Source organism: Salinispora vitiensis (genome assembly GCF_000378825.1).
GTDB lineage: Bacteria > Actinomycetota > Actinomycetes > Mycobacteriales > Micromonosporaceae > Micromonospora > Micromonospora vitiensis.
Genome location: NZ_KB900388.1, coordinates 3,344,175 through 3,399,072, shown reverse-complemented (window position 1 = coordinate 3,399,072; position 54,898 = coordinate 3,344,175). Strand labels below are relative to the sequence as shown.

At 70.8% G+C, this 54,898-nt stretch carries 53 protein-coding genes and 3 tRNA genes (2 of these 56 only partly in view); 40 read left to right on the top strand and 16 right to left on the bottom strand.

The features are described from left to right. Positions 1–259, bottom strand: the 5' portion of a protein-coding gene (locus tag SALPAC2_RS27990) for a hypothetical protein (RefSeq protein ID WP_080636936.1). 80 nt of this gene lie to the left of the window's left edge; only the first 259 of its 339 coding nucleotides appear in the window; it begins with the start codon at positions 257–259; its stop codon lies beyond the left edge, outside the window. A gap of 553 nt (positions 260–812) precedes the next feature. On the opposite strand from SALPAC2_RS27990, the gene SALPAC2_RS0115990 reads away from it, so the two are divergent. Beyond that, complete coding sequence (locus SALPAC2_RS0115990; protein WP_018217646.1) at positions 813–1,610, top strand: helix-turn-helix domain-containing protein; 798 nt, start codon at positions 813–815, stop codon at positions 1,608–1,610. Continuing rightward, positions 1,597–1,788: a DUF397 domain-containing protein gene (locus tag SALPAC2_RS0115985; RefSeq protein ID WP_018217645.1), complete on the top strand. Its 192-nt coding sequence runs from the start codon at positions 1,597–1,599 to the stop codon at positions 1,786–1,788. Before SALPAC2_RS0115990 ends, SALPAC2_RS0115985 begins: the two co-directional genes overlap by 14 nt. A gap of 172 nt (positions 1,789–1,960) precedes the next feature. Here SALPAC2_RS0115985 and SALPAC2_RS0115980 read toward each other — a convergent pair whose 3' ends face one another. After that, positions 1,961–2,722, bottom strand: coding sequence for a prepilin peptidase (locus tag SALPAC2_RS0115980; RefSeq protein ID WP_018217644.1), 762 nt, complete (start codon positions 2,720–2,722; stop codon positions 1,961–1,963). A 368-nt stretch (positions 2,723–3,090) separates the two neighbouring features. Here SALPAC2_RS0115980 and SALPAC2_RS0115975 point away from each other — a divergent pair, with 368 nt between their 5' ends. From SALPAC2_RS0115975 to SALPAC2_RS0115930, 10 genes are read left to right on the top strand one after another with little or no spacing between them, the layout of a single operon-like run. Next, complete coding sequence (locus tag SALPAC2_RS0115975; RefSeq protein WP_018217643.1) at positions 3,091–3,633, top strand: hypothetical protein; 543 nt, start codon at positions 3,091–3,093, stop codon at positions 3,631–3,633. Then, the gene (locus SALPAC2_RS0115970; RefSeq protein WP_018217642.1) at positions 3,627–4,706 is read left to right on the top strand and encodes a hypothetical protein; all 1,080 of its coding nucleotides are present in this window, start codon (positions 3,627–3,629) and stop codon (positions 4,704–4,706) included. Before SALPAC2_RS0115975 ends, SALPAC2_RS0115970 begins: the two co-directional genes overlap by 7 nt. Further along, positions 4,703–5,362, top strand: coding sequence for an SAF domain-containing protein (locus SALPAC2_RS0115965; protein WP_018217641.1), 660 nt, complete (start codon positions 4,703–4,705; stop codon positions 5,360–5,362). Before SALPAC2_RS0115970 ends, SALPAC2_RS0115965 begins: the two co-directional genes overlap by 4 nt. 2 nt (positions 5,363–5,364) lie before the next feature. Further along, on the top strand, positions 5,365–6,192 hold the full coding sequence (locus SALPAC2_RS0115960; protein WP_018217640.1) for a P-loop NTPase family protein: 828 nt from the start codon (positions 5,365–5,367) through the stop codon (positions 6,190–6,192). Further along, positions 6,182–7,708 carry a CpaF family protein gene (locus tag SALPAC2_RS0115955; RefSeq protein ID WP_018217639.1) on the top strand — a complete coding sequence of 509 codons (1,527 nt, stop codon included), beginning with the start codon at positions 6,182–6,184 and terminating at the stop codon, positions 7,706–7,708. Before SALPAC2_RS0115960 ends, SALPAC2_RS0115955 begins: the two co-directional genes overlap by 11 nt. Then, positions 7,705–8,607: a type II secretion system F family protein gene (locus SALPAC2_RS0115950; protein WP_050563192.1), complete on the top strand. Its 903-nt coding sequence runs from the start codon at positions 7,705–7,707 to the stop codon at positions 8,605–8,607. Before SALPAC2_RS0115955 ends, SALPAC2_RS0115950 begins: the two co-directional genes overlap by 4 nt. After that, positions 8,604–9,473, top strand: coding sequence for a type II secretion system F family protein (locus tag SALPAC2_RS0115945; protein WP_018217637.1), 870 nt, complete (start codon positions 8,604–8,606; stop codon positions 9,471–9,473). The genes SALPAC2_RS0115950 and SALPAC2_RS0115945 overlap by 4 nt, the downstream gene beginning before the upstream one ends. Positions 9,474–9,497: 24 nt before the next feature. Next, positions 9,498–9,692, top strand: coding sequence for a hypothetical protein (locus SALPAC2_RS0115940; protein ID WP_018217636.1), 195 nt, complete (start codon positions 9,498–9,500; stop codon positions 9,690–9,692). A 4-nt stretch (positions 9,693–9,696) separates the two neighbouring features. Next, a complete protein-coding gene (locus SALPAC2_RS0115935) occupies positions 9,697–10,116 on the top strand; it encodes a TadE/TadG family type IV pilus assembly protein (RefSeq protein ID WP_018217635.1) in 420 nt (139 codons plus the stop codon). Further along, positions 10,101–10,688 (top strand): TadE/TadG family type IV pilus assembly protein, encoded by a 588-nt coding sequence (locus SALPAC2_RS0115930; protein WP_018217634.1) that lies wholly within the window; start codon positions 10,101–10,103, stop codon positions 10,686–10,688. The genes SALPAC2_RS0115935 and SALPAC2_RS0115930 overlap by 16 nt, the downstream gene beginning before the upstream one ends. Here SALPAC2_RS0115930 and SALPAC2_RS0115925 read toward each other — a convergent pair. After that, positions 10,672–11,388, bottom strand: coding sequence for an MOSC domain-containing protein (locus SALPAC2_RS0115925; protein WP_018217633.1), 717 nt, complete (start codon positions 11,386–11,388; stop codon positions 10,672–10,674). The genes SALPAC2_RS0115930 and SALPAC2_RS0115925 overlap by 17 nt on opposite strands. Before the next feature lie 42 nt (positions 11,389–11,430). Here SALPAC2_RS0115925 and SALPAC2_RS0115920 point away from each other — a divergent pair, with 42 nt between their 5' ends. Both SALPAC2_RS0115920 and SALPAC2_RS0115915 read left to right on the top strand, forming a co-directional pair. Next, positions 11,431–11,880: a pilus assembly protein TadG-related protein gene (locus SALPAC2_RS0115920; protein WP_018217632.1), complete on the top strand. Its 450-nt coding sequence runs from the start codon at positions 11,431–11,433 to the stop codon at positions 11,878–11,880. A 14-nt stretch (positions 11,881–11,894) separates the two neighbouring features. Then, positions 11,895–13,115 (top strand): LysM peptidoglycan-binding domain-containing protein, encoded by a 1,221-nt coding sequence (locus tag SALPAC2_RS0115915; protein WP_018217631.1) that lies wholly within the window; start codon positions 11,895–11,897, stop codon positions 13,113–13,115. A gap of 45 nt (positions 13,116–13,160) precedes the next feature. Here SALPAC2_RS0115915 and bluB read toward each other — a convergent pair whose 3' ends face one another. Further along, complete coding sequence (gene bluB, locus SALPAC2_RS0115910) at positions 13,161–13,790, bottom strand: 5,6-dimethylbenzimidazole synthase (protein WP_018217630.1); 630 nt, start codon at positions 13,788–13,790, stop codon at positions 13,161–13,163. Between the two features lie 146 nt (positions 13,791–13,936). Here bluB and SALPAC2_RS0115905 point away from each other — a divergent pair, with 146 nt between their 5' ends. Further along, positions 13,937–14,698: a crotonase/enoyl-CoA hydratase family protein gene (locus SALPAC2_RS0115905; protein ID WP_018217629.1), complete on the top strand. Its 762-nt coding sequence runs from the start codon at positions 13,937–13,939 to the stop codon at positions 14,696–14,698. Positions 14,699–14,718: 20 nt separating this feature from the next. Here SALPAC2_RS0115905 and SALPAC2_RS0115900 read toward each other — a convergent pair whose 3' ends face one another. The 3 genes from SALPAC2_RS0115900 to SALPAC2_RS0115890 are packed head-to-tail and all read right to left on the bottom strand — an operon-like array spanning position 14,719 to position 18,520. Next, a complete protein-coding gene (locus SALPAC2_RS0115900) occupies positions 14,719–16,119 on the bottom strand; it encodes an MmgE/PrpD family protein (RefSeq protein ID WP_018217628.1) in 1,401 nt (466 codons plus the stop codon). Positions 16,120–16,147: 28 nt separating this feature from the next. Next, on the bottom strand, positions 16,148–17,578 hold the full coding sequence (locus SALPAC2_RS0115895; protein ID WP_018217627.1) for a dihydrolipoyl dehydrogenase family protein: 1,431 nt from the start codon (positions 17,576–17,578) through the stop codon (positions 16,148–16,150). Between the two features lie 9 nt (positions 17,579–17,587). Next, positions 17,588–18,520 carry a phytoene/squalene synthase family protein gene (locus tag SALPAC2_RS0115890; RefSeq protein WP_018217626.1) on the bottom strand — a complete coding sequence of 311 codons (933 nt, stop codon included), beginning with the start codon at positions 18,518–18,520 and terminating at the stop codon, positions 17,588–17,590. Between the two features lie 65 nt (positions 18,521–18,585). Here SALPAC2_RS0115890 and SALPAC2_RS0115885 point away from each other — a divergent pair, with 65 nt between their 5' ends. The 7 genes from SALPAC2_RS0115885 to SALPAC2_RS0115855 all read left to right on the top strand — a co-directional run bounded on the left by SALPAC2_RS0115885 (position 18,586) and on the right by SALPAC2_RS0115855 (position 23,354). Next, positions 18,586–19,740 (top strand): polyprenyl synthetase family protein, encoded by a 1,155-nt coding sequence (locus SALPAC2_RS0115885; protein WP_018217625.1) that lies wholly within the window; start codon positions 18,586–18,588, stop codon positions 19,738–19,740. 29 nt (positions 19,741–19,769) lie between these two features. Further along, positions 19,770–21,248 carry a phytoene desaturase family protein gene (gene crtI / locus SALPAC2_RS0115880; RefSeq protein ID WP_018217624.1) on the top strand — a complete coding sequence of 493 codons (1,479 nt, stop codon included), beginning with the start codon at positions 19,770–19,772 and terminating at the stop codon, positions 21,246–21,248. Next, complete coding sequence (gene idi, locus SALPAC2_RS0115875) at positions 21,245–21,859, top strand: isopentenyl-diphosphate Delta-isomerase (protein WP_018217623.1); 615 nt, start codon at positions 21,245–21,247, stop codon at positions 21,857–21,859. The genes crtI and idi overlap by 4 nt, the downstream gene beginning before the upstream one ends. Continuing rightward, positions 21,849–22,823 carry a MerR family transcriptional regulator gene (locus SALPAC2_RS0115870; protein WP_018217622.1) on the top strand — a complete coding sequence of 325 codons (975 nt, stop codon included), beginning with the start codon at positions 21,849–21,851 and terminating at the stop codon, positions 22,821–22,823. Before idi ends, SALPAC2_RS0115870 begins: the two co-directional genes overlap by 11 nt. 183 nt (positions 22,824–23,006) lie before the next feature. Beyond that, positions 23,007–23,079, top strand: a tRNA-Glu gene (locus SALPAC2_RS0115865). A gap of 26 nt (positions 23,080–23,105) precedes the next feature. Continuing rightward, a tRNA-Asp gene (locus SALPAC2_RS0115860) sits at positions 23,106–23,179 on the top strand. Between the two features lie 101 nt (positions 23,180–23,280). Next, a tRNA-Phe gene (locus SALPAC2_RS0115855) sits at positions 23,281–23,354 on the top strand. A gap of 76 nt (positions 23,355–23,430) precedes the next feature. On the opposite strand, the gene SALPAC2_RS25460 is transcribed toward SALPAC2_RS0115855, so the two are convergent. Continuing rightward, positions 23,431–23,808 (bottom strand): tyrosine-type recombinase/integrase, encoded by a 378-nt coding sequence (locus SALPAC2_RS25460; RefSeq protein ID WP_018217621.1) that lies wholly within the window; start codon positions 23,806–23,808, stop codon positions 23,431–23,433. Between the two features lie 225 nt (positions 23,809–24,033). On the opposite strand from SALPAC2_RS25460, the gene SALPAC2_RS0115845 reads away from it, so the two are divergent. Continuing rightward, positions 24,034–24,555 (top strand): hypothetical protein, encoded by a 522-nt coding sequence (locus SALPAC2_RS0115845; RefSeq protein ID WP_018217620.1) that lies wholly within the window; start codon positions 24,034–24,036, stop codon positions 24,553–24,555. Between the two features lie 232 nt (positions 24,556–24,787). After that, positions 24,788–24,886, top strand: a complete 99-nt coding sequence (locus tag SALPAC2_RS27985) for a type II toxin-antitoxin system HicB family antitoxin (RefSeq protein WP_223874141.1) — start codon at positions 24,788–24,790, stop codon at positions 24,884–24,886. A gap of 64 nt (positions 24,887–24,950) precedes the next feature. Here the strand turns inward: SALPAC2_RS27985 and SALPAC2_RS0115835 are convergent, their stop codons facing one another. Beyond that, on the bottom strand, positions 24,951–26,240 hold the full coding sequence (locus tag SALPAC2_RS0115835; protein WP_026184785.1) for a hypothetical protein: 1,290 nt from the start codon (positions 26,238–26,240) through the stop codon (positions 24,951–24,953). A gap of 621 nt (positions 26,241–26,861) precedes the next feature. Between SALPAC2_RS0115835 and SALPAC2_RS0115830 the strand changes: the two genes are divergently transcribed. Continuing rightward, the gene (locus SALPAC2_RS0115830) at positions 26,862–27,404 is read left to right on the top strand and encodes a GNAT family N-acetyltransferase (protein WP_018217618.1); all 543 of its coding nucleotides are present in this window, start codon (positions 26,862–26,864) and stop codon (positions 27,402–27,404) included. A 115-nt stretch (positions 27,405–27,519) separates the two neighbouring features. Here the strand turns inward: SALPAC2_RS0115830 and SALPAC2_RS0115820 are convergent, their stop codons facing one another. Together SALPAC2_RS0115820 and SALPAC2_RS0115815 are read right to left on the bottom strand one after the other, a co-directional pair. Further along, positions 27,520–28,098, bottom strand: a complete 579-nt coding sequence (locus tag SALPAC2_RS0115820) for an ArsI/CadI family heavy metal resistance metalloenzyme (protein ID WP_018217617.1) — start codon at positions 28,096–28,098, stop codon at positions 27,520–27,522. A 314-nt stretch (positions 28,099–28,412) separates the two neighbouring features. Then, a complete protein-coding gene (locus SALPAC2_RS0115815; protein WP_018217616.1) occupies positions 28,413–29,375 on the bottom strand; it encodes an ArsR/SmtB family transcription factor in 963 nt (320 codons plus the stop codon). Positions 29,376–29,434: 59 nt separating this feature from the next. Between SALPAC2_RS0115815 and SALPAC2_RS0115810 the strand changes: the two genes are divergently transcribed. Next, positions 29,435–30,610: an MFS transporter gene (locus tag SALPAC2_RS0115810; protein ID WP_018217615.1), complete on the top strand. Its 1,176-nt coding sequence runs from the start codon at positions 29,435–29,437 to the stop codon at positions 30,608–30,610. A 45-nt stretch (positions 30,611–30,655) separates the two neighbouring features. Here the strand turns inward: SALPAC2_RS0115810 and SALPAC2_RS24925 are convergent, their stop codons facing one another. Then, positions 30,656–31,921: an MFS transporter gene (locus SALPAC2_RS24925; protein ID WP_018217614.1), complete on the bottom strand. Its 1,266-nt coding sequence runs from the start codon at positions 31,919–31,921 to the stop codon at positions 30,656–30,658. 60 nt (positions 31,922–31,981) lie between these two features. Here SALPAC2_RS24925 and SALPAC2_RS0115800 point away from each other — a divergent pair, with 60 nt between their 5' ends. From SALPAC2_RS0115800 to SALPAC2_RS0115775, 6 genes are all read left to right on the top strand, one after another. Beyond that, positions 31,982–32,740: a DeoR/GlpR family DNA-binding transcription regulator gene (locus SALPAC2_RS0115800; protein ID WP_026184783.1), complete on the top strand. Its 759-nt coding sequence runs from the start codon at positions 31,982–31,984 to the stop codon at positions 32,738–32,740. Positions 32,741–33,049: 309 nt separating this feature from the next. Beyond that, positions 33,050–33,433, top strand: coding sequence for an RNHCP domain-containing protein (locus tag SALPAC2_RS0115795; protein WP_018217612.1), 384 nt, complete (start codon positions 33,050–33,052; stop codon positions 33,431–33,433). A gap of 20 nt (positions 33,434–33,453) precedes the next feature. Then, complete coding sequence (locus SALPAC2_RS0115790; RefSeq protein ID WP_026184782.1) at positions 33,454–33,885, top strand: RNHCP domain-containing protein; 432 nt, start codon at positions 33,454–33,456, stop codon at positions 33,883–33,885. 118 nt (positions 33,886–34,003) lie between these two features. Next, positions 34,004–35,152 (top strand): cytochrome P450 family protein, encoded by a 1,149-nt coding sequence (locus SALPAC2_RS0115785; RefSeq protein ID WP_018217610.1) that lies wholly within the window; start codon positions 34,004–34,006, stop codon positions 35,150–35,152. Between the two features lie 43 nt (positions 35,153–35,195). Further along, entirely contained in the window at positions 35,196–36,026 is an 831-nt protein-coding gene (locus tag SALPAC2_RS0115780) for a helix-turn-helix domain-containing protein (protein WP_018217609.1), read from the top strand. Between the two features lie 659 nt (positions 36,027–36,685). Further along, positions 36,686–37,594, top strand: a complete 909-nt coding sequence (locus SALPAC2_RS0115775) for an alpha/beta fold hydrolase (RefSeq protein WP_026184781.1) — start codon at positions 36,686–36,688, stop codon at positions 37,592–37,594. Positions 37,595–37,675: 81 nt separating this feature from the next. Here the strand turns inward: SALPAC2_RS0115775 and SALPAC2_RS28540 are convergent, their stop codons facing one another. After that, positions 37,676–39,817, bottom strand: coding sequence for a cellulase family glycosylhydrolase (locus SALPAC2_RS28540; protein ID WP_026184780.1), 2,142 nt, complete (start codon positions 39,815–39,817; stop codon positions 37,676–37,678). A gap of 238 nt (positions 39,818–40,055) precedes the next feature. Between SALPAC2_RS28540 and SALPAC2_RS0115765 the strand changes: the two genes are divergently transcribed. After that, positions 40,056–40,691: an ABC transporter ATP-binding protein gene (locus SALPAC2_RS0115765; protein ID WP_018217606.1), complete on the top strand. Its 636-nt coding sequence runs from the start codon at positions 40,056–40,058 to the stop codon at positions 40,689–40,691. Beyond that, complete coding sequence (locus SALPAC2_RS0115760; RefSeq protein WP_018217605.1) at positions 40,688–42,220, top strand: DUF6297 family protein; 1,533 nt, start codon at positions 40,688–40,690, stop codon at positions 42,218–42,220. Before SALPAC2_RS0115765 ends, SALPAC2_RS0115760 begins: the two co-directional genes overlap by 4 nt. Positions 42,221–42,332: 112 nt before the next feature. On the opposite strand, the gene SALPAC2_RS0115755 is transcribed toward SALPAC2_RS0115760, so the two are convergent. After that, positions 42,333–43,568 (bottom strand): phosphodiester glycosidase family protein, encoded by a 1,236-nt coding sequence (locus SALPAC2_RS0115755; RefSeq protein ID WP_018217604.1) that lies wholly within the window; start codon positions 43,566–43,568, stop codon positions 42,333–42,335. A gap of 232 nt (positions 43,569–43,800) precedes the next feature. Here SALPAC2_RS0115755 and SALPAC2_RS0115750 point away from each other — a divergent pair, with 232 nt between their 5' ends. Beyond that, positions 43,801–45,552: a galactose-binding domain-containing protein gene (locus SALPAC2_RS0115750; protein WP_026184779.1), complete on the top strand. Its 1,752-nt coding sequence runs from the start codon at positions 43,801–43,803 to the stop codon at positions 45,550–45,552. Here SALPAC2_RS0115750 and SALPAC2_RS0115745 read toward each other — a convergent pair. Beyond that, a complete protein-coding gene (locus SALPAC2_RS0115745; RefSeq protein WP_018217603.1) occupies positions 45,474–45,977 on the bottom strand; it encodes a helix-turn-helix domain-containing protein in 504 nt (167 codons plus the stop codon). The two genes, SALPAC2_RS0115750 and SALPAC2_RS0115745, sit on opposite strands and share 79 nt — an antisense overlap. A gap of 233 nt (positions 45,978–46,210) precedes the next feature. On the opposite strand from SALPAC2_RS0115745, the gene SALPAC2_RS0115740 reads away from it, so the two are divergent. Then, positions 46,211–48,280: an ABC transporter ATP-binding protein gene (locus SALPAC2_RS0115740; RefSeq protein WP_018217602.1), complete on the top strand. Its 2,070-nt coding sequence runs from the start codon at positions 46,211–46,213 to the stop codon at positions 48,278–48,280. 21 nt (positions 48,281–48,301) lie between these two features. Here the strand turns inward: SALPAC2_RS0115740 and SALPAC2_RS0115735 are convergent, their stop codons facing one another. Then, positions 48,302–48,967, bottom strand: a complete 666-nt coding sequence (locus tag SALPAC2_RS0115735; protein WP_026184777.1) for a hypothetical protein — start codon at positions 48,965–48,967, stop codon at positions 48,302–48,304. A gap of 105 nt (positions 48,968–49,072) precedes the next feature. Between SALPAC2_RS0115735 and SALPAC2_RS0115730 the strand changes: the two genes are divergently transcribed. The 4 genes from SALPAC2_RS0115730 to SALPAC2_RS0115715 all read left to right on the top strand — a co-directional run. Then, positions 49,073–51,871: a penicillin acylase family protein gene (locus SALPAC2_RS0115730; RefSeq protein ID WP_026184776.1), complete on the top strand. Its 2,799-nt coding sequence runs from the start codon at positions 49,073–49,075 to the stop codon at positions 51,869–51,871. 174 nt (positions 51,872–52,045) lie between these two features. Continuing rightward, positions 52,046–53,458 (top strand): alpha/beta hydrolase, encoded by a 1,413-nt coding sequence (locus SALPAC2_RS0115725; RefSeq protein ID WP_018217599.1) that lies wholly within the window; start codon positions 52,046–52,048, stop codon positions 53,456–53,458. A 155-nt stretch (positions 53,459–53,613) separates the two neighbouring features. Further along, the gene (locus SALPAC2_RS0115720) at positions 53,614–54,024 is read left to right on the top strand and encodes a YciI family protein (RefSeq protein WP_018217598.1); all 411 of its coding nucleotides are present in this window, start codon (positions 53,614–53,616) and stop codon (positions 54,022–54,024) included. Continuing rightward, on the top strand, positions 54,021–54,898 hold the 5' portion of the coding sequence (locus SALPAC2_RS0115715) for an RNA polymerase sigma factor (RefSeq protein WP_018217597.1). Its footprint extends 268 nt past the window's final position; only the first 878 of its 1,146 coding nucleotides appear in the window; the start codon lies at positions 54,021–54,023; the stop codon falls past the right edge of the window. Before SALPAC2_RS0115720 ends, SALPAC2_RS0115715 begins: the two co-directional genes overlap by 4 nt.

Below are 54,898 nucleotides of genomic sequence, written 5' to 3'. Positions count from 1 at the left end.
CGTCGTGGGGGTTGAGGTGGTAGAGGTCGTGCATGGCTTCGTAGCAGAGTCCGGCGAGGTAGATCGATAGGCTCGACTGTCGGGTGTCGTATTCGGCTTTGAGGAGGAGGCGGGCTTCGGCGCAGGGCCAGGGGTGGCCGCAGGCGCGGCAGGTCCAGGTGGGTCGTAGGGGTGTGTGGGGTGGTTGGTTTCTGGTGCGGTGGCGTGGGTGTTGGGGGTGGGGGCCGAGTCGTGGTTGGGGGAGGTGGTGGTGGTTCACCAGCGGCCTCCGTTTGCGCGCCATTGTTGGGCGGGGGTGAGCCAGCCGACGCGTCCGGGTTGGGGTTCGGCGAGGGTGGGTTGGGTCATCCATGCCGGCAGGTTCGTGGGGCGGTCAGGCCCGCTTCCCCGGTACGGCCCGCCTTCCCGGTACGGCCTGGCGTTCGTGCCGTGCGGGCGGGGCGGCGCGGTGTTTCGCCGACGCCAACCAAACCAGCGAATTCGCATTTGGACCTCCTTGACGTTGGTGGAGGACCGCCCCCACTGACAGCGCGGGGGGTGGGGGCGGTCCGACAGGCGTCTCCGGCGGGAAAGTCCTCCACCGGCTCACGCCGTCTCAATTCACTCTCTGTGTTAACCACCTGGCGGCGGAAGGGCTTCATGCTGATCCTGGCGAGGGTCTGGCGATCGTGCTCTTTTCCTGGCGGCGCTTGGCGATCTTGCTGGTAGGGCTGGCGAAGTCTGGCGATCTTGCTCGTTTTCTGGCGGCGTTTGGCGATCTTGGCGATTCGGCTGGCGGCGCTTGGCGATCTAGAAGAATCTCTGGAGGGCCGATGGAATCTGAACGTGCCGCTGATCTCATCCGGGTGCAGCTCCGTCGACAGCGGGCGCTCGCCGGCATGAGTCAGGAGGAGTTCGGGCGTCGTACGAACTACTCGGCGTCAACCGTGTCGGCGGTGGAGACCGGCACCCGGATGACTGACCTGCCGTACGCGTGTCGGGCGGACGAGATCCTGGAGACCGGCGGCCTCTTCGAGTCGCTGCTGCGGCTGGCGCATCGGGACGAGCAGCCGGCCTGGTTCAAGCCCTGGCTGGAGGCCGAGGCGGTCGCGCGGCAACTCCGCTACTTTCACCCGAATCTGATTCCGGGCCTGCTGCAGACCGAGAACTACGCCCGCACGGTCCTGCGGTTTGACGACACCCGGCCCGAGTTCGAGGTGGAGCAGCAGGTCTCGGCTCGGCTGGAGCGGCAGAAGATCCTGACTCGCGACCGACCGCCGCAGGTCGTGGCCGTCATCAACGAGGGGGCGCTGCGGCTCGGGGACGCCATCATGGCCGAGCAGCTCGCGCATCTGCTCCGGATGGCGGAGCTGCCGTACCTCCACATTCACGTGATTCCCACGGCTGCGGGCCTGCACGCCGGGCTCTCCGGTCCGCTCGCCCTGGCGATGCTCCCGGATGGAGGCCGGGTCGTACACCTGGAAGACCAGCTTGCCGGCGAGGTTGTCACCACCGAGGAAGGGGTGGCGACCCTTCAGGCCAGGTGGGAGACTGTGCGGGGCGTCGCCCTCCCCCAAGTCTCATCGGTCGCGCTGATCAAAGAAGCGGAGTACCTGCATGAACCTCAGTAACGCTCGCTGGAAGAAGTCCACTCGTAGCGGCACGAGCGGCGGCGACTGCGTCGAGGTCGCCGGCAACCTTCCCGGCGTCGTCGGGGTGCGGGATTCCAAGGACCCGACCGGGCCGGCGCTGGTTTTCGGGCCGGGGGCGTGGCGGGCGTTCGTCGCCCAGTTGCCCGGCCGCGACTGACCCACCGCGGCAGCAGCGACAGACTGACCCACCCCGGCACCAACGAGGCCATCCCGACCCGGGTGTCGACCCGACCTGCGCCCGTCCCACCGGGCAGCTTCCCAGGGGACGGGCGCTTCGTCGTCCTGGTGCCACTCGCTGGCCGCGTTGGCGGCCCGGCGGCACTCTCCTGTCACCCGGTGAGCAGGAGCGTGATCGGGGTGGCGAGCAGGAGGAACGGGCCGAAGGGCAGGTGGCTGGACCAGCGGGCCCGCCCGGTGGCGAGCAGCGCCAGGGCGGTCCCGGCGGCGAGGGTGAAGGCCAGCAGCAGCCCGAGCACCAGGAACGGCCAGCCGTGCCAGCCCAGGAGCAGACCCACCCCGACCGCGAGCTTCGCGTCGCCGAGCCCGAAGCCCCGCCGGCCGAGCAGGAGGGTGCTGGTGGCGAAGAGCAGGCCCAGGCCGAGCCCGGCGGCGGTGGCGCGCAGCCAGGGGGCGTACCCGGCGTCGAGGGTCGCGGCCAGTCCGAGCAGCAGCCAGGTGCCGAGCGTGGCGGGGCCGGTGAGTCGGTCCGGCAGCCGGTGCACCGCGGTGTCAACGAAGGCGAGCGGCACCGCCCAGCCGAGCCACCAGGCCACCGCGGCCAGCTCGATGATGGGTCCGCCGGCCAGCAGCAGCATCAGGCCGGCGGCGAGCGCGGCGACCTCCACCGTGCCGGGTGGGGGGCCGACCCGCGCGCCGCACCCGCCGCACCGGGCACGGGGCCCGATCGCCGGCCCCGGTTGGGTCAGGCTGATCGGGGCGCCGCAGGCGTCGCAGCCGAGCCGGGCCCCCACCCCCACCGGTACGGAGTGCCGTACGGCGGCGAGCCGGAGCACCGGGGTGATCGTGAGCGCGGCCAGCAGTGAGCGGGGCGCGGTACGGCGGGAACCGGCCACCGTCATGTCGAACTCCATCGACTGAATACAGACAGTAATTGTTGGGTGGCGCTTCGGTCTCGACTGACCTGACCTGAGGGCTCCACGCCCCACCACCTTTCATTACTGAGCGTGTTCAACTGAATTGCCCCTGTTGTATCGGCTGTCGTCAGCCTATGCTCGCCCATTGAGTGCAAGGTGACCCTGCAATCATTCGATCAAGAAACTGTGGGCGGGGTGGGAGTCATCTTTCTTACAAGTCGGTAACGGTAAATGCGGATGCCTTGTATGGGGCCCGGATGGCAGCATCCGGCCGCGCTTCCGCATGTCCGAATCCCCGGGTAGCGACCGCCCGGTGGAGGTCGACGAGGAGGGCCGGGACAGTGCGAGGAAGGCAGCGCAGGGGCGTGTCGGCGTACCTGGTGGTGGGCGCGGTGTTGGGTGCCGTGGCCGGCTGCGGCACCGACCGGGAAGCGCCGGTAGAGGCGGTGGGTGTGGTGGATCAACCTGCCCCGGCATCCGGGGAAGTGGACGAGCGAAATGCTCGGAGAGCCGCGCTCGCCGCCTATTCCGGATATCTCGCGGTGACCCAGGAAGCGAGTGGCGACAGCGACCCACACCACCCGGAACTCACCACCTACCTGGCCGACCCGTTGTTGACCCGGGTCCGGTTCACCATCCGCACCGCCAAAGAGCACGGCGCCATCCGCATCGGTACCCTCCGTTCGGACCCCGTCGTGACCGCCGTTGACGTCGTGAGTGTCCCGCCCACCGTCGAGATCCAGGACTGCCTCGACGCGACCGGGTGGCGGCTGGTCTACGCAGAAGACGAGCGGGACGTCCCCGGCAGCGAGAGCACCCGGCACCTTGCCACCGTGACCGTGGCCCGATATCCGGATGGTCGCTGGCTGGTCAACACCGGTGCCGCCCACGAGGACCAGCCGTGCTGACCCGGGCCGCCCGATCGCGCCGCACCCCGCTGCCGGGGCTGATCACCAGCGGGCTGGCAGCGCTGATCACCATCGGCCTGGCCGCTGCCGCCGCGCCGGCCGCCGCCGCACCGCCCGTGCTCGCCGCCGCACCGCCCGTGCTCGCCGCCGCACCTCCCGTTGCCGCAATGCCAGCCGCCGCGCCGCCCGTTGCCGCCGCGCCGCCCGTTGCCGCCGCGCCGCCCGTTGCCGTCGTGTCGGCTGCCGATCCGCCGGATGTGATCTGCCCGCCCTCGCAGACCACCTGCGAGGTCTGGGACGACGAGCCCGGTGACGGCGGAGGCCCGGGAGACGGCGGCCCCGGTGACGGCGGGGGCGGCGGTGCGACCTGCCAGTGGGACGGCCAGGTCATCCCCTGCTACGACGAGGTGCTCGGCTGGTTCCACAACGGCGACGGCTGCTACTACAAGCTGATCGAGCCGCGGCCCGAGGGAACCCCGGAGGGCTTCGACTGGTATGTGCTGACCTGCAACGGGGGCGACCTCGGCTCGCAGCGGTCGGAGCTGCTCGACGCCCCGCCGCCCGGCTTCGGCACCCCGCCCGACCCGGCGGAACTCGCCCGGGAAGCGCTCGCCTCGATCGACCTGCTCCCGCCGCGGGTGGCCGTCGCCCCTCGCCGGCATATCGGCGCCGGGCTGGTCGGCCTGCCGGTGTGGATGTGGGCCAGCACGGCCGGGTCCGGCCAGCCCCGCCACTACTTCGGCCCGCAGCAGGCCTCCGCCAGCGACCGGGGGCTGACCGTTCAGATCGCGGCGGAAGTCACCCGGGTGCGCTGGGACATGGGCAACGGCACCAAGGTGACCTGCTCCGGCGCCGGAACGGCGTACGAGTCGGATAGCCCACTGGCCGGAAAGCGTTCCCCGGACTGCGGCTACCACAGCGGCTACCCGGAGCGCGGCACGTACCAGATCCAGGCGACCACGCACTGGACGGTGAGCTGGAGCGGCGGCGGCGAGAGCGGCAGCTTCGAGGTCACCCGGACCAGCGGCACCGTGACGATCGAAATCGATGAGCTTCAGGTGGTAACCCAGTGAGCCTCGCGACCAGCAACGCGGCGGCGACAGCCGACGCCCCGATCACCCCGCCCAAGGTGCTCCGGCAGCGCCGGATGCGCCCCGGCCTGCTCGGCCTCGCCGTCCTCCTGATCGCCCTCGGCGGGCTCGGCTCGGCCTTCGCCGTCAACGCGGTCCGCGCCACCGGCAGCTACCTGGCGGTGGCCCGACCGGTCGAGGTCGGCCGCGTGGTCAGCGCCGACGACCTGGTGACCGTGCAGGTCGCCGGTGGGGCGGGGCTCTCCCCGGTGCCGGCCGGGCAGCAGGGCGAGGTGGTCGGGAAGCGGGCGAAGGTGTCGCTCGTCCCCGGAACGCTGCTCACCATGGAGCAGCTCACCGACAAACCGCTGCTCGCCGCCGGCCAGCAGCAACTCTCGGTGGGCCTGGACCTGGCCCAGGCGCCGGCCCGCCAACTGCACCCCGGTGACAAGGTGTCCCTGGTCAGCACCCCCGCCGGCAACGACGACCGGTCAGTCACCACGGCGACCCGGTTCGAGGCCACCGTGATCGACGCCGACATTGTCGGAAACGACGACGAGATGGTGGTCTACCTGGCGCTCGCCGTACGGGACGTGCCGGCGGTGGCGGCGCTGGTGGCCCAGGACCGGATCGCCATCGTGCTCACCGAGGCGGCCTGAGCATGGCGATCATCGCGCTGGTCGCCGCGAAGGGCTCGCCCGGGGTCACCACCTCGGCGTTAGCCTGCGCCCTGACCTGGCACCGGCGGCTGGTGCTCGCCGAGTGCGATCCGGCGGGCGGATCCCTGCTCGCCGGCTACCTCGGTGGCACGCTCGACGGGCCCCGGGGCATCGGCGAGCTGGCCGTCGGGGAGCTGCGGGACGGCAACCTGGAGGCGACGTTCTGGTCGCAGCTGGTCGACCTGGACGCGCCGAAACGGGAACGGCTGCTGCTGCCCGGCGTGGTCGACCCCGCCCAGGCCGGCAGCGTCACCCCGCTCTGGCAACGGTTCGCCGACTTCTTCGCCGAACTCGACCGCGGCGACCCGCCGTACGACGTCCTCGTCGACTGTGGCCGCCTGCACGTACCCGGCCCGCCCTGGCCGCTCCTGCGCGCCGCCTCGGTGGTGCTGGTGGTCACCCGGGCGCGGCTGCCCGAGGTCTCAGCCACCCGCGCGCTGGTCCGGACCATCCAGCGGGACCTCACCGAGCACCGGGTCGCCCCGGGCACCCTGCGGTTGCTGCTGGTCGGCGACGGGCACGGGAGCGGCGAGATCAGCAAGGCGTTGCAGGTGCCGGTCGTCGCGCGGCTGCCGCACGACCCGCGTACCGCCGAGGTGTTGACCCTCGGTGGGACCGTGCGGATCGGTCGGCCGCTGCTGCGCGCCGCCAGCGAGCTGGAGGTGCCGATCGGGACGCTGCTGGACCGGCGGCGGGCCCGCCTGGCCTGGCCGGCGGCGGGCCATGAGGGCGCCGGCGCGGTAACGCAGGAGGCGTCGAATGCGATTTGAACCCGTCTCCGCCGACCCCCGGCGGCACCCCCCGGCCGCCGCCCCGGCCGCCACCTCGACCGCGCCGCCGCTGGCCCCGCCGAACGGCCGGCAGCCGGGGTCCACCACCGCCCGGCCGGAGCCACCGCCCCGCCCCCGGGTCGACTTCCAGGTCGTCCGGGAGCTGCGCCGAGAGCTCAGCGAACGGCTCACCCACTGGCAGCGCGGCCGGGAGTTCGACCCCGACGCCGAGGACACCGAGCGCGCCCGGCTGGCGGTCGCGGTCGTCTCCGCGTACGCCGACGCGGTCCGTCGGGCCGGCACCCCGCTCACCGCCGACGAGGAACGGATCCTGCTCGACCAGGTGACCGCCGAGCTGGCCGGGCTCGGCCGGCTCCAGACCCTGCTGGTGGACGAGAGCATCGAAGAGGTGCACATCCTCGGCTGCGACCAGGTGCGGGTCACCCGACGCGGCGGCGGAGTCGACTGGATCGATCCGATCGCCGACAGCGACGAGGAGTTGGTGGAGATCCTGCAGGCGGCGGCCCGGCGGGCGGGCGCCACCGAACGCTCGCTCTCCACCTCCAAGCCCACCCTCGACCTGCAACTGCCCGACGGCAGCCGGCTCGCCGCGGTGTTCCTGGTCAGCCACCGCCCCTACGCGGTGATCCGCAAGCACAACACCCTCGACGTGGGGCTGGACGACCTCGCCGGCGGCCGGAACGACCTGGACGAGATGCTCGACCCGCTGCTGCGCGACTTCCTCCGCGCCGCCCTGCGCGCCGGCCTGAACATCATGGTCGCCGGCCTGGCCGGGGCGGGTAAGACAACCGTCATCCGGGCCCTGATGAACGAGATCCCAGCCGATGAGCCGTACGTGCTGCTGGAGGAGAGCCGGGAGCTGCTACCGGCCCGCCGCGGCGACCGGCACCGCGCGGTGATGAGCTTCGAAGCCCGCGAGGGGCACGGCGAACGCGGGCCGGACGGCCGTCCCGCCGGCGAGGTCAGCATCGCCGACCTCATCCCGGTGTCGCTGCGGATGGGCGTCCTGCGGATCATCGTCGGCGAGGTCCGCTCCCGGGAGATCGTGCCGATGCTCCAGGCGATGACCACCAGCCGCGGCTCGATGTGCACGATCCACGCCCGTACCCCGGCCGGCGTCGGCGACCGGATCATCGAGCTGGCCCTGGCACACGGCCGGGAGATGACCGTGGAGCAGGCCCGCCGGATGGCTGGCAACGCCCTCGACCTGATCGTCTACGTCACCATTGAGGACGAGACCGCGATCGGTGGTCGCAAGCACCGCTTCGTCTCCCACATCGAGGAGGTGATCGGTGTCGGCGACAGCGACCGGATCACCACCACCACGGTCTTCGGGCCCGGCCCGGACGGGCGGGCGGTGCCCCGGCACCTACCGGAGCGGATCCGCGCGCAGCTCCTGCGGGTCGGCTACGACACCCGACTGCTGAGCCGGTGGATCGAGGCGGGCAGCGGCGCCTGGCGGCGCCCCCGGGCGACGCGGCTGGCCCAACGATGAACGCCGCCGTCGACATCGAACTCCTCGCGGTGCTCTCCGGCGCCGCCTGCGTGGCCGGGCTGCTGCTGGCCGTCGTCGCGATCGTCGGCACCCGCCGCCCACCCGGGCCGGGCCCCGGAGCCCGGCGCGGGCTCAGCCGGTTTGGCTTCGGCACCACCGCGCGGGAACGCCGCTTCCACCAGATGCTTTTGGTCGGCGCGGTGTTCGCCGGCGCGCTGGGCTTCTTGCTGACGGGGCTCCCGGTGGTCGGCCTGCTGGTCGCCGTCGCGGTTCCCGGCACACCCTGGCTCTTCTCGGTGGGCCGGGCCGAGCAACGGGCCATCGCCCGGATCGAGGCGGTCGGAGAGTGGACCCGACGACTCAAGGACATCTCGGCCACCGGGCAGGGCCTGCAGGCCGCGATCACCGGCACCGTCGCCACCGCGCCGGAGGAGATCCAGGAGGAGGTACGGCTGCTCGCCGCCCGCCTCCAGGCCGGCTGGCTGGCCCGGCCCGCCCTGCTGGCCTTCGCCGACGAGATCGCCGACCCGGTCTGCGACCAGGTGGTGGCGGCGCTGATTCTGCACCTGACCGATCGGGGGGAGCGCCTCGGCGACGTACTCGGCTCGATCGCCGCGGCCGCCAGCGCCGAGGTCGCCACCCGGCGGGAGATCGAGGCCAAACGTACCCAGCCCCGGTTCGCGGTCCGCTTCCTCACCGGCATGACCCTGGCGGTGCTCGCGTACGGGCTGCTGAACACCGACTACATCCGCCCGTACGGCACCCCGACCGGGCAGCTCGTGATGGCGGTGCTCGGGGTGTCCTTCATCGTCCTGCTGGCCTGGGTCCGCGCGATGAGTCAGCCGCAGCGGCCGGCCCGTTTCCTGCCGGCGCCCGAGCCGCAGGAGGTGCTGACGTGACGGACTGGCTGTTGACCATCGCGGTGACCGCTGGGGCGCTGGTCGGGCTTGGGGTCTTCCTGGTGGTCCAGGAGCTCCTTCCGGCGACCCCCGCGCTCGGTCCCGCGCTGCGGCGGCTGCACCAGCCGCCGGGAACGTCCCACCCGTCCGGGGCCGCCGGCCAGCGGCTGGAGTGGCTGACCGGGCTCACCCGGTGGCTGCGTCCCCCGCACCAGCAACTCGCCCTGCTCGGCCGTACCCCCGAGCAGTACGCCCTGTCGCTGCTGCTCTCCGCGTTGATCGGACTCGCCTCGCCGACCCTGCTCAGCGTCACCTTCGCCGCCACCGGCGTCGCGCTGCCGGTGGCCGTACCGGTGCTGGGCAGTCTCGGCCTGGCGTTGATCTGCGCGTGGCTCGCGCACCGCGCGGTGCTGACCAAGGCGGAGGCGGCCCGCGGCGAGTTCCGCGCCGCCGTCTGCACCTACCTGGATCTGGTGGCGTTGCAGCTCTCCGCCGCGCACGGGCCGGTGCAGTCGCTGGAGCGGGCGGCGGAGGTCTGCGACGGCTGGGTCTTCGACCGGATCCGGGAGTCGCTGCGCCTCGCCCAGCTCCAGATGCACTCACCCTGGGACGAGCTGCGGGACCTCGCCGACCGGATCGGCATTCCCGAGCTCGGTGACGTGGGCGCGATCATGCGCTCCTCGGGCAGCGAGGGCGCGCAGGTGCACGAGACCCTGCGCAGCCGGGCCGATTCGCTGCGCGACCAGATCCGCACCGACAACCTGGCGCGGGCGGAGGGGGTGACCGGCCGACTGGATATCCCGGGTGCCCTGCTCGTCTTCGTACTGCTTGGTTTCGCCACCTACCCGTTCCTCGCCCGTCTCTGACGACCGTCCGACAAGGAGCCCGCCATGTCCTTCCTCGTTCACCTACAGGTCGCGCTGGCCGCGCGCCTGGCCGAGCTGCGCTCCGACCGTGAGCGGGGGGACAGTCCCGTCCCCACCGCCGTGATCATCTTTGGTCTGGTGGCCGCCGCGATCACCGTGACGGCGCTCGTCGCCACCCGGGCGGAGGACTGGATGAACGCCATTCCGGCCGCGCCCTGATCCGATGCATCTGCGACGGGCCTACCTCGCCCTGCGCCGCCGGCTCGGCGGCACGGACCGGGGCGCCAACCCGGTGGAGCTGGCGGTGGTGATGCCGGTGATCTTCGTGCTGCTCTTCGGGGCGATCCAGGTCGCCGCCGTCTTCATCGCCCGATCCACGGCGATGCACGCGGCGCAGAGCGGGGTCAACGCGCAGCGGGTGCTCAACGCCCCGCCGGACGCGGGCGCGGACCGGGCGCGCCGCTTCCTCGACGCGGCCGGCGGCTGGCTGGTCGACTGGGACTCCCCGGGCCCAAGTTGCCAGACCGACGCGACCGACGTGACCTGCACCGTCCGCGGCCGTTCGCTCTCCGTCGTACCCGGCGTCGACTTCCCGATCAGCGAGAGCGCACACGGGACGGTGGAACGGTGGACGGAGCCATGATCCGCGACCGTGGCCGACGCCGCGGCCCGCAACGCGACCGAGGCCGACGCGGCGACCGGCAGCGCGACCGCGGGTCGGTCTCCGTCGAGGCGGCGATCCTCGCGCCGGCCTTCATCGGGCTGATGGTCCTCGCCGGAGTCGCCGGTCGTACCGCGGTCGCGGCCGAGGCCGTCGAGGCGGCGGCGCACGACGCCGCCCGCGCCGCCTCCATCTCCCGCGACGCGGGCACCGCCGCCGAGCGGGCCCGGGAGGCGGCCGTCCGACAGCTCGACTGGCGCGGTCTGAACTGCACGAGTACGCCGACGGTCGACCTCAGTGGCACCGTCAACGGGCAGGCGACCAGCTTCGCCGCCGCGTTCCGGAGCCCGATCGGCCAGCAGGCAGCGGTGACCGTTCGCCTCTCCTGCACCGTCGACCTGTCCGACCTGCGGCTGGACACCATTCCGGGGGTGCCGAACAGCCGGCGGGTGTCCGCCAGCTTCACCTCACCGCTGGACCGTTACCGGAGCCGAGCTCTCGGGTTCGCGAACGCCGCCGTACCGGTGCCGAACCCGGCTACGGGCGGGCGGTGATGAGCGTGCGGGACCTCACGGTAACGGTGTCACCCACGGCGAGGCGGCCGGGGCGGACGACGGTCCCCCACACGCCGAAGGTCAGGTCCGGCCGCTCGGCGACGGCCTTGAGGAGCCGGCCATCCTCGGGTAGGTCGCCCTGCGCCATGTCGATCATGATGCACCGGGTCTGCAGCTTCTGTGGCCGCAGAATGACGGTCGGCCCGACCTGTAGGTCCTGGCCGAGCCAGCTGTCGTCGGGGAAGCCGACGCCGGGTAGGTCGATGACGAGGTTGGCGCGGAACCGTGCCGGGTCGACTGGTCCTCCGATCATCGTGGCGAGTTGGCGCAGCCCGGCCGTGGTGATCAGGCTGACGGGCCCCTCGTCGTGGTGCTGGACTCCCGCCTCACGGGCGATGGTGACGTCCCTGCCGAGGACGCGGCTGATCGCGGCGTGCCCGGCCGGGTCATCGGCGGCGAACACCTCTCCGGCCAGCAGCTCCACAGTGGGTACGCGCTCGCCGAAGCGCCCACGAAGGTGGAGCAGGCCGGGCATGCGCCGGAACCGGCGGGTGTTCTTGCCGCTGCCGATTTTGCCGTCAACGTCGCGGACCGCCCAGAGCCGGTCGCCGATGAGTCCTCGCTGCTCGATCTCGACGTCGTCGAGCCGCTCGCCGAGCAGTGACTTGATCGGGTATCTACGAATCTCAGCCACCTTCATCGAAGGCACGCTAGCGGTGACGCCGTACCGGTGGTGTCCCCAATGACCGCCGTGCCTACCCGCCGCAGCGCCTCGGGCCGGGACGACTCGGGTCGGGTCAGTGTCTTCCTGGCCATCGCCGCCCTGGGCATTCTCACCGTGGTGGCGCTCGCCTTCGACGGGGCCGGGCAGCTACGCGCGCTGCAGCGAGCTGACAACCTCGCCAGCGAAGCCGCCCGCGCCGGGGGGCAGTCGATCGACCTGGCCACCGCGATCGAGGGAGGGCCGAAGCGGATCGACCAGCCGCAAGCACGGCGGTCGGTGGCCGAGTATCTCGCCGCCGCCGGTGCCAGCGCACACACCGTCAGCTTCCCCGTGGTTGACGGGGAGTCCGTGGTTCGGGTGCAGGTCACCGTCACCTACGAGAGGTCGCTGCTCGGCCTCGTCGGCTTCGAAGACACCGTCAACGTCACCGGGGAGGCGACCGCTCGGGCGCTGACCGGTGGACTGTAGGAAGGAAGGCCGCCATGTCCACATCGGCTCGTCTCCTTGGCCGGGTGCTCACCGGATTCGGTGCCCTCGCCCTGCTCGGTGTGCTGCTGGTCGGCGCCCCGGTGGCGCTGCTCGCGTTCGCCGGTAACCCCCTGCCGGCGCAGGTGCCGACCCTCGGGGAGATCGGCACGGTGCTGATCAGCCGCGACGACGGCCAGCTCTTCATCCGGGTGCTGGCGGTGGCCGGCTGGGTTGGCTGGGCCACCTTCGCCCTCTCGGTGCTGGTCGAGTTGGGCGCCCTCGCCGTCCGTCGCCCCGCCCCCCGGTTGCCGGGGATGGGCCGGCAACAGCGGGCCGCCGCCGCACTGGTCGGCTCAGTAGCATTGATCTTGGTGGCGAGTCCGGTGGCGGCCAGCGCGGCGGCGGTGGCGGCGGGTCCGCCAGCATCCACGGTGACGGTGGTAGCGGACCCAACAGCCCAAGCGGCGGCAGGCCCAACAGCCCAAGCGGCGGCAGGCCCAACAGCACCCAGGGCTGTGGCCGCATCGACCGTCGCATCCACTGCCTCAACCACATCGCCCGCAGACGCGCCGGAGCGGGCACCCGTCTATCGGGTGGCCAGGGGCGACTACCTCGGGTCGATCGCCGCGCGGTACCTGGACGGGTTCGAGGACTACCGGAGCCTGGCCACGCTGAACCGGCTGGCCGACCCCGACCGCATCCACCCGGGTCAGCTTCTGCGGCTGCCCGCCGAGGCGCACGACCGTGGCCCCGGCCCCCACGCCACCGGACGGCTGGTCGCCCGACCGACCCCACCCCAGCCACCCGCGCCGGCACCGGCGTCGGCCGAGCAGTCAACACCGCCGTCGCCGGTGGAGTCGGCTGGTTCGGACTCGGCTGGTTCGGATTCGGCTGGTTCAGACTTGGCTGGTTCGGACTCGGCGGTTTCGGGGACGGCGGTTTCGGACGCGTCCTCGACGGATACGGCAGCTCCGGAGCAGACCGCTCCGGACCCGGCGGCGGAGGCGCCGGTCGTGGCCGTGGGCGCGGCCGGCCCTGGCGATCCGAACCGGGTGAACCGGCCGCTCGCCGTCTCGGCCGTCCTCGCCGTGTCGAGCATCGTCGGCGCGCAGATCGGCGCGGCGCTCGGCCTGCGTCGACGCCCGGCGACCGCTCGCACCGGGACCGACCGTCGCGCGCTGCCAGGCGGTCAACGGCGGTGGGAACTGCCGGCTGGCCGGCACCGGCGAGACTGACTCCGCCCCTACGACTGACTCCGCCCCTACGACTGTTCCCGGCCCCTACGCCGGCGGGTCGCCCCAGCAGTCGGTGTGCACGGCCTCGGCCAACGGGCGCTTGCTCCGCCAGCCGTGCCGGGCCAGATCGGGTACGGCTTCGAAGTGGGTGACCGGGCCGAGGCAGAGCCAGGCCACCGGACGGATCCCGGCCGGGATCCGGAGCAGTTCGGCGAGCCACTGCTCCCGGTAGAACGACACCCAGCCGACACCGAGCTGCTCGGCGGTCGCGGCGAGCCAGAGGTTCTGGATGGCCAGGCAGGCCGAGTAGAGCCCGGTGTCGGCGATGGCGTGCCGGCCGAGCACCGCCGGTCCGCCCCGGGCCGGGTCGTAGGTGACCACGATCGACAGGCTGGACTCCAACACCCCGTCGATCTTGATCCGGGCGAACCTCTCGGCCGCCTCCCCGGTCAGGGTCGCGGCGAAGACCTCCCGCTCGGCGCTGACGTGCTCGTGAAAGGCGCGGCGCAGCTCCGGGTCGCGGACCACGATGAAGTCCCACGGCTGCGAGTAGCCGACGCTCGGGGCCGCGTGGGCGGCGGCGAGCACCCGGTCCAGGGCCTCGGCGGGCACCGGCGCCCCGGTGAACTGCGCCCGCACGTCCCGGCGGCGGTGGATGACGTCGTACAGGTCCATCGGGCACCTCACATGATCACGTCGCCGAGCAATCTAATCCGATCTCCAGGGACGATGCCAGCCCGCACGCCGAGATCGGGCGCCCCGGCACCCCGCAGGTGGGCTGGCTCTGGCGGGCCGGACACCGCCGGGGTCATGCTGTCCCGATGGGCGTACGCGTCGAACGGTCCGCGACGGTGACCACAGTGATCCTGGATCGGCCGTCGGCGCGGAACGCCGTGGACGGTCCGACCGCGCGGGAGCTGGCCGACGCTTTCCGCGCCTTCGAGGCTGACCCGGACGCGGCGGTGGCGGTGCTCTGCGGTGCGGGCGGCACGTTCTGCTCCGGTGCCGACCTGAAGGCCATCGGCACCCGTACCGGCAACCGGGTCACACCGGACGGGGATGGCCCGATGGGCCCGACCCGGATGACGCTGTCCAAGCCGGTGATCGCGGCGATCTCCGGGTACGCGGTGGCGGGCGGGCTGGAGCTGGCGCTCTGGTGCGACCTCCGGGTCGCCGAGGAGGACGCGGTGCTCGGCGTCTTCTGCCGGCGTTGGGGCGTACCGCTGATCGACGGCGGGACGTTTCGGCTGTCCCGACTGATCGGCGAGAGCCGGGCGATGGACCTGATCCTCACCGGCCGTCCGGTGCCGGCGCCCGAGGCGTACGCGATGGGTTTGGTGAACCGGCTGGTCGCCCCCGGTACGGCTCGGACCGCGGCCGAGCAGCTGGCCGCGGAGCTCGCCGGGCACCCGCAGACCTGTCTGCGCAACGACCGGGCCGCGGTGCTGGCCACGGCGGCGCTGCCGGAGCCGGCGGCGCTGGCGACCGAGCTGGCGTACGGGATGGAGTCGTTGGCCGCCGACGCGGCGGCCGGGGCGGCCCGGTTCGCCGCGGGTGCCGGCCGGCACGGCGCCGGTGCCTGACGGGGCCGAGGCCGGACGGGTCAGTCCAGCGCGCCGCCGACCGCCGGGGCGAGCAGCGCGAGCAGCGCCGCCGGGGCGTCCCGGCGCTCGTCCAGGTGCAGCACCAGGTCCTCGATCGCCCGCTGTCGGTGCCGGTCCAGGATGCGCCCGGTCAGGTCCCGATACTTGTCCACGATGTCGGCGTTACTGAGTGGACGCCGCACCGAGCCGAGCGGCGTTTCGGTGTGCTGCTCGTAGGTCTGACCAGCATCGGTGGTCAGGCGCACCCGCCCGGTGGACGCCGGCCCGGACCCGCGGTTCACGGTCATCCGGTCGATCAGCCGCCACACGTCGTCCTGCTCCAGCCGCTCCGGTCGGAACTGTTCCACCGAGACCGCGCCGTCCAGCAGCGCCGCCGCCGTCGTGTAGCAGACGGACATCTGCGCGGCGACGCTCTCGATCGGCCGGTGCAGCGGGAAGACCGCGTGGTCGAAGACGGACTCGGCGACCTCGATCTCGATCCGTTCGATGGTGGCGGGGTCGAAGCCGTCTGTCGTCCGCAGCGCCAGCGCCGCGTCGATCGCCGGGTGGGTGTACGCCATCGCCGCGTACGGTTTGATTGTCTGTTCCGGCAGATACCAGTGTTCGCCCAGCGCGTCGCCGATCGCCGACGGGTCGGTGTCGTGCCGCGCCGTGAAGGCCGCCAGGTATCCGCCGTAGCCGCGTTCGAAGACCCGCTTGATCCCGATGTAGTCGCCGGCCGCCAGGGTCGCCGCGACCAGGCCGTTGCGGGCCGCGAAGCCGTGCTGCATGCGCTTGACCATCGACTCGTACTGTGCGGCCATCAACCCACCCGACTGGGTCGCGGCGATGCCCAGCGCGTCTTCGAACCGGGCGGGGGTCAGGTCGTACAGCACCCCGCCGGCCGCTGCGGCCCCCAGCCCGCCGAAGACCGCGCCGGAGTGCCAGCCCCGGGTTATCAGCGCTGGCCCGCCCAGCGCGCGGCCGACCCGGACGCCGGCCTCGAAGCCCAACACCTCGGCCCGCAGGAGGTCGACCCCGGTGACCGTCGCCCGCCGGCCGGCCACGGCCAGCAGCACCGGCAACAGCACCGCGTTGGCGTGCCAGGGAGTCCGGTACGACACGTCGTCGAGCTCGAAGCCCTGGATGAAGCTGCTGTTCAACAGCACCGCCGTGGACGCGTCGGTGCTGCGGTCCCATCCGGCGACCAGGCTGGAGCCGGGCTCCACGGTCAGGCTCCGCACGGCGATCTGGGACCAGGGCAGCCGGGCGCCGACCAGGAGGCAGCCGATGCCGTCCAGGATCAGGTGCCGGGCCCGGGTGGTGACGTCGGCGGGGATGGCGTCGATCGAGGTCTCCGCCAACCAGGTGACGAGCCGACCCGTTGGCCCGTCCGGGTCGGTCGGTGTCGCACCGGCCATTGTCGTCTCCGTTCCTCGCCCGGCCGGATCAGCCCAGGTCCCGCAGGGCGTCGGAGATGGCCCGGTAGAAGGTCGGGTACGCGTAGATCATGCTGCGGAGTTCGGCCAGCGGTACCGCCGCGTGCACGGCGACCGCCAGCCCGGAGAGCACCTCGCCGCCGGCTGGCCCGACCGACGTTCCGCCGACCAGCACCCCCCGGTCGGCGTCGGCGACGAGTTTGATCAGGCCGTCGGCGCGGTGGATCCAACCGCGGGCCGAGGAGCCCAGCGACACGCGGCCGACCTGGACGTTGATCCCCCGCTGGCGGGCCTGCGACTCGGTGAGCCCGACCGCCCCGACCTCCGGGTCGGTGAAGGTGACCCGGGGCAGCGCCCGGTAGTCGGCCCGGGGGACGGCCGTGCCGTTCGGGTCCGTCCCCGCTCCGGTGTCGGATCGATCGAGCTCGGGGCCTTCGACGGCATCAGCTCGACGGACGCGGTCGAGCAGGTCGGCGACGACGATGCCCGCCTGGTAGGTCGCGACGTGGGTGAAGGCGCCGGCACCGGTCACGTCGCCGACCGCCCAGATTCCCTCGGTGACGCGCAGTCGGTCGTCAACGGGTAGGAAGCGCTGGTCGGCGCGGACGCCGACGGTGTCCAGGCCTAGTTCGTCCAGGTGCGCCCGGCGCCCGGTCACCACCAGCAGCCGGTCGGCGGTGTACCGGGCGTCGTTCGCCCGCAGGGTGAATTTCTGCCCGTCGTGGTCGACCCGGTCCGCCAGCACGCCGGTGTGGATATTGACGCCGTCGGCGCGGAGTGCGGCGGCGACCACCTCGGACGACTCCGGCTCCTCGGTCGCCAGCACCCGGTCCAGCGCCTCGACCACGGTGACCTGGACGCCGAATCGCGCGAAGACCTGCGTCAGCTCCAGCCCGATCGCGCCGCCGCCGAGTACCAGTAGCGACTCCGGTAGCCGGGCTACCTCGATCGCCTGGTGATTCGTCCAGTAGGGGGTCTCGGCCAGCCCGTCGACGGGCGGCGCGGCGGGGCGGGTACCGGTGCCCAGTACGATTCCGTGCCGGGCCTGGAAGACCTGGTCGTTGACGCGGACCCGACCCGGTCCGTCGAGCCGTCCGCTGCCCCGGATGAAGCGTCCACCCTGGTTGCGGAACCGTTCCACCGCGACCCGGTCGTCCCAGTTGTCGGTGGCCTGCGCGCGGATCCGGTCCGCCACGGGTGCCCAGTCGGGCGATACCCGCGTCGATCCGGCGAATTCGTGCACCCGGTGTGCCTCGGCGAGGGTGTTCGCCGCCCGGATCATCATTTTGCTGGGCACGCATCCCCAGTACGGGCACTCGCCACCGACCAGGTCCCGCTCGATACCGACGACGCTGAGCCCGGCCTCGGCGAGCCGGCCGGCCACCTCCTCGCCGCCGACTCCGAGCCCGACGACGACCACGTCCACCAGCTCCGGCTCCATCCTGTCAGCCTAGGGACCGGTCCGGGTGAGTGTCATCAATGGTGGACCGGGCACCCGGACGGGAGTGCCGGTTCGGGTGAGCAGGGCCCGGGCGGTCTCCGTGAGCCGGTGGTGCTGCGGCACCCGGGCCCGGCGGGCGAAGACATCGAAGTCCTGCTCGGCGACCTCGTCGAGGATGCCGCCGTAGAGCGTGTAGGCGGTGCGGATGCAGGCCTGCGAGGCGGGGTCGAGCAGGGTGACCCCGGGTGCGGCGGCGGCGTAGTGCGCCTGGGCCCGAGTCACCTCGTAGCGGATCAGTTCCCGGATCGGTTCGCTGGTCCGGCCGGCGGCGCGCGCGGCCAGGAGATCGTCGCGGGTGACGTCGAAGCGGGCCAGGTCCGCGTCCGGCAGGTACGTCCGGCCACGGTCGAGGTCTTCGGCAACGTCCCGGATGAAGTTTGTCAGTTGGAAGGCGAAGCCGAGCTGGCGGGCGGGCTCGCGGGCGGCGACCGGGTCGGCACTGCCGAGGATCGGCAGCATCATCGTGCCGATGACGGCGGCGGAGCCCTCCATGTAGTGGAGCAGGTCGGCGTAGGTGGGGTAGGAGCTGACGGTCAGGTCCATCGCCATGCTGCGCAGAAACGACGCGAAGTCGTCTCGGTTCAGGTCGAAGACGGCGATGGTGTGTAGCACGGCGGGGAGCAGTGGGTCGGTGACCGGCTCACCGTGCAGGCCGGCGAGGAACCGCGCGGCCCAGTCGTCCAGCTGGGCGGCCCGCAGCGCCGCGGGCAACTCCTCGGTTCGGTCAACAATCTCATCCGCGTAGCGGGTGAAACCGTACAAAGCATGTACATGTCGCCGTTTCCACGTGGGAAGCAGCCGGGTGGCGAGATAGTAGGTGCGGCCGTGGTGACGGTGCAGCTCACGGCATCGGTCGTAGGCGGCGGTGAGATCCGTGTCCACCGGCCCCTCCCTAAAATCGACGCATGAATCGACGCAACTCGTAACCCTAGGATATGCTCCCGCGCATGGCCAACGACGCAGTTGTGGGTAAAGCCCCCCGGGTCATCCCGGCCCGCCGTGGTGGCGAAACCGACTCGGTCCGCGCCCGCTTGGCCGCCTACACCGGGGAGATCGTCGCCGCGGTTGACGACACCCTCGTCGACTTCCTCAACACCGAGATCGACGCACTGGCCGCGATCGACCCGAGCGCCGGCGAGTTCGCCACCATCGCCCGCGACAGCGTGTTGGCCGGCGGAAAACGGCTCCGTCCGACCTTCGCCTACTGGGGATGGCGGGGCGTGGTCGGCGACGCCGAGCCGCTGCCCCCCGTGCTGCCGGCGCTCGCCGCGCTGGAGTTGCTGCACGCCTTCGCGCTCACCCACGACGACGTGATGGACTCCTCCGCCACCCGACGTGGCCGGCCCACCGCACACGTCGCGGTCGCCGCCCAGCACGCCGCGGCCGGGCGGCGCGGCGACTCCGACAAATTCGGCGAGAACGTCGCCATCCTCGTCGGCGACCTCTGCCTGGTCTGGGCCGACCGGCTCCTCGCGCAGGCCGCCCTGCCGCCGGCCCGGCTGCTGGAGGTCCGGCGCTGCTACGACCAGATGCGGGTGGAGACCGTCGCCGGGCAATACCTCGACGTCCTCGGCGAGAGCGACCCGACGAACTGGTCGGTGGAGCGGGCCCTGCAGGTCGCCCGCTACAAAACCGCCAGCTACACGGTGCGGTGGCCGCTGCTCTTCGGCGCCCGGCTGGCCGGCGTCGGCGCCGACTCCCCACTGCTCGCGGCGTACACCCGCTACGGCCAGGCCGTCGGCGAGGCGTTCCAACTCTGCGACGACCTGCTCGGCGTCTACGGCGACCCGGCCACCACCGGTAAACCCGCCGGTGACGATCTGCGTACCGGCAAGCCGACCGCGCTGCTGATGCTGGCCCGCAGTCGGGCCGACTCCGCGCAGCGTCGCGCCCTGGACCAAGTCGGCGCGGGCGCGGACGACCGGGAGGTCACCCGACTGGCGGAGGTGGTCGCGGCGACCGGTGCCGTCGCCCAGGTCGAGCAGATGATCTCCGATCGGGTCGCCGAGGCGCTCGACGCCCTCGCCGCTCCAGCGATCGATGACACCGCGCGGACCGCGCTCGCCGGCCTCGCGACCGTCGCCACCCACCGGCGAGCATGATGGGCGCGTCTTCCCGAGGAGGTGGTCAGGTGCGCACGGTACGCGGGCGTACGGACCGAGTGGTGATCGTCGGTGCCGGGCTCGGCGGGCTGGCCTGCGCGCTGCACCTAGCCGGCAGCGGTCGCCAGGTGACAGTGCTGGAACGCGAGCCGGTGCCGGGTGGTCGGGCCGGTCGGCTCAGCGTCAACGGGTACGACTTCGACACCGGACCCACGGTGCTGACCATGCCGGACCTGATCGCCGAGGCGCTGCACGCCGTCGGTGAGGAGCTCGACGACTGGCTCGAACTGAGCCCACTCGACCCCGCCTACCGGGCGTACTATCCGGACGGCTCCACCCTGGACGTGATCACCGACACGACCCGGATGGCCGCCGAGATCGCGAAGGTCTGCGGTCCGCGGGAGGCCGACGGCTACCTCCGCTTCGTCGACTACGCCCGCGAGCTGTGGCGCCTCGAACGGGCCGACTTCATCGAACGCAACCTGGACGCCCCCACCGACCTGCTCACCGGGAACCTGCTGAAGCTACTCGCCGGCGGCGCCTTCCGGCGGCTCCAAACGAAGATCAACCAGTTCTTCCGGGACCCGCGTACCCAGCGCGTCTTCTCCTTCCAGGCGATGTACGCCGGGCTCGCGCCGCACGACGCGCTCGCCATCTACGCGGTTATCGCGTACCTCGACTCCGTCGCCGGGGTGCACTTTCCGCGCGGCGGCATCCACGCCGTCTCCCGGGCCATGGCCGGCGCCGCCGAGAAACACGGGGTGCAGCTCCGGTACGACACCACCGTGACCCAGGTGGAGACCGCCGCCGACCGGGCGACCGGTGTCCGTACCGCCAGCGGGGAGTTCGTCCCCGCCGACGTGGTGGTGCTCAACCCGGACCTGCCGGTGGCGCACCGGGAACTGCTCCAGACCCGGCACCGCCGGTTGACCTACTCCCCCTCCTGCGTGGTCCTGCACGTCGGGTCGACGCAGGGCTATGCGAAGATCGCCCACCACAACATCCACTTCGGGCGGGCGTGGCGCGGCACCTTTGACGAAGTCATCCGTCGGGGCGAACTGATGAGCGACCCGTCGCTGCTGGTCACCAACCCGAGCCGGACCGACCCGTCGGTGGCCCCCGCCGACCGGCACGCCTACTACGTGCTGGCGCCGGTGCCGAACCTCGACCGGGCCCCCTTCGACTGGCGGGGTGGCCTCGCCGACCGCTACGCCGACCGGCTGGTGCGAACACTGGAGGAGCGGGGCTACGTGGGCTTCGGCGACGGCATCGAGGTGCTGCGGACGGTCACCCCCGCCGAGTGGGCGGAGCAGGGCATGGCCGCCGGCACGCCGTTCGCCGCCGCGCACAGCCTCTTCCAGACCGGGCCGTTCCGCCCGCCCACCCTGCACCGCGGCCTCGCGAACGTGGTCTTCGTCGGCTCGGGCACCCAGCCCGGAGTCGGGGTGCCGATGGTGCTGATCTCCGGCAAGCTCGCCGCCGCGCGGGTGACAGGAGACCCTTCGTGACCGGCCGGGAAGCCCACCTGGTCGAGCTGGTGGACGAGGCCGGCGTGGTGACCGGTCAGACCACGGTGCGGGCCGCGCACCAGCCGCCGGGGCGGCTGCACCGGGCCTTCTCGGTGCTACTCGTCGACCCCGACGGCCGAGTCCTGCTCCAGCGCCGGGCCGCGGTGAAGACCCGCTTCCCGCTGCGCTGGGCCAATGCCTGCTGCGGCCACCCGCTGCCCGGCGAGCCGTTGACGATCGCCGCCAACCGCCGGCTCGGCGAGGAGCTGGGCGCCGCCCCGGTCGAGCTGACCGAGGTCGGCAGCTACATCTACCGGGCCGAGGACCCGACCACCGGCAGGGTCGAGTTCGAGTACGACCACGTCCTCCGGGGCGACCTGCCGGCCCACGCCCCGCTGCGTCCGGATCCGGAGGAGGTCGCCGAGCTGCGCTGGGTGCCCCCGGCCGTGCTCGCCGCGGAGCTCGACGCCGACCCTCCCGCGTACGCCCCGTGGTTGGGTGGGGTGCTCAACCGGCTGCTTCACCCGGGCGGGCCCACCCTGCGTCAGCCAGACCTGCGTCAGCCCCCGCTGGCGGCCGAGGACGCTCCGGAGCGGCCAGGTGGCGGATGAGGCACTGAGCGCTGGCACCGTCGCCCGCCGGCTGGGCGTCGCGGTGACGACCCTGCGCACCTGGCATCAGCGCTACGGGCTCGGGCCCAGTGAGCACGTCCCCGGGCACCACCGCCGCTACACCCCGGCCGACCTCGCCCGCCTGGAGACCATGCGGCGGCTCACCGCCAACGGGGTCGCCCCGGCCGAGGCCGCCCGTTGGGCCGTCCAGGCCCCCGACGCCGCGCTTCCCGCTCCCGCTCCCGCTCCCGCTCCCGCTCCCGGTCCCGGTCCCCGGATCGAGAGGCGGGGGGCGCGCGACGGCGGCGGCGCGACAATCCCGGTGGGCCGGTCCGGCCCGGCCGCCCGGGGGCTGGCCCGGGCCGCCATGCGACTTGACTCCAACGCCATCAACGAGGTGATCGACCGCGCCATTCGCACCGACGGCGTGGTCACCACCTGGGACACGCTGCTGCGACCAGTGCTCGCCGGGATCGGTGAACGGCACGCCGCCACCGCGGCGCTGATCGAGGTCGAGCACCTGGTGTCCCGCTGCGTGTCGGAGGCGTTCGCCGCCGTGGTCCGCGCGCACGCGCCCCACGGGCCGCCTCGCATCCTGCTCTCCTGCGCCGACGAGGAGCAGCACAGTCTGCCGCTGGAGGCGCTCGGCGCGGCGCTGGCCGAAACTGGGATCGCCCACCGGCTGCTCGGGGCCCGAGTGCCGGTGCGGGCGCTGCTGGAGGCGGTCAACCGTACCGGGCCGGCTGCGGTCGTGCTGTGGTCGCAGACGCGGAGCACCGCCGATCCCACCCAGCTCACCGCCCTGCTCGCGGGCCCCCATCGGCCGCTGCTGGTCTTCGCGGTCGGACCGGGCTGGCGGGCGGACAGCCTCCCTGCCGGGGTGGTGCGTCCGGTGGACCTCGCCGAGGCGCTCTCGCTCGCCGCAGCCGTACGCGACTCGCTGGACCAGCCGGCCGCGGGGTAGGGGCGGCTGCGGTGCCGAGCCGGCCCGGAGCCTGGGTCTCACCTGCGGGTTTCCGTTCCGGCGGGGAGCGCCGGGACCGGTTTGGTTGAGCGGCCGGCCATCACGTATGCTTTCTAAGCCTCCGGCGGGGCCGGATGGGAGCAAGACCGTCAGAAGTTGTGAGTGTGCAATGATGGCGGGGCCGCCCTCATCGTCTAGCGGCCCAGGACGCCGCCCTTTCAAGGCGGTAGCACGGGTTCGAATCCCGTTGGGGGCACGGTCCGACCTCGGTCGGATGAGCAAGGTCCTGTGGAGCAGTTGGAGTGCTCGCCGCCCTGTCAAGGCGGAGGTCGCGGGTTCAAGTCCCGTCAGGACCGCAAACGTCGAAGGCCGCGCCAGCACGCGCGGCCTTCGACATATCGGGCAGGTGCCCCGGCCATCGGCGACCTCGACGGGCGGGTATCATGACCCGAAGCGCGGCCAGGTAGCTCAGTTGGTACGAGCGTCCGACTGAAAATCGGAAGGTCGACGGTTCGACCCCGTCCCTGGCCACATAGCCTTTCGCCGGGCTATACGGTCCCCACCAGCGGAAACGTAGGTGGGGATCTTTGCTTTGCTGGTGGTCGGCTCACCGTTCAGCCCCGGGGTTGCTCACGGATTGCTCACGCGGCTCTCTGTGGGGCCGGTAACGAGTCAAGAGTTTGACCGCTTCTTCGACCTGTTGCGCGGTTGTCCGGCGCATCAGGTGCGCGTACACCCGGCGCGTGACCTCCGGCGTCGAATGCCCGAGGATCAACTGAACGACCTCGATTGCAACGCCACCAGCCAGCATCAGCGAACACGCGCCATGCCGCGTGTCAGGCAACCGAACCATCGGTAGGCCGCACTCCACCACATGCTGCTCGAACTCCACCGTGATCCGATCCGGTCGAAGGGGTAGCCCGTCCGGGCGACAGAACACCAGCCCATGGTCCTTGGTCGAGATGACTGGTGGGGTCGCTCTCATCGCGGCTGCCACCGCTGGTTGGTGTGGCTCTCGCCTGGCGTGCGTCCCGCCGGTTACCGCGGCGGAGAGAGGCCCAAGAGGAACTGTCCGGCTCTACGGCGGTAGCCCAACCCGATCCACGCAAAAGTGACGGCCGGCGAACGCACGATCGGCGGCATGAGCGAAGGGGCAGCGACCAGTCGCCCCAGTCGGCAGCATGGAACGCTTGCTAGGCATGATGATGTGATGTCGACGCAGCGATACCTCGTTCTTCACGACTACGGCATGGGCGGCCTGTGGTGGTGGATTCGCGCCAGGTCGGTCCGCGAGGTGCAGGAAGCCTTCGCCGAGGTTGAGGTCGTCGACGACCCCGCCGCTGTCGCGCGCGCCGAGGGCTGGGATCTCGACGAGGTGGACATCGGTGCGGCGACTCTTCCTGCTGGTTTGGACGGACTACGCGCGATGCGCGACAAGCAGCGCGCGCTGCCCGGTTTCGGCGCGCTCGCCGACAAGCAGGTGCTGTTCTTGCGCCAGTTGTGGGACGACGACGAGCCGGCGACGTACCTGATGGAGGTCGGGCCGGACGGTCGCCGTGTCCGGCAGGTGGAGGTCGCCGAGGACGGCACCGGGATTAAGACGGATGCCGATGATTGGCCCTTGAATCCGCCGATGGTAGATCTTTTCGATCCGCAGTTGCCGAACCAGGAAATCGATCGTGATGAGTTCGAAAGAGCGTGGGCAGCCGCACGGTGGGAAGACAGCCGGTAGTCCTATCGGTGGCGGCTTGCAGCAGTGACCTACGCCCGATCTGCGACATGAGCAAGCGCGCGTTTACACGTTCCCTTGGTGCGAGCCTGGCGTGCCTGAGAAGTTGTTCGACCACCCAGCCCTGCCGATGCCCGGGAAGGCAGCGTGAGCCAGGGTGTACTCAACGGAGCCACCGGCCAACTGGCGGAGATTGCTGCCCGCCGGCGCTAAATCTGCGGTTCCGGGGTCTGAGATGCGTGAGGCCATCGCTTTTCACCTGGAGGGCCTGCGCGAGGCGGGCGTGCCGGTTCCGGCACCGAAAGCGGTCAGCGTTGATTTGATCGCGGCGTGATGCACGCTGCCCGCGTACGGGGAGGCCGCCATCCGGCAGCCTCCCTCGCGAACCGCACGGATTGCTAACCGGCGCAACCAGGTACGTCGCCAGAGCAGTTGTTCGGCCGGTTCTTGACCACGATGGTGCCGGTGGCGGTGTTCAACTCGACCGTTCCATTGATATTGAAGATGCCCCCGCCGTCGGTGGTGGCGATATTCTTGACCACCTTCGTGTCGAAGAGACTGGCGGTACCACTGAACGTGTTGTATATGCCGCCGCCCTCGCCACCTGCCTGGTTTCCGGTGACCTTTGTTCGTCGTATCACCAGCGAGCCGGTGTTGTAGATGCCGCCAGCGTCGGTGGCGGCCGTGTTGTTTTCGATGTTGCTGTTCTCGACCACAACGGAGGAGCTCGGGTTTGTTCCCAGGCCGCCCACGACGCTTGTGGTGGCGACGTTTTCGGAAACGGTGACAGATTTGAGGGTGAGTTGTGTGTTGAGGTTCACGAGGATGGCGCCGACTTCCATCGCGGTGTTGTTCGTGATGTCGGTGTCCGTCACGGTGCCGATTCCGATGAACATGACAAGGCCGCCGGTGCCGAATGAAGCGTGATTGGCGTTGATGGTGCTGCTGTCGATCTGGACATCGCCCGCGCCGAAGACCCCAGCTCCGACGAAGCCAGTGGTGTTAGCGCGCACGTGAGTCTTACGGATCTTGAGTACGCCAAAGCTGAGGACCCCTCCACCGAAAACGGCGGCGCGATTGTCATCAACGGAAGAGTGGTTTATGTGGGTAATGCCGTTGTTGGCGATGCCCCCGCCGTTGCCGTCGGCGATGTTGCGGGTGATAGCGCTGTCGTTGGCGGTGAGTCTGCCGCCGGTGTTGACGAGGATCGCGCCGCCGTCGCCGATGGTCTGTCCGCCGGTGACTTTCAGGCTGTTCAGAGTGAGGTCGCCGCCGCCGTTGATGGTGAGGATGCGGAACAGGTCGGCGGTGGCGGCGCGTTCGATGGTGGTGTGTTTGTTGCCGTTGAGGGTGATGGGGGTAGTGATGGTGGGCAGGCCGGCGCCGTCGAGGTTGGTGGTGAGCAGGTAGGTGCAGTCCTTGGCGAGGTCGAGGGTGGCGCCGCCGCGGGCGTTGGCGAGGGCGATCGCGGCGATGAGGGCTTCGGCGTCGCAGGGCACAGGGGTGCCCTTGGGCTGTTTCCCCTTCATCCCGGTGCCCTTGCCGTAGTGCTTGCCCCTGCGGTCGTCTCGGGTAGCGCGGCGCTCGTCAACGGAGGGGGCGTCCTCGGCGGCAGCGACGTCGTCTTTGATCGCGCTGGCGGCGGGGGTGACGACCGCGCCGCCGGCGCCAAGGGTCAAACCGGTCATGCCGGCCAACCCGATGGCCCACCACCGGTTTCTGGCTCGGCGTGCCCGGGGCTTGTCGTGGTCGTGGTCGTGGTCGTGGTCGTGGTGGGGTTGGGCCATCACAGTCTCGGTCTCCTTTCTCCGTGAACGGCGAGCAACGCACACCTGCGGTGGCCGTTCCTCGGCTACCGGGCAGGCGATAGCGGCCACCTTCAGCTAACCCCGGCACGGGCCCCACGCAGCCATGAACACGAAAAAAGCGCTTAAATAAGACAGACATGCGGCGCGAGTCATGCCAACGGCCGGACCTCCCGACTGATCCGGGGCGGACAGGGTCCCGGCGCGATGGGCGTCGGCACCCTGGCCCGCCAGCCGCGTCGAACGGACCGGGCCCCGCCCCGACCGGAGTGTCCTTCCCCGTTCACGGACGAGGAGCCGCCCCAGGGTGGTGCGGTGTGGCGCTCCTCGGGCTACCAGGTAGGTGGCAACCAACCCGAGTAAAATCCGTTATAGGGCGTTTAAGGGTTAGATATGCGAGTAAAACCCCCCAAACGAGATGCGAGCCTGCTTACATGCGCGGGGTAGTCGCGTTGAGCTGCGGTAGCTTTGCATCCCGTGACAGCACCTGAGATCACCGTTGCCATGCCGGGAGACCGTGAGCGGGTCGTCGGCTCACTTGTCGCCGCCTTCGAGAAGGACCCCCTGCTGCGATGCTATTTTCCCGACCAGGCGACCTACCCTGAGTACGCCTCTGTCTTCTTCGGGTACCTCTTCGACAAGCAGGTGCATCAGCAAACGATCTGGACGATCGAGCGCGGAGCGGCGGTCGCGATCTGGCAGGCGCCGGGGGCAGGGGACGAGGGACTGGACGGCGTTCTCGCCGCTCACCTCCCCGCTGAGGCGCTGAGCCGCTTCGATGCCTTTCATGAGGCGATGGACGCGGCGGTGCCGGCAGAACCTTTCTGGTACCTCAGCGTCCTGGGCACCCATCCGGAGAGCATGGGTCGTCGGTGGGGCCACGCGGTCATGGCGATGGGGCTGCGGCACGCCGCCGCAGCGGGTCTTCCGGCGGTCCTGGAAACCAGCAACCCCGACAACGTCGAGATGTACCGGCGTGCCGGCTGGGAGGTGGTGAGCACCTTCGAGGAGCCGCTGCCTACCTGGATCATGCGGCAGTCCGGCTGACCGAGTTACCCGCCCCAACCACCTCGGCGGGACCGGCGGCATCGAGCGAGGCAGGGCCGCCGGCGCGGTCGTTGAGCGAGGCGCCGGCGGTCACTGCCTCGATGCGTACCGGCCGTCAGCAGCAGCCCGCCTGCGTGCCGCTGCCCACCGTTTCCTTCGCCCCGGTCGGGGTGCAGCAATCGCTCGCCCCGCTCGGGGTGCAGCAATCGCTCTCGGTCGCCTTCGCCCCGCCGGGGGTGCAGCACGCGCTCTCGGTGGTCGGGGTGCAGCACGCGCTCTCGGTGGTCGGGGTGCAGCAATCGCTCTCGGTCGCCTTCTGGAGTTGGTCGGAGTCGGCCTTGACGGTGTAGACCTCCCAGGGCTCGTTGCCGGGGCCGTGCACCCAGACCTTGTCCTGGAGCGCGTAGCAGCACTCGGTGTTCTGCTCCTCCAGGGTGGTAAGCCCGGACTCGGCGAGTCGACGGGTCGCGGCGTCTACCTCATCGGTGCTGGGCACCTCGACCCCCAGGTGGTCCAGCGCGGTGGCCTGGTCCGGCTCACCTTCCAGGAGTACGAGCTTCAGCGGCGGGTTCGCCACGGCGAAGTTTGCGTAGCCGGGGCGGCGCTTGGCTGGCTCGGTGTCGAACAGCTTCGAGTAGAAGGCGATCGAGCCTTCGAGGTCGGAGACGCGGAGCGCGAGCTGTACCCGGGACATGGTTTTCCTCCTGCTGGGTTCGTCATCTGGTTATCGGCGTGGGGGGGGTGCGACGCCGGCTTCGCTGTCTAGATGTTTCTCGAAGCAAGCTCTAGTCTGCCCCCTGATTTGAAGACTGTCAACCTAGAGCCTTATCTAAACAGCCTTCCCGTCCTGCTGTGCCCCGGGCCCGTTTGTCCGGTCCACCTGAAGCTGGCACCGTCCACGGTTGTTGGCACCAGTGGTGGCACCGTCCGGATTTTGTTGGCACCGATGTCCGGTTCCCGTGAGAAGGTGGCAGGGGCCTTCTTGATCATCAGCGGCTGGGTGAGTGGTCACGGCGTCGGGTGGCGGTTGCTGCGGACGAGGTGTTCGCCGCTGTCGGTGCGGTAGTAGAGCACCGAGCGCCCTGCCCGCCTGCGGCGTACGAGCTGTGCGTCGAGCAGCACCCGCAGATGTCTGCCGATCGACCCGAGCCCGCTGCCGGTCAGCGCCACCAGCTGCGTGGTGCTCAGCGGTGTGTCGAGCAGACACAGCGTCTCCGCCCGCCCCGGTCCGAGCAGCCGCGCCAGCGCCTGCGGCGGTGCGCTGCCGCCTGGCTCCGCCAGCCGCGCCGAACACGGATAGATCACCGCGTACCGTTTCGGCAGCCGCCAGGCTACCCAGCCGCGCCGGGCGCTGCTCGGGATGAACAGCAGCTGCGCACTGGACAGGGTGCGGGGCGGGTTGTCGTACGCGTTGATCTGCAACCGGCCGTCGCCCAGCCACCGCATGCCGGGCCGTAGGCGGTCGAGTGCAGCCTTCCAACCGACCGCGCCGAGCTGCTGTGCGCGGGCGACGATGTCGGCCTCGAACAGCCGTCGCCGCCGTGCCCAATCGGGTTCGACGGTGTGCGTCCACACCCACTCCAGCAGATCGGCGGCGCGTTCGGCCAGGTCAGGTCGGTCGAGCGAGGCGTCGACCGGGCCGTCGGCCCGCAGGTCGGCCAGGGCTGTGGCGGCCGGAGTGCGGCGTACCCGGGCCAGTTCGGCCGCGAGGCTGTCGCCCAGCTGCGGCGGCACGGCGAGGAAGTCGGCGACCGAGCGGGCCCGCAGCGCCGCGCGCACCAGCGGCCGCCGCACCGGGTCGGTCGCCATCATCCGCCGGTACGCCCCCACGTGCGCCCGCAGCCACTCCTGCTGCCCCGGCGGCGCATGCCCGTACTCCAGCAGGTTCAGGCACGCCAGCGCCTCGGTCAGCGGCGACACCGTGAACCGGCTGTCCGCCAGCACGTCGGTGTCGATCACCCAGACGCCCACGTTTCGCCTCCCCGCGAAACTGTAGCTGCAGACTTCTCCGCCGCCGGACACTGCCCGCCGTGCAGACCTATCGCGAGCTGTTCGCGCACCGGGAGTTCCGCGGGTTCTTCACCGCGGTGTCATTGCAGGTGGCCGCGGGCACCCTGAACGGGCTGGCGCTTGCCACCCTCGTGTTCGAGCGCACCGGGTCGCCGTTGCTGTCCGCGATCACCATGTTCGGCGCGTCGATCATGCAGGTGGTCGGCGCGATGACGCTGCTGTCCGCGGCCGACCGGGTGCCGCCCAGAGCGGCTATGACGACGATCGCGCTGGTTGGCGCGTCCGGATACCTGGTGATGGCCGTGCCGGGCCTGCCGGTGGCCTGCATCCTGGCGGTCCTGCTGCTGCTCGGGTTGGTCAGCTCGCTCGGCGGCGGTATCCGCTGGGGCCTGCTGGCGCAGATCCTGCCCGAGGGCGGTTACCTGCTGGGCCGTTCGGTGACGAACATGTCCGTCGGGGCGATGCAGATCGCCGGGTTTGGCCTCGGCGGCGTTCTGGTGGCAGCCGGGGTGTCGCCGCGGCTGGCGATGCTGGGCAGCGCCTGTCTGGCCTTGGTGGCCGCCCTGTGCTGGCGGGTCGCGCTGGTGCGCCGCCCACCCCGCGCGGTCGGCCGCCCGTCGGTCCGCCAGACGTGGCGCGGCAACGCGCTGCTGTGGTCGTCGCGCCCGCGGCGCGCGGTCTACCTGTCGCTGTGGGTGCCCAACGGGTTGGTCGTGGGGTGCGAGGCGCTGTTCATCCCGTATGCCCCCGGCGCCGCCGGGGCGCTGTTCGTGGCCGGGGCGCTGGGCATGCTGGCCGGGGACATGGTCACCGGGCGGTTCCTGCCGCCGGGGCGGCGGGCGGCGTTCATCACGCCGTTCCGCCTGCTGCTGGCGGTGCCGTACCTCGTCTTCGCGCTCGCGCCGGGCCTGCCGCTGGCGATCGTCGCGGTGGGGCTGGCCTCGGCCGGGTTCGGCGCGGGGTTGCTGCTGCAGGAGCGGTTGCTGGCGCTGACGCCGGACGAGCTGCGTGGGCAGGCGTTGGGCTTGCACAGTTCCGGCATGCTAACCATGCAGGCGGTCGGCGCTGTCACCGCCGGTCTGGTCGCCCAGCACTTGCCGCCGGGCACCGCGATGGCCGTGATGGCCGCCGCCTCGCTAGTGATCACCCTCGCACTGAGCCCGGCTCTGGCCTCCCCACCCACCCAGACGGGGTGACCGGTGATACACCAATGCCCCGTAGCGGCCGTCGCCGCAGGCTGATCAATAGGCGCCGCCGCCCGTTCTGGTACTCCGTACGGTTCGTGCAGCGGGCGCGGTCCGAACCGGCTGCGGAACCTCGTCGTCGAGCCGAGCCTCTCCCGCTTGGGGGTGAAGGACGTGGGCCGCGAGCGCGGCGACCAGGCAGAGGAGCGCGGGCAGGACGAACGTGTAGTTCAGGGGCATCAGTTGGGTGAGCGGCCCGATGACGGCGGGTCCACCGAGCATGCCGAGGTAGCCGAGGCCCGCGACGCGGGAGACGTTGGTGCCGGCAGCACCCGGGTCGGCGTGACCGGCCGCGCTGAAGAGCTGCGGGACGGCGCCGGAGAGACCGATTCCGAGCAGTGTCCACCCGGCGAGAGCGAGTGGGATCGACGGCGCGAGCGCGATGGTGGTGAGGGCGAGCGCGGCCAGCGCGCAGCCGTACCGGACGATGGCCGCCGGGCCGAAGCGGGCGGCGATGGTGTCGGTGAGGAAGCGTCCAATCGTCATGGCGGCGGCGAAGGCGCCATAGGCGAGCGTGGCGGTGGCGGCCGGGGTGTCGAACGCGTCGCGCAGGGACAACGTGCTCCAGTCGTTGGCGACGCCTTCGGTGAGCATCAGGATCAGTGCGAGCCCGGCGAGCGCCCAGATGCGCAGCGGAGTTTTGGTCCGGCGGCTCCTGGTGGTGCTGGCTGGGATCCGCGCGCCGGTGTTCGTCGGCAACGACAGCAGTGCGGGTGCGGCGACGGCGGTGGCTGCCAGGCCGAGGAGGCTGACCGTGGTCAGCGTGGTGGTTGGGCTCCAGTCCCAGCTGAGGGTCCGCGCGCCGACCAGCGCGGCGAGGACTCCGCCGACGGAGAACATGGCATGGAACGCGGACATGATCGGGCGTTTGTATCCGGCCTCGACCTGCACCGCGTGGGCGTTCATGCTGACGTCCAGGCAGCCGTTGCCGATACCCAGCACCAGTAGTGCCAGGCCCAGTGCCCCGGCGTTCCCAGCGAAGGCGGGCGGGATCAGCGTCGCGCTGCACAGGGCCGCGCTCAGCGGGACGACTCGACGCGCGCCGAAGCGGTCGGTGAGGGGCCCCACGACGTGCATCCCGACGAAGGCGCCGGCGCCGAGGAGTAGCAGGAGCCAACCGAGTGTGGCGTGGCTGATGCCGGCCCGGTGCTCGATGACAGGGATATGGACGACCCAGATCCCCAGGATGAAGCCGTTGAGGGTGAAGTAGGCGAAGGTGGCCAGCCGGGCCGCCCGCAGCGATTCAAACATGCAAGCGAACATAGCAAACATATTTTTTGTTCGAACCTCGAAATTTGAACGCAACTAGTGTTCAATGGGGGGATGGCGAGCGTGGACCGACACCGACACATCACCGATGCCGTACGCCGGGCCGGCCAGCTCAGCGTCGCGGAGCTGGCGGAGCAAACCGGCACCTCGGAGATGACCGTCCGTCGCGACCTGGAGCTCCTGGCCGAGCAGGGCCTGCTTGAGCGCTACCGGGGCGGGGCCAGAAGCGTGCTGCTGCGCGGCGAGGAACCCCCGTTCGCGCTTCGGGCGAACGACGGCGTGGAGGTCAAACAACGAATCGCCGCGGCGGTGGCCGAGATGATCGCCGACGGCGAGGCGGTCGTCATCGACGCCGGCACCACCTGCCTAGCGGTGGCCCGCGCACTGGCGCACCGCCGCCTTACCGTCATGCCGCTGTCCCTGCACGCGACCAACGCCCTCGTCGGCGCACCCCAACTGCGGCTGCTCCTGCCCGGTGGGGAGCCCCGCCCCGGCGAGCTGGCGCTGACCGGCCCCCTGGCGGAGGCATCCCTCGCCGCGCTGCGCTTCGACACCGCGGTCATCGGCTGCTGCGGCCTGACCGCCGCCAACGGGCTGACCGCGTACGACCTGGCTGACGCCGCGATCAAACGCGCCGCGATAGCCGCGGCCCACCGCGTCATCGTGGTAGCCGAGGCGGCCAAACTCTCCCGTACCGCCCTCGCCCTAGTCGCTCCCGCCACTGCGCTGCAGGCCGTCGTGACCGCCGACGACGCCCCCGACGAGGAGGTGGACGCCCTGAAAGCCCTCGGCGTCGCCGTGCGCCAGGTGTGACCCGTGGGCCGGTTCCGTGGGCGGCCGGTTCCCTGGGCTGGTCCCGTGAGCCCAGCTCATGGTGGGGATGAGCTGGGTGCTCGATAATCCGGGTGACATCGGCGGTGTGGGCTGCCTACCCTGACGAAAGTTCCGTTCCCCTGCTCTGGGCCGCTGCCCTGGGAGAGAGATTTTATGATCCAGCCCGCGCCGAGCGCGCCTCGCTGCACCGTCCAGTAGTCCGTTTTCCCGATGCCGCTCCGGGTCGGGGCGAGGCCTGCTCGGCCTGCTCTTGCTGTCCCTACCGACATTTCAGCAAGGAGCACCCGGGTGTCCAACACCAAGAAGACTCTCTCGCGTACGTCGCAGAACATCCTCAAGATTGACACGTTCTCCTGCATTCGGTGCGGCCTCACCGTCTCCGCCGCTGCCGGAGACGGTATCCGGCGCAATCACTGCCCGTCCTGTCTGCACTCCCAGCACGTTCAGGATCGGGTCGAGGGCGGTCCCAGTGATTGTCAGGGCCGGATGTCGCCGATCGCCATCGCCGTGCTCCGCACCGGCGACTGGATGGTCATCCACCGCTGCGTACGCTGCGATGAGCTGACCGCCAACCCCATCTGCGCCGACGACAACCAGCTCATCTTGATGCGTATCGCCGTGCGCCCACTGGCACAGCCCCCGTTTCCGCTCGAAACCTTCGGCGACCTCTGAATCGACTGGAGGTATCGACGATGCCAAGGCGGAGCAGAAGCGCGCACGGGCGGGCGCGGGCCAACCGGCGGCCACAGCGACACAAGGACGTTCTCCACCGCCAGGGTGGGCATCGGGCGAACGACTTCCGATGCGTGGGCTGCCGGCTGGACGTGTCGTCCGAGGCGCCCGGCACCACGCACCGCAATCACTGCCCGAACTGCCTGGCCAGTCTGCACGTGGACCGGCGAATCCCGGGCGACCGAGCCGCGAGCTGCCGCGGCCGGATGGAAGCGTTGAGCATGTCGGTGCGGCCCGACGGTGAATGGATGATCATTCACCAGTGTCGCTCCTGCGGCGAGCTCAGCGCCAACCGGATCGCCGGCGACGACAACGCACTGATCCTCGTACGGTTGGCGGTGAAGCCGTTGCGGGATCCCGGCATCGCCCGGCGCCTGTTTCTCGTACCGTGATCGGCCGATCGGCACCTAGCCGCTGAGGTCGGTCGGCGGGGCCCTCACCACCACGTCGGCTCGCCGGCCGACCTTCTGCCACTTCGGACTGTCGGTGGTTCGCCGCTAGGCTGGTGTGATGTACCAAGACCAACCGACGCGGGCGCAGCTGGCCCCGATTCCCCGTTCCGGCGCGCTACTCGGGCAGGAGTACGACCAGCTTCGAAAGACCGGCGACGTGCATCAGGTGCTGCTGCCGGATACCTCAATGGCCTGGCTGGTCACCAGCCCGGAACTGGTCTCCCGGGCGCTGGCCGACCCCCGCCTGGCCCTCAACCGAAAGCACAGCCGGGGCGGCTGGTCCGGATTCGCGCTGCCGCCGGCCCTCGACGCGAACCTGCTCAACCTGGACGCACCCGATCACACCCGACTCCGTCGCCTGGTCGGCCCGGCTTTCAGCCCACAGCGGGTCGCCGCACTGCGTCCCCGGGTCCAACGAACCGCCGAGGAACTCGCGGACACGGTGCTCGCCACGGGTAGCCCCGTCGACCTGGTCACCGGCTACTGCACGCCGCTTTCTGTCCAGGTCATCGCCGACCTGCTGGGCGTACCGGAAGCTGGGCGCACCGATCTCCGGGCCTGGACCGACACGATGCTCACCAGCTACCCGCCGGACCGGGACGCCATCCGGCGAGCGGTCGTCGAGTTGCACGGCTACGTCGTCAACCTGATCGATGCGAAACAACAGCGACCCGGTGACGACCTGCTCAGCGCCTTGGTCGCTACCGAGCAGGAGGGGGACCGGCTTACCCGGGACGAGTTGACCTCACTGGCCTTCCTGATCCTGTTCGCCGGGTACGAGAACACCGCCAACCTGATCGCCTCGACCGTGCTGCGCCTACTTGACCACGGCAGCCTCCGTGGGGTGCAAGCCTCCGAGGCGGTCGAGGAGACGCTGCGCCTCGAACCGCCCGCACCTGCGGCCGTCCGTCGCTTCCCCACCGAGGAGATGACCATCGGGGGCGCCACGATTCCGGCCGGCGACACCGTGCTGCTGAGCATCGCCGCCGCCACCCGCGGGGCGGACGGAAACTCCGCGCGGCTGGCCTTCGGCAACGGCCCCCACTTCTGCCTCGGTGCGGCCCTAGCCCGGGTCGAGGCCGAGGAGGCGATCACCGTACTGGCCCGGCGGCTGCCCAGCCTGGCACTCGCCGTACCCGGGGCACCGGTTCGGTGGCGGCCGACGTTTCGTACGCACGGCCCCGCCGAGCTCCTGGTTACCTGGTAGCCGGACGCCGGCTGGCCCGGTGCGGGGCCCTACCTCGCAGGTAATGGACAGCGAGAACTCGGCGACGGACGATGCTGGGATGACCGTGACGAGACCGGCCGTTGGGGTGATGCTGCGGGACTGGCGCCGGCGGCGCCGACTCAGCCAGCTGGAGCTCTCCATCCGGGCCGACATCTCCACCCGACACCTCAGCTTCCTGGAGACTGGGCGGTCGTCGCCGAGCCGGGAGATGGTGTTGCAGCTGGCGGATCGGCTGGACCTGGCGTTGCGGGAGCGGAACCGGCTGCTGCTGGCCGCCGGGTTTGCGCCGGTCTATTCAGAGAACGCGCTGGACGCTCCGCCCATGACTGTCATCCGCGCTGCTATTCGACAGGTGCTCGACGGGCACGAACCGTACCCTGCCGTCGTCGTTGACCGGGGTTGGAACCTGGTGGCGGCCAACGAGAGCCTGTCGGTGCTCACCGAACTGGTGGCACCCGAGCTGCTCATGCCGCCGGCGAATGTCCTCCGGGCGAGTCTGCATCCGGCTGGGTTGGCCCCGCACATCGTGAACCTGGGTGAGTGGCGGTGGCACCTGCTGCACCGGCTGGGCCGGCAGGTGGAGTTCAGTGGCGACCCCGATCTGGTTGACCTTGAGGAGGAGCTGCGGGGCTACCCCGGCGGTGCGGCCCACGCCGTCGGCCCGATGACCAACGACATCGTGGTGCCGGTGCGACTGCGCCGAGACGGCCGAGTGCTCAACCTCTTCACCACGGTGGCAACCTTTGGTACGCCATTGGACGTAACCCTCTCCGAGCTGTCGATCGAGTCGTTCTATCCCGCCGACGAGGAGACCGCGCGAGAACTGAGAAGCCGGCGCTCGACTTCCGGCTGAACCCCTCGGCTTCCGGCTGAAGGCCGGCCCTGTGGTTCCGGTTCGACGGCGGCGGTGCGGCAGTGCGGCGGCGGTGCGGCGGGGGTGCGGCGGGGGCAGTGCGGTGGCGGTGCGGGGGCGGTGCGGCGGGAGTGCGGACTACTGGCAGCGAGTAGCTTCCTACGGCAGCGCCGCGATCCGCGCTGGCCAGGGCCGCCGCCTTCCCCGGGCGTCGCAGGCAAGGTGGTGTTCGGCGCGCTGTCGAGCTGCCCTCATGGATGGGGCGTGAGCGGGCGGACTGGTGTGCGGGGTGGTGCTGGTGGTGGTGGGCCAGGTTGGAAAGGTTTGTGAGGATTGGACCGATTGGTGGTTGGCGGGAACTTGGTGCCGGGCATCTTTTAGGGTCGCCCCAGCATCGGTCTCACGGGTGGGGCAGCTCGACAGTGTGGCGCGGCAATGGTGTGGCGCGGCAATGGTGTGGCGCGGCAACGGTGCGGGTGGACATGGTCTGGCGTGGTCGCCGCTCGGCGAGGTGAGGGTTCACTACCTTGCAGGTAATCGACAGGGTGTTATTGGGCTGTCACTGTCGAGTCATGAAGAGCGTGCTGCCGGCGGTGGCGGCGGGCGTGCTCTCTTCCGACGGCTCCACTATGCCACGTGATGTCGACAGGAGTGAATCGATGCCTGATTTAACCGTCGCGCAGGCCGCCAACCTCTTCCGTGCCCGGCCAGATCGCCTCCTTGATGTGGGTCAAGGTCGGGTTGCGATTCGCAGTATTGGCGAAGGTCCGGACGTGCTCTTCGTACATGGATGGCCGGTCAGCGGGGCAACATTCCGGACCCTGCTGCCCTTTTTCGTTCCGCGCTTTCGATGTCACATCATTGATCTCGTTGGGGCCGGCGACAGCCGCTTCGACCGGACGGCTCGCATTGATGTGGCGACGCACGCGGCGGCGGTACGGCGCGTCCTGGACAACCTTGCCCTGGAGGACGTGGCGATTGTTGGCCATGACAGCGGTGGTCTCATCGCGCGATGTGCCCTGGCGGGGGATCCTCGCGTCCGCTCCTGGGGTCTGATCGACACCGAGCAGCCACAGGGGGCCCACTGGCGCCTCTCGCTGCTGTTCGCCACCCGCCACCTACCCGGATTCGAGCGTCTGCTCACGGTCGCGTTGAACAATCGGATACTGCGGCGAAACCGGTTCGTTCTCGGCGACGCCTTCCAGGACCGAAAACTGCTGGACGGAGATTTCGCGGAGTTTTTCCTGCGGCCTCTCAAGGAGAGCGCCGACCTGCGTTGGGCATTCGGCCAGTTCCCCCGGAACTTCGACTTCTCGGCTTTCGACGCTCTCGCTGGCCTGCATTCCCGTATCACCGTTCCCGTCCAGCTGGTGTGGGGTGCCGACGACCCCTACTTCCCGGTGGCCTGGACCCGCGCGATGATGTCCGGGTTCCGGGGTGACGTTCGCCTGCACGAGGTGCGGCGGGGCAAACTCTTCGTCCACGAGGAGTTCGCCGAAGAAGTCGCCGCCGTGCTGACGCCCACGCTGGCCGCGCCCCGCCCCCCGGTCCGGGCCCACCGCGGGTAGCCAGCGGCCGCGGCCGGCGGCGGGTGAGGCTGGGGAGAGCCTCCCGCCGCCGGCCGCGCGTCGACCGGAGTCAGGCCGAGGTCAGCTCGTCGGGAAGTTGTCGGGGGTGCTGATCCGGCTGCGGAGGAGATTGCCGGAGGCGGTCAGGTTCGATGTCCCGGAGAAGTTGCCGCTGTTGCAGGTTCCGGGGTTGAACGCCCCGCTGCCCTCGTTGGCGTCGGAGTAGGTCCAGTTCGCGTAGCCGATCTTCAGCTGGTCGAGCAAGTTGAGCCAGGCGTTGGTGCTGCCCACGTCGACCCCACCGTCACCGGTGTAGTCGACGGTGCCGAACTCGGTGACGAACAGCGGGAGGGTCGCCGCCGCACGCTGCACCTCGGCGCGGTAGAAGTCCTGGTGGGACGCGGCGTAGAAGTGGAACGCGTACATGATGTTGCTGGCGTTGACCGGATTGTTGATGACCTCGTCGGCGTTGGAACCCTCGGAGACGCCGAGCGAGGACCAGCCACGGGTGCCGACGATGATCACGGCGTCCGGATCGTTGGCCCGGATCACCGGGATAACCTGCTCGGCGTAGCTCTTGATGGTGCCCCAGCCGACCCCGTTGGGCTCGTTGGCGATCTCGTAGATGACGTTCTTCTTGTCGGCGTTGCGAGAAGCGACGGCGGCGAAGAAGGTCTTCGCCCGATCGAGGTTGTACATCGGGTCGCCCGGCGTCAGCGTGTGAAAGTCGATCATCGCGTAGAGGCCGCGCTCCTCGGCCTCGTCCACGAGCTCGTTGACCCGGTTGGTGAACCACGGCGGGTTGGTCTCGTAGCCCCCCTCCTGCACGTACATGGCGATCCGGAACAGGTCAGCCCGCCACTCGTCGGCCAGTACGTCGAGCGAGGCGTCGTTGTAGCAGTTGTTGAACCACTGCAGGCCGTGGGTGCTCATGCCGCGCAGCTGGATCGGCTGGTTGTACTGGTTGCACAGGTTCACGCCGCAGACGTACAGCTGGCCGTTGATCGCCAACGGGGTCTGGTCGTCGCCCGGAGGCGGGGGCGTGCTGCCGCCGCCGACCGTCCAGACCTGGTTGGGCTGGGTGCCGCCACCGCCGAAGCAGTCCCAGATCTGGAGCCGGGTGCCGTTGCCGGTGCCCTGCTCCACCGCGTCAAGGCACTTGCCGGACTGCGGGTTGGTGATGGTGCCGTCGCCGTTGACCTGCCAGCTCTGGGCTCCGGTGCCGTTGCAGGTGTAGAGCTGCACCCGGGCACCGTTGGCGGTGGACCCGCCGGAGACGTCCAGGCACTTGCCGGTCTGTGGGTTGACGAAGGTGTTGCCGGTACGGCTCCAGAGCTGGTTCCAGTTCGCAGTGCAGTCCCAGAGCTGGATCGGGGTGCTGTCGGCGGTGCCGAGGTCCAGGATGTCCAGGCATCGTCCGCTGGCCTGGCCGGCGATGGTGCCGCCGTCACCCGGCGGCGGTGGGGGCGGGGGGCTCGTTCCGACGTTCACCTCGGCGGAGAAGTTGTTGACGGCCAGTCCGACGCCGCCGTTCCACGGTTCGAAGCCCGCCTGCAGGCTGGTCAGGTACCAGTCGTTGGTGACCTGGGTCCGCGCCACGACGTCGTCGATGAAGTCCTTGACGTTGAACGACCAGCTGTTGATGGTCGCCGGTGCGAGGTAGGAGACGACGTCGTTGCCGCCGTTGTTGCCCTGCCAGACCTCCCAGTTACGTCCCCCCACCGTGGTGTTGCCGACCGGGCCGCCGATCGGCTGGATCGAGCCCTGCCGGTGGAACCAGATCATGATCTCCATCTGGCTCACTCCGTCGGTCTTCGGAGTCGGGTCCATCCAGATGTCGTAGGTGGCGTTGTAGGTGCCGCCCGCGTACCCGTAACTGATCGTGGACGGGACGCTGCTGACCTGGCTGAGTTGCGCCGGCAGGTTGGTTCCGGGTGAGCAGTTCTGGTAGTGGCAGCCGAGCACCATCGACGGGTAGGACAGCGGCGGCCCGGAGGTGGAGGTGGATCCCTGCTGGGAGGTGATCCGGAAGCCGTTGTCGGTGGTTTCGATGCACTGCTCGGCGGCGCTGCCCCAACGGTTGTTCTGGACGATGTACTTGTCCTGGATGGTGGTGGTGCCGTACTGCTCGCAGATCGTCGCGGCTTGGGCCGGCGCTGCGGCGACCAGTGCGGCGGTGGCCGCGACCGCGAGCACGGTCAGCGCCTGGAACAGGCGTCTCATGTCGTACCTCCTTGTCTCGGGGTGCCATGGGAGCGCTCCAAGCGACGGCACGTACCGATGTAACCATGCCGCTTCGGTATCGAGAAGAGCTGATGAAAACTTGTTTCAGGCGGGTGTCGCGCCGATCAAACCGGCATCAACCCTGATCTGTCCGGTCAGCGGACTTCTGCCATGATGTCCGGGCGAAGCGCGCGAACTCGCGCGACGGGGGTGGGGGCATGACGGTGAGAACGCGCCGATGACCGTGGTGGTTGACGTTCGGCAGGTGACGGTCCGGTACGGCTCGACGCTGGTGCTGGACCGGGTCGACCTCCAGGTCCCCGAGGGCGGCGCCGTCGCACTCGTCGGCGAAAACGGCGCCGGAAAGTCCACTCTGCTGCGGTGTGTCACCGGCCTGCAGGAGCCAACCGGCGGTGACATCTCCGTCTTCGCGGCGGTACCGGGCCGCGGCGCGGAGTTTTGGCGACACGTCGCCACCACAGTGGAGTCGCCGAGCTGGTACCAGGGCCTGACCGTGCGGGAACATCTCGACCTGGTCCGGGTGGTCAACGGCGGCGACCCCGACGACGGACACATCGATGAGCTCTGCGTCACCCTCGGCCTGACCGGGCTCTTCGACAGCCTGCCCAGCACCCTCTCCTCCGGGCAGCGGCAGCGCTTCCTGCTCGCCGCGACCCTCGTGCGGCCCAGCCGGCTCCTCGTCCTGGACGAGCCCGAGCAACGCCTCGACACCCAGATCAAGGGTGCGGTCGCCGCCCACCTGCGCTCGTACGTGGCGGCCGGCGGCACGCTGGTCATGGCCAGCCACGACGACGGGTTCCGGGTCGACGTCGGCGCCGGCGAGGTCGTACTCATCCGGCCGGAGGCGGAGTGACGCCGGTCGCGGCCCCGGCCCGGCCGGCGGCCCCGGCCCCGGTTCATGCCCGCCGTTGGGTACGCCGCCGCCGGATCGCCGCCCAGGGCCGCGTCGACCTCAGCACGGTCTACGCCGTGACCCTCACGATGTTGATGGTCGCCGCACTGGTCGGGCAGCCGGTGGTGCGGGTGGTCTGGCCGCCGGAGGCGTCCGGTGTGCCGACGGTGACCCCGTTCGTCGGAGCGGTGGCCGTCCTCGCCGCCTTCTTCGTCGTGCTGCGCCAGCTCGGCCCGCTCTCGGTCAGCCGCGGCGACGCCACCTGGCTGCTGCTCGCGCCGATACCCCGGCGTACCCTGCTCGCGCCGGCGCTCGCCCTCACCACCGTCGCCGCGCTCGTCGTCGGCGCTGCCACCGGGATCGCGGTGACCGGGCGCATCGTCGCCCGCCCGGCCGAGCCCCTGGCGCTGTGGGCCGGCGCCACCACCGGCGCGGCTGCGGCGGTCTTCGTAGCGTTGCTCGCCATCGCCGGCCAGCCCCGGCCCGCCGCGGCCCGCCTCGCGGACGGCGGCGGCGTCGCGGTCGGCGCGGGTAGCCTCGTCGTGGCCGCCGTGCTGAGCGCCACCGGCGGGTACGACCTGCCCGCCTTGCCGCTACCACCCGTGGTGGTGCTCGCCGCCGGTGCCGCGGCCCTGGTCACGGGGCTGTTCCTGGTCGGGTTGACGTTGCGGGCGGTGGAGGGTTGGCCCGCCGCGCCGATCGCCGAGGCGTCGATCAACGCGGGCGCGTACGCCGATGTCGCGTACGTGGTTGAACCCTCCTACCTGGCCGAGATGAGTGCCCGCCGGTTCTGGCGCAGCCGGACCCGGGTCCGGACGACGCGGCTGCTGTCGACCCGCCGGCTCGCTCCGCTGATCGCCCAGGATCTGATCATTCTGCGTCGGAAGGCGCCGCGGCTCTGCTGGCCGCTCGGCGCGGCGGCCGTCCCGGTCTACCTCGCCGACGGTCCGGTCTGGCTGCTGATCGGCGTGGTCCTGATCGGCGCGCTGGGCGCCGCTGGTTTTACCGGGGAGTCCACGCACAGTGACGCCGCGAACCCGGCGCTGCTGCGGCTGCTCGGTCTCACGGGCCGGCAAGTGACCGCCGCGCGCCTCGTGGTGCCCGCCGTCATCGCTGGTGGCTGGCTCGCGATCACCCTGGCCGTATTGCAGGGCCTCGGGGCGCTCAGTGGGCCGTGGTGGGTGCTCGGTCTGCTGGCGGGGCCGGCCGTGGCGGCGGGCGCCTACCAGCGGGCGAAGGCGAGTGCCGCCTCGTTGGGCCCCATCCTGGTCGACACGCCGCTCGGGGCGTTTCCGGCCGGAATGCTGCTCTGGCTGGTCAACGGGGTCGATGTTGTCGCCGTGCTGACCCTGCCGGTCTCGGTCGGCCTGGTGCTGCTGCCGGCGCCGGAGGTGCTCGGTTGGCCGTGGCTGCTCGCGCAGGCGGCCAGTTCGGTGCTGGGGTGCGCGCTGCTGGTGCGGCTATCCGCCCGCACCGCTGGTTCACTCTGACCGCATCACCGGTTCAATCTGACCCCGCCACTGGGACGGGCTGGGAGCGGCGGAGTCCGGCTGACTCGGAGTTACTCCTTATCCGATCAGCCGGACTCCTGGCCGGTCAGCGTTAGCTGAACTTGCGGTCGATGTAGACGAGCGCGTCACCGACGGGGCGCTCAGCGCCGCCGCTTGGCTGATTGACCAAAGCGCCCTCGACGGACATCGTGGTGGATCCGCCACCATCCAGGTTGACCGCGTCGTGCATGCCGAGCGCGGCGGCGACCGTGGCGGTCTCGGTCATGGTGGTACCCACGCTGGTGGTCTGTCGACCGTCGATGGTCACCAGCATGATTTTGCCGTCGAGAGTGGTTCCGGCGATGGTGCGCGGGTGGCGCGCGAAGAAGCCGTCCGAGTCGGTGGGCGCGACGATCTGCCCGTCCTCCATCAGCCGGTAGCGGCCGTTCACCCCGAACGTCCCGGGGCGCAGCGGAACCTTCTTACCCGCCTCGTCCCGCAGGGAACTGGAGTGCTTCACGCAGCCCTGTGCCACGGCGAGCAGATCCGCCGTTTCCCGTCCGGTCGCCTGGAGGGAGGTCTGGTCCGGGGTGAGAGCCGTGCCGCGGGTGGTCATGGTCCGGACCACGCAGCCCTTGTCGTCGAGGACGACCTCGACGCCCGGCCCGGACGGCGTGCTGGCGGCGAACTCCGGCGTGAATCGGACCGTGTCGCCGGAGTCGGCGCACTGGGTCGGGTCGGGAAGCTCGGTGCAGGCGTCCGGGACAACCGGCGGGTGGTTGAGGTACTCCAGCGGCAGGCTGACCTTGGTCTGGGCGTTGCGGACGTCACCAGTCCACTGCAGTTGGCCCATGAGCACCTCGTGGTTCTTGGCGTCTAGGACCAGCGCCACCTCCGCGGCGTCATCGGTGGGCTCGCTGAGCAGCTGCCCGCCGTACACCCCGAGGCCGACGGGTTCGCCGGGATACTCGGTGCTTGCGGTGAAGGTGAAGAAGGAGGCGTTGACTCCGGCCAGTGCGTCCGATTCGAGGACGAGGTCGGTGGTCTTTTCGACTCCGGCCAGGTCGGTTCCGTAGGTGGCGGCGAGGTGGCCCCGGCTCTGCCGGGGATCGATCGTCAGGACATTGACCACCCACGGGCCACGGGGGGTGTCGCCGATCTGGTCGGGCGGTGCCGGCTCGGTGCCACGGACGATGCGGGTCAGCGTTACGCCCTGGGCGAGGGTCTCGCTGCTGCGGCTCTCCTCCAGGTCGGAGTCGCCGATGGGCAAGGTGGCCTCGTTCGCCGAAGCCGGCGCGGGGGTGGCGGTGAGGCCAAGCAGGGCCGCCCCGAGCAGGGCTGTCGCCACAGTGGCCGCACGGCGGCCCGAGTGCGGAAGACTGTTTCTCATCATTGCCATCACTACATGCTGTACAGCTCCGAGGAGACTCACCAGAGCATGGGTACGAAAGGTGTGCAAACACTTGGTAAGCGGTGGGTGGTGGCGGTGGCCGGGCGTAGGTCAGGCCGCTTGACTAATTCGAGCCTGTCGATGACGCTGAGAGCGCTCTCTGTCACCACCACTCGTCCGGGAGCCCATCATGCCGACAGCTCGCCTGACCTCCCACCGTCCGCGCTACCGCCGCGCCCTGGCGTTCGCCGTCCCGCTCATCCTGCTCACCACCGTCCTGACGCTTCCCGCCCAGCGGGCCCAGGCCGCGGCCGTCCTGCTCTCCCAGGGAAAGCCGACCACCGCCTCCTCCGTCGAACTCGACGACACTCCGGCCACCGCCGCCACCGACGGCGACCCGGGCACCCGCTGGTCGAGCGAGTTCAGCGATCCACAGTGGCTTCAGGTCGACCTGGGCGGCACCGCCACGATCAGTCAAGTAACCCTGCGCTGGGAGGCCGCCTACGCGAGTGCCTTCCAGATCCAGGTTTCGGCGAACCCCGCCGGCCCCTGGCAGACGATCTACCAGACAGCCGCCGGGACAGGTGGCACCCAGAACCTCACGGTCAGCGGGACCGGGCGCCACATCCGGCTCTACGGCACCGACCGGGGCACCGCGTGGGGCTACTCCCTGTGGGAGTTCGAGGTCTACGGCACCAGCACCCCCACCTGTACGGGTAATGCCGCACTCGGTCGAGACGTGACGGCCTCCTCGGTCGAGACCGCCACCACCCCGGCCGCGGCGGCCGTGGACGGCAACACCGCCACCCGCTGGTCGAGCGCCTTCGCCGACCCGCAGTGGCTTCGCGTCGACCTCGGCGCGGTCCGGACCATCTGTCAGGTCGTCCTGTCCTGGGAGGCGGCCTCCGGGCGGGCGTTCGAGCTCCAGACCGCCGACAGCCCGGCTGGACCGTGGACCACCCGCTACGCCACCACGACCGGTTCCGGTGGGGTGCAGACGCTCGACGTCTCCGGCACGGGACGGTACGTGCGGATGTACGGCACCGCCCGCAACACCCCGTACGGCTACTCGCTCTGGGAGTTCGTGGTACGCACGACGGGGTCGGAGCCACCGCCGCCGAGCGACGACTTCTGGGGTGACACCAGCACGATCCCGCCCGCCCAGAACGTCCTCACGGTCAAGATCCTGAACCGGACCAACGGCCGTTACCCCGACAGCCAGGTGTACTGGAGCTTCGGCGGCCAGACCCGCTCCATCGCGGAACAGCCGTACCTCGACATGCCGGCGAACTCGGCCGGCCGGATGTACTTCCACCTCGGCTCACCGACCAGCCAATACCGGGACTTCGTCGAGTTCACCGTGGCCGCGGACCGCTTCAACGGCAACACCACCCGAGTGGACGCGTTCGGGCTCCCACTGGCGATGCGGCTGCGCGCCGGTGGCGGATTCGACCGAGCCGTCGGCGAGACCGAGACCATCTTCACCGAGGGCCGCGACACGACGTTCCAACGGTTCTCGGACGCGATGCCGGCCGAGTTCAAGCACCTCGCCACGATCGAGGCGCCGTATCGGGTGCCGTCCCCCGGTAACACGCCCCAGTTCCGCTCGGGCGGGCAGTACGCCGACTACCTGAGCGGGTACGCGTCGTCGGTCGGGATTCCCGCCTCCACCGCCCAGATCTTCGGCTGCTCCGGACCCCTGGCGAGTAACCCGGACGGTTGTGCCGCGCTGAACCGGCACGTCGCCCACCTGCCCCGGTCGCAGTGGGAGGACCCGGGCCTCTTCTACCAGCAGGCACCGGCGAACTACTACGCGAAGTTCTGGCACGAGCAGTCCATCGACGGCCTCTCCTACGGCTTCCCCTACGACGATGTCGCGGACCAGTCCTCGTTCATCTCCGCCGGCGACCCGGAGTGGTTGATCGTCGCGGTGGGGTGGTAGCCGAGCCAGGTCAGCGCGACGATCGCGCGGTCCACATCGTGGCGCAGGAGACAGAGCCGGTCCACCAGATCGGCCGGTGAGCAGCCATCGGTGTCGTCCACGGCCTCCCACCACGTGGCTGGGAGGCCGCTGGTCGGGGCGGCGCCGTCACCGCGCGGTCCCGGCGCGCGGTGACGGCGCTCCCGGTGCGCGATGCGGTCGTATTCGGCGGTGAGCACCCCACCGGTGCGCAGCGCCTCGTCGCAGCGGGCCCAGAAGGGCCGTTCCGGATGTTGGCGACCGGTTTCGGTGTTCGCCACCGAGCTGCGTCCGTACTGGACGAGCCGAGCGAGGCTGTGCTGGGTCTGCCCGGCGGCGCGGCGCAGCTCGGCGAGGCGACGGCCGAGGGCGTGGCGGGCGGTCCTGGTGTCGTCGGTGTCGCGCATCGCTGCCACCCCCGGGTCGCGGTCACGATGAGCGAACACCGTAGCTGTCGCTGGTGACACTTTCGCCCGGAGTCGCCGACGCGTTCGGGTGATGTCGGCTTCGGCATGGCTACCGCCATTGTCGGAATCGGTTCCGTCACCACTGACATTGTCGGAATCGGTGTCGCCGCTACCGACATTGTCGGCGCGCGGTGCTGCGGGCGTGTCCCCCCGACCGGTCCTACGTTTCCCGCATGTCGACGACCAGCCTGCCCGACCGCCCGTCCGATCAGCCGAAGCCGAAGCCGAAGCCGAAGCCGAAGCCGAAGCCGAGCCAGCGTGACCCGCGCCCCGATGCCGGGGGTGTGCGGGACGCGGCCTTACCGGAGCTGCGCCAGATGTGGTGGGAGACCGGGGTGCGAGCGCGGGCGCAGGCCGGTCTCTTCGCGGTCTTCTCCGAGCTGCCCCGACTGGTGGGCGCGGCGCTGGCCGTGAGCTGGCGGGCCGACCGGCTCCGTACCGCGATCGTGGCGGGCACCACGGTGGGAGCCGGAGTGCTGGCCGCCTTCGGGCTCCTCGCCGCGCAGCGGGTCCTAGTGGAGTTGTTCGCCGGGGGCCCGACCGCCGACAAGGTGCTCGCCGCGCTGCCCGCCCTGGTCGCCCTGGCGGCGGTGACCGCGTTGCGCGCCGGCATGGCCACCGCGATGGGGTACGCCCAGAACGGACTGAGCCCGAAAGTCGACCGGGAGGTGGAACGGGGTCTGTTCGAGGTGACCACGGCGGTCCGGCTGGAGGCGTTCGACGCGGACGCCTTCGCCGACGATATGGAGCGAGCCTCTCGTGGCGCAGACTCCACCACCGGCCTGGTGCAGGCGTCGATAAACCTGCTCGCCGGCCTCACCGGTGTGCTCGCCGTCGCGGTCGCCGTCGTGGTGATCCACCCGCTGCTGCTGGTCGCGCTGCTGGTGGCCACGGTGCCGAACGGGTGGGCGTCGCTGCGTGCCGGGCACCTGCGCTACCAGACGTACGCGGCGGGGTCGGTGCGGCGGCGTCGGTTGTGGCTGCTGCACCGGTTGATGGCCGAACGCGACTCCGCCCCCGAGCTGCGCAGCTACGGGCTGCGGTCCTTCCTGCTCGACCAGTACGACCGGGTGATGGGGGTCGAGACCGGGATCCAGCTCGCGCTGGCCCGTCGGGTCACCACGACCACCACCGTCGGCGCGATGATCGGTGGGATCGCCACCGCCGTGGTCTACGTGCTGCTCGGCTTCCTGCTGGTCGAGGGGCACATCCCCCTGGCCGCCGCGGCCACCGGCGTCATCGCCGTGCAGTCCGCCCAGCGATCCCTGGCGGTGGTCACCTTCCAGATGGACCGCGCCTACACCGAGGGCCAGCACTTCCGCGACTACACCGGCTTCATGACCCGCGCCGCCGACTACCTGCCCGCGCCGCGTACCGGTGCCGCTGACCGCCTGCCCGAGCCGCGTACCGGTGCCGCTGTTGGCCCGGCGCCGAAGCGGTTGCGCGCGGTCGCGGTGGACGCGGTCAGCCTGCGCTACCCCGACCGGGAGGCCGCCGCCGTTGACCAGGTCAGCCTGAGTATCGCGGCGGGGCAGACGGTAGCGTTCGTGGGGGAGAACGGCTCCGGCAAGTCCACCCTCGCCACAATGATCGCCACCCTGCGGACGCCCACGAGCGGGATCATCCGCTACAACGGCCGACCGACCGACGACTGGGACACCGACGAGCTACGGGACCGGATCGCGGTGGTGACGCAGGAGTACCACAAGTGGCCGTTCACCGCCGCCACGAACATCGCCATCGGTGACCTCACCACCACCCCGCGGCCCGATCGCATCGAGGCCGCCGCCGACCGCGCCGTCGCCCACAACATGATCAAGGAATTGCCGCACGGCTACGAGACCCTGCTCGACCGGACCTTCGCCGGCGGTCAGGACCTCTCCGGTGGGCAGTGGCAACGCATCACGGCCGCCCGGGGCTTCCTGCGGGACGCCGACCTGCTCATCATGGACGAGCCCTCCTCAGCGCTCGACCCACGCGCGGAGGACGCCCTGTTCCAGGCGATCCGCGACCGGCAGGGCCACGGGATCACCATCCTCATCACCCACCGGCTGGCCAACGTCCGCCACGCGGATCGCATCTACGTCCTGCACCACGGCCGGCTCGTCGAAGCCGGCACCCACGACGACCTGCTCGCTGTCGGCGGTCGGTACGCCGAGTTGTTCCGCCTGCAAGCCGCCGGCTACGACGTTCCCGGGTCGCTACCCCGCCAGACCGCTGCCGCCGGGAAAAACACACCGTGACGCGGTCGGTGCCGGAGCTGATCAGAGCAGCCGGGCGAGCGCGGCGGCGACCTCGCCCGGTGCGGTCAGCATGTGCAGGTGTCCACCGTCGAGCTGGGCCGAGCGCCAACCCCAACTCTCCGCCGTGACCCGTTCGGGTTGGTACGCGTCGCCGAAGGCGAGATAGCCGGCGGGACGGTCGGACCAGCCGGGGGCGATGGTTATCCGCTGCGCGAAGTAGCTGAGCGGAAAGCGCTGTTGCTGTGCGGACACCTCCGCCCTGACCTGCTCGGACGGGAAGAGGGCGGCGACCTCCTCCGGTGGCCACCAGGAGGTCCAGACCGGCAGCTCGCCGTCCGGCCCGGCGAGGGTCTGCAGCATTTCCTGTAGGCGCTGCGGTGCCACCGGGGTGTTGCCCTGCTGGGGTGGGAGGATCGCGTCCACGAAGACGAGCCCGGTCACCGAGCGCTGCGCGGTGATGGCCGGGACGTACAGGCCGGCGTTGCTCTGCGGCACCAGCACGTAGTCGCGACCGGTGGGCAGGCTGTCCAGGTACCACCGCAGGACGTCGGCCACGGAGGTCCCGCTCGCCCCCGGCTCTCCGGCGACGATGACATCCCGGCCGGCGGCGCGGAGTCGTTCCCGCACCGGCTGCCAGACGGCGGGTCCGAGCAGCGCGCTGGGAAGAAGGGCGATCGTCGGATTCATCTGCCGCTCCCGCCGCTCGTACGCGTCAATGGCTGCCGCTGCCGGGCACACGTTACCCGGGCTTCAAGATCACCCAACAGCTCATCGAACCTCTAGGATTTCGGTGTGAATCCCGCACGTATTCTTTCGCCCCGGATACGTAAGATCGCGCTCTGGACCGTGGCGGTCCTCACCGCACTGGCCCTCGTGCTCACCCTCACCGCCGTGTGGACGGTACGGCGAGCGTTCCCGCAGCACGACGGTGCGCTTCGGCTGCCCGGGCTCACCGCACCGGTTACCGTGCACCGCGACGAGCACGGCATCCCGCAGGTGTACGCGGAGACCGCCGAGGATCTGTTTCGGGCCCAGGGCTACCTTCACGCGCAGGATCGGTTCTGGGAGATGGACTTCCGCCGCCATCTCACCGCGGGCCGGCTCGCCGAACTCTTCGGCGAGAGCCAGGTGGAGACCGACGTCTACCTCCGGACGATGGGGTGGCGTCGGGTCGCCGAGCAGGAGTGGGACCTCCTCGGGGCGGAAACCAAGCGCTACCTGCAGGTGTACGCCGACGGGGTGAACGCCTGGCTCGACGAAAACGACGGGAGTCGGGCGAGTCTGGAGTACGCTGTACTCGGCCTGCAGAACTCGGGCTATGAGATCGAGGCGTGGCACCCGGTGGACAGTCTCGCCTGGCTGAAGGCGATGGCGTGGGACCTGCGCGGCAACATGAAAGACGAGATCTCCCGGGCGGCGCTCCTCGCCGAGGGTCTGACCCGCCCGCAGGTCGAGGAGTTGTATCCGGGCTACCCTTTCGACCGGCACCAGCCGATCGTCATCGCGGGCGGCATCGTGGACGGCGCCTTCGACCAGGAAGCCGACCAGGAAGCCGACCCGGCTTCGCCGGACCCGGCTGAGCGCTCGGGTCCCGCCGGGACCGAGACTGCCGGAACGGGCGGGGGCGTGCTCCCCGCGAACCCGGTCGAACCAGCCACCGCCCCACCAGCCACCGCCCCACCAGCCGGCGTCGTGGAACCGGCTGACCCCACCGCTGGTACGGCTGCCACCGGGCTGGTCACCGCGCTGGCCGGCGGGCTTTCCCGGCTGCCGACCATGGTGGGCACCGGTCGGGGCATCGGCTCCAACTCGTGGGTTATCGCCGGCGACCTGACCGACACCGGGAAGCCGATCCTCGCCAACGATCCGCACCTCGGTCCCAGCATGCCCGGCATCTGGTACCAGAACGGCCTGCACTGCGCGTGCGACATCAACGTCTCCGGTTTCAGCTTCTCCGGCATACCGGGCGTGGTCATCGGGCACAACGCCCACGTCGCCTGGGGCTTCACCAACCTGAGCCCCGACGTCACCGATCTCTACCTGGAGCGGGTGGACGGCGACCGGGTGCAGGTCGACGGAGAGTGGCAGCCGTTGACGACCCGCACCGAAACCATCAAGGTCGCCGGCGGCGAGGAGGTGTCGATCACCGTACGGGCCTCCGGGCACGGCCCCCTGCTCTCGGACGCATCGGCCGAACTACGCGAGATCGGTCTCGCGCCGCCGGTCGACCCGGCGGGTTCGCCGGCACCGGTCGCCGCCACCCCGCAGCCGCACCCCGAAGAGCCGGCGCCCACCGAAGGGCCGGCGCCCACCGACGGCGCGCAGCGTGACGGCTACGCCATCGCGCTGAGCTGGACCGCGCTCGCGCCGGGCCGGACCGCCGACGCCATCTTCAAGCTGAACACCGCCACGAACTGGACCGACTTCCGCGCCGCGGCGGCGCTGTTCGAGGTGCCCGCGCAGAACCTGGTCTACGCCGACACCGACGGCAACATCGGCTACCAGGCCCCCGGCCGGATCCCGGTGCAGGGCACGGGAGACGGGCGATGGATGGCACCCGGGTGGGACTCGGCGTACGACTGGCAGGGCTTCCTTCCCTTCGCGGAGTTGCCGAGTGTCCTCAACCCGCCCGCCGGCTACCTGGTCACCGCCAACGAGGCCGTCATCGGCCCGTCGTACCCGCACCTGCTCACCACCGACTGGCACTACGGCTACCGCAGCCAGCGCATCCACGAGTTGATCAGCTCGGCCCGGGAGGCCGGGGCGATCACCGTCGCGGACGTGCAGGCCATGCAGTTCGACAACCGCAACGGTTTCGCGCCGACGCTCGTCCCGGCGGTCCGGTCGGCTGTCGCCGCCGATGCCTCGGATCTGGTCCGGTCCGCCACCGAGCTGTGGACGGAGTGGGACTACCAGCAGCCGGCGGAGGGGGAGCCGGGCACCGAGGACGGGCGTCGTTCCGCCGCGGCGGCGTACTACAACGCCGTCTGGCGGCACCTGCTCCTGGCGACCTTCGATGAGCTGCCCGCGGACCACCGGCTCGACGGCAACGACCAGTCGTACGAGGTGGTGCGGGGTCTGCTCAGCCAGCCCGACTCGCCGTGGTGGGACCGACCGGAGACCGAGGCCGTCGAGGGCCGGGACGACCTGCTGCGCGCGGCGGCCGAAGCGGCGGCGAGCGAACTCTCCCGCGAGCAGGGCGACGAGCCGGCCGACTGGCGCTGGGGCCGGATGCACACGTTGACGGTGCGGAACCAGTCCTTCGGCACCTCGGGGGTGGGGGTCGTCGAGTGGCTTTTCAACGCTGACCCGGTCGGCGTCTCCGGCGGCAGCGGGATCGTCAACGCCACCAGCTGGGACGCCGCCGACGGGTACGAGGTCAAGGCCGTTCCGTCCATGCGGATGATCGTTGACTTGGCGGACCTGGACGCCTCCCGGTGGATCCAGCTGACTGGCAACTCCGGCCACGCGTTCCACCGCAACTACGACGACCAGCTGGAGCTGTGGCGTACCGGGGAAACCCTGCCGATGCGCTGGGAGGAAACCAGTATCGAGGCGGAAGCAGCGCAGACGCTCACCCTGGAGCCGTGACGGCCAGCCGGCTTCCGCGGAGTGCGGGCCCGCCGGCTTCCGTGGAGTGCGGGCCCGCCGGAGCGGGGTGGCCCCTAAGGGGTATAGCTCCGGGTCCTATCCGGAGCTATGCCCATAGCAGAGGATGAATTGGTAGTCGAGTATGGACGGCATGGTAGTTCTGAAGGAGGCGCCATGCCCAGCCGTACCCTGACCACCGCGGTCGCCGCGCTCACCCTGGTCGCCGGAGTGTCCGCGCCGGCCCGGGCCGATCCGGCCCCCGCGACACCCACCCTTCCCTGGGGCGAATGCCAGGAAGAGCCACCAGCGTCCGCCCCGGAAGGCACGGTGGAGTGTGCCCAGCTCCGGCTGCCGGTGGACTGGTCCCGCCCGCATGGCCCGACGTTTGAGCTCTCCGTCGCGCGCCGGCCAGCGCGGGAGTCGCAGCAACGGGTGGGCACGCTGGTGTTCGGGCCGGGCGGCCCGGGAGATTCCGGAGTGGTACGAATCCGGAAGGGGGATCGGTTCAGCGACGAGTTGCTCGACCGGTTCGACGTGGTCAGCTTCGACCCGCGTACGGTTGCCGGCAGCGCCGCGCCGGATTGCAGCCCGGACCCGACGCTGCCCAAACCGCCGGTTCCGCTGGGCAGCCAGGCGGACTTCGATGCCATGGTGGCCTACAACCAGGCGTTCTGGGAGCGGTGCCGGCCAACCAGCCCGGTCTTCGACCACGCCGACACGCTCAGCACGGTGCGCGATCTGGAGGCGTTGCGGCGCGCACTGGGCGAGCGCCAGCTCTCCTTCCACGGCAGTTCCTACGGCACCCTGCTGGGTCAGCAGTACGCCGAGCGGTACCCGCACCGGGTGCGAGCCGTCGTGCTGGAGGGCGTGTTCGACCACAGCCTGGGGCTGCGCCCCTTCGTCCGCACCCAGGCAGCCGCGCTGCAGGACTCGTTCGACGAGTTCGTCTCCTGGTGTGACCGGTCAACCGAGTGCGTGCTGCACGGTCGGGACGTGCGGGCGATCTGGGCCGAGGTGCTGGCCCGCGCGGATCGGGGCGAGTACGCGCCGCGTACCGCCTTCGACGTCACCGCCGTGGCGCTTAAGGAGCTTGCCGATCCGGACTGGTCGGAGCTGGCGGTCGCCGTGCGTGACATGGAGGCCGGCTCCCCGCCCCCCGAGCTGAATCTTCCACTCTCCGCAGCCGCCTTCTGCGCGGATTGGCCCGTCCCGGTCCGCAACTACACCGAGTACGCCGGTCTGGTCCGGGAGGCCGCGGCGGCCGGGCCGGACATCCGGTACGGCAGCGGGCTGCTGGCGGTGCAGACCTGCCTCGGCTGGCCGTCGCCGGTCCGGAACCCACCGCACGCACCGCAGGTACGGACCCGTACTCCGCTGTTGTTGCTCAACGCCCTGCACGACCCCCGTACCGGCTACAACTGGGCCACCAACGTCGCCCGGCAGCTTGGCCGGCATGGGCGTCTGGTGACGTACGAGGGCTGGGGCCACGGCACCTACGAGCGCACCGACTGCACGAAGGCCGCGGTGGACCGCTACCTCGTCGACCTGACGTTGCCCGCCCACGGTGCGCGGTGCCCGGCGGCCTGAACCGATCGTCGGCTGGCCGGCAAGAGGTCGTTGCCGGTCCCGTGTGGCAGGGGGCCGGATCGATCGATTCGCAGTAGGGTCCGCGCGGGGGCGGGGAGTCGGTACGCCCCCGCGCGGAGCTGTTGTCGGAGATGTCGCCTCGTCAGGAGAAGCTGATGGCCAAGTACCTGCTGCTCAAGCACTACCGGGGTGGCCCGGCGCCCACGGTGGACTGGGCGCCGATGGACCAGTGGACGCCCGACGAGGTCGACGCGCACCTGCGGTTCATGCACGACTTCGGGGCGCGGCTGGAGGAGACGGGCGAACTCGTGGACGCCCAGGCGCTGTCGCCGGACGGCGCATTCGTGCGGTACGACGGCGAGGGGCGGCCGCCGGTGACCGACGGGCCGTTCGTCGAGACCAAGGACCTGATCGCCGGGTGGTACATCATCGATGTCGAGTCGTGGGACCGCGCGGTGGAGCTGGCGGGGGAGCTGTCGGCGGCCCCCGGTCCGGGCGGTAGGCCGATCCACGAGTGGCTGGAGGTTCGACCGTTCCACGGTGTGCCGGCGGCTGTGCCGGAGTGAACGGGGAACTGCTGCGGGACCTCGTACCAGCGGTGATCGGGGTTCTCGTCCGGCGCGGTGCGGACTTCGCGTCGGCCGAGGATGCCGTGCAGGACGCCCTGGTCGACGCGGTGCGCGGATGGCCGGCGAATCCGCCGCGGGACCCCCGGGGTTGGTTGATCACCGTGGCCTGGCGCAGGTTCCTCGACGCCGCCCGCGCCGACACCTCCCGGCGGCGGCGCGAGGTACGCGTCGAGGGCGAGCCCGTACCCGGGCCGGTCGAGGCGGTGGACGACACGTTGCAGCTCTATTTTCTCTGCGCGCACCCCTGCCTGACGCCGGCCTCGTCCGTCGCGCTCACGCTGCGCGCGGTCGGTGGTCTGACGACGCGTCAGATCGCGCGGGCCTACCTCGTGCCGGAGGCGACGATGGCCCAGCGGATCAGCCGGGCCAAGCGGACGGTCTCGGGTGTCCGCCTCAACCAGCCCGGTGCTGTCGCCACGGTGTTGCGCGTGCTCTATCTGGTCTTCAACGAGGGCTATTCCGGGGATGTCGACCTGGCCGCCGAAGCGATCCGGCTCACTCGTCAACTAGCCGCCCGGATCGACGACGAGGAGGTGGCGGGCCTGCTGGCGCTGATGCTGCTGCACCACGCGCGGCGTCCGGCGCGCACCAGCCCGGACGGCCGGCTGGTGCCCCTGGCGGAGCAGGACCGCAGCCGGTGGGACCGTCACCTGATCGCCGAGGGGGTCGAGGTGCTCCAGCAAGCCCTGGCCCGCGACCGGCTGGGGGAGTTTCAGACCCAGGCCGCCATCGCCGCACTGCACGCCGACGCCCGGACGGTCGAGGAGACCGACTGGCGGCAGATCGTCGAGTGGTACGACGAGCTGGTGCG

Bases quoted from the DNA above. Each gene is read 5' to 3' on its own strand.
- SALPAC2_RS0115925 (WP_018217633.1), bottom strand. From the start codon at position 11,388: ATGAAGGTGGCTGAGATTCGTAGATACCCGATCAAGTCACTGCTCGGC.
- SALPAC2_RS0115720 (WP_018217598.1), top strand. From the start codon at position 53,614: ATGGCCAAGTACCTGCTGCTCAAGCACTACCGGGGTGGCCCGGCGCCC.
- SALPAC2_RS0115900 (WP_018217628.1), bottom strand. From the start codon at position 16,119: ATGGCCGGTGCGACACCGACCGACCCGGACGGGCCAACGGGTCGGCTC.
- SALPAC2_RS0115775 (WP_026184781.1), top strand. From the start codon at position 36,686: ATGCCTGATTTAACCGTCGCGCAGGCCGCCAACCTCTTCCGTGCCCGG.
- SALPAC2_RS0115905 (WP_018217629.1), top strand. From the start codon at position 13,937: ATGGGCGTACGCGTCGAACGGTCCGCGACGGTGACCACAGTGATCCTG.
- SALPAC2_RS0115750 (WP_026184779.1), top strand. From the start codon at position 43,801: ATGCCGACAGCTCGCCTGACCTCCCACCGTCCGCGCTACCGCCGCGCC.
- SALPAC2_RS0115950 (WP_050563192.1), top strand. From the start codon at position 7,705: ATGAACGCCGCCGTCGACATCGAACTCCTCGCGGTGCTCTCCGGCGCC.
- SALPAC2_RS0115735 (WP_026184777.1), bottom strand. From the start codon at position 48,967: ATGAATCCGACGATCGCCCTTCTTCCCAGCGCGCTGCTCGGACCCGCC.
- SALPAC2_RS0115765 (WP_018217606.1), top strand. From the start codon at position 40,056: ATGACCGTGGTGGTTGACGTTCGGCAGGTGACGGTCCGGTACGGCTCG.
- SALPAC2_RS0115915 (WP_018217631.1), top strand. From the start codon at position 11,895: ATGTCCACATCGGCTCGTCTCCTTGGCCGGGTGCTCACCGGATTCGGT.
- SALPAC2_RS24925 (WP_018217614.1), bottom strand. From the start codon at position 31,921: ATGTTCGCTTGCATGTTTGAATCGCTGCGGGCGGCCCGGCTGGCCACC.
- bluB (WP_018217630.1), bottom strand. From the start codon at position 13,790: ATGGACCTGTACGACGTCATCCACCGCCGCCGGGACGTGCGGGCGCAG.
- SALPAC2_RS0115990 (WP_018217646.1), top strand. From the start codon at position 813: ATGGAATCTGAACGTGCCGCTGATCTCATCCGGGTGCAGCTCCGTCGA.
- SALPAC2_RS27985 (WP_223874141.1), top strand. From the start codon at position 24,788: ATGCGTGAGGCCATCGCTTTTCACCTGGAGGGCCTGCGCGAGGCGGGC.
- SALPAC2_RS0115835 (WP_026184785.1), bottom strand. From the start codon at position 26,240: ATGACCGGTTTGACCCTTGGCGCCGGCGGCGCGGTCGTCACCCCCGCC.
- SALPAC2_RS0115725 (WP_018217599.1), top strand. From the start codon at position 52,046: ATGCCCAGCCGTACCCTGACCACCGCGGTCGCCGCGCTCACCCTGGTC.
- SALPAC2_RS0115985 (WP_018217645.1), top strand. From the start codon at position 1,597: ATGAACCTCAGTAACGCTCGCTGGAAGAAGTCCACTCGTAGCGGCACG.
- SALPAC2_RS0115935 (WP_018217635.1), top strand. From the start codon at position 9,697: ATGCATCTGCGACGGGCCTACCTCGCCCTGCGCCGCCGGCTCGGCGGC.
- SALPAC2_RS25460 (WP_018217621.1), bottom strand. From the start codon at position 23,808: ATGAGAGCGACCCCACCAGTCATCTCGACCAAGGACCATGGGCTGGTG.
- SALPAC2_RS0115920 (WP_018217632.1), top strand. From the start codon at position 11,431: ATGACCGCCGTGCCTACCCGCCGCAGCGCCTCGGGCCGGGACGACTCG.
- SALPAC2_RS0115960 (WP_018217640.1), top strand. From the start codon at position 5,365: ATGGCGATCATCGCGCTGGTCGCCGCGAAGGGCTCGCCCGGGGTCACC.
- SALPAC2_RS0115790 (WP_026184782.1), top strand. From the start codon at position 33,454: ATGCCAAGGCGGAGCAGAAGCGCGCACGGGCGGGCGCGGGCCAACCGG.
- SALPAC2_RS0115785 (WP_018217610.1), top strand. From the start codon at position 34,004: ATGTACCAAGACCAACCGACGCGGGCGCAGCTGGCCCCGATTCCCCGT.
- SALPAC2_RS0115940 (WP_018217636.1), top strand. From the start codon at position 9,498: ATGTCCTTCCTCGTTCACCTACAGGTCGCGCTGGCCGCGCGCCTGGCC.
- SALPAC2_RS0115955 (WP_018217639.1), top strand. From the start codon at position 6,182: ATGCGATTTGAACCCGTCTCCGCCGACCCCCGGCGGCACCCCCCGGCC.
- SALPAC2_RS28540 (WP_026184780.1), bottom strand. From the start codon at position 39,817: ATGAGACGCCTGTTCCAGGCGCTGACCGTGCTCGCGGTCGCGGCCACC.
- SALPAC2_RS0115885 (WP_018217625.1), top strand. From the start codon at position 18,586: ATGGCCAACGACGCAGTTGTGGGTAAAGCCCCCCGGGTCATCCCGGCC.
- SALPAC2_RS0115830 (WP_018217618.1), top strand. From the start codon at position 26,862: ATGCCGGGAGACCGTGAGCGGGTCGTCGGCTCACTTGTCGCCGCCTTC.
- SALPAC2_RS0115895 (WP_018217627.1), bottom strand. From the start codon at position 17,578: ATGGAGCCGGAGCTGGTGGACGTGGTCGTCGTCGGGCTCGGAGTCGGC.
- SALPAC2_RS0115800 (WP_026184783.1), top strand. From the start codon at position 31,982: ATGGCGAGCGTGGACCGACACCGACACATCACCGATGCCGTACGCCGG.
- SALPAC2_RS0115780 (WP_018217609.1), top strand. From the start codon at position 35,196: ATGGACAGCGAGAACTCGGCGACGGACGATGCTGGGATGACCGTGACG.
- SALPAC2_RS0115845 (WP_018217620.1), top strand. From the start codon at position 24,034: ATGTCGACGCAGCGATACCTCGTTCTTCACGACTACGGCATGGGCGGC.
- SALPAC2_RS0115740 (WP_018217602.1), top strand. From the start codon at position 46,211: ATGTCGACGACCAGCCTGCCCGACCGCCCGTCCGATCAGCCGAAGCCG.
- SALPAC2_RS0115980 (WP_018217644.1), bottom strand. From the start codon at position 2,722: ATGGAGTTCGACATGACGGTGGCCGGTTCCCGCCGTACCGCGCCCCGC.
- SALPAC2_RS0115745 (WP_018217603.1), bottom strand. From the start codon at position 45,977: ATGCGCGACACCGACGACACCAGGACCGCCCGCCACGCCCTCGGCCGT.
- SALPAC2_RS0115820 (WP_018217617.1), bottom strand. From the start codon at position 28,098: ATGTCCCGGGTACAGCTCGCGCTCCGCGTCTCCGACCTCGAAGGCTCG.